This window comes from Bradyrhizobium sp. 2TAF36 (assembly GCF_052114925.1).
Lineage (GTDB): Bacteria > Pseudomonadota > Alphaproteobacteria > Rhizobiales > Xanthobacteraceae > Bradyrhizobium > Bradyrhizobium barranii.
Genome location: NZ_JBFRFR010000010.1, coordinates 1 through 55,052 on the forward strand (window position 1 = coordinate 1; position 55,052 = coordinate 55,052).

Annotated in this window: 58 protein-coding genes and 1 pseudogene (1 of these 59 running past the window's edge); 33 read left to right on the forward strand and 26 right to left on the reverse strand. The window is 65.3% G+C overall.

What is annotated here, in order from left to right:
• Nucleotides 1-106, forward strand: a pseudogene (locus AB4Z51_RS06940) (IS110-like element ISMex17 family transposase); the annotation flags it as partial.
• A gap of 79 nt (nucleotides 107-185) precedes the next feature.
• On the opposite strand, the gene AB4Z51_RS06945 reads toward AB4Z51_RS06940, so the two are convergent.
• Complete coding sequence (locus AB4Z51_RS06945) at nucleotides 186-716, reverse strand: DUF3617 domain-containing protein (protein WP_063985575.1); 531 nt, start codon at nucleotides 714-716, stop codon at nucleotides 186-188.
• 30 nt (nucleotides 717-746) lie between these two features.
• Nucleotides 747-1,040: a hypothetical protein gene (locus tag AB4Z51_RS06950; protein ID WP_063985576.1), complete on the reverse strand. Its 294-nt coding sequence runs from the start codon at nucleotides 1,038-1,040 to the stop codon at nucleotides 747-749.
• A 183-nt stretch (nucleotides 1,041-1,223) separates the two neighbouring features.
• On the opposite strand from AB4Z51_RS06950, the gene AB4Z51_RS06955 reads away from it, so the two are divergent.
• The 4 genes from AB4Z51_RS06955 (at nucleotide 1,224) to AB4Z51_RS06970 (ending at nucleotide 4,037) form a co-directional block, all read left to right on the forward strand.
• Entirely contained in the window at nucleotides 1,224-1,685 is a 462-nt protein-coding gene (locus tag AB4Z51_RS06955) for a hypothetical protein (RefSeq protein ID WP_063985577.1), read from the forward strand.
• 122 nt (nucleotides 1,686-1,807) lie between these two features.
• On the forward strand, nucleotides 1,808-2,527 hold the full coding sequence (locus AB4Z51_RS06960; protein WP_441497186.1) for a ribonuclease T2 family protein: 720 nt from the start codon (nucleotides 1,808-1,810) through the stop codon (nucleotides 2,525-2,527).
• Nucleotides 2,528-2,706: 179 nt separating this feature from the next.
• Entirely contained in the window at nucleotides 2,707-3,567 is an 861-nt protein-coding gene (locus tag AB4Z51_RS06965) for a 23S rRNA (adenine(2030)-N(6))-methyltransferase RlmJ (protein ID WP_085403342.1), read from the forward strand.
• A 254-nt stretch (nucleotides 3,568-3,821) separates the two neighbouring features.
• A complete protein-coding gene (locus AB4Z51_RS06970) occupies nucleotides 3,822-4,037 on the forward strand; it encodes a cold-shock protein (protein WP_063986700.1) in 216 nt (71 codons plus the stop codon).
• Between the two features lie 85 nt (nucleotides 4,038-4,122).
• On the opposite strand, the gene AB4Z51_RS06975 is transcribed toward AB4Z51_RS06970, so the two are convergent.
• Nucleotides 4,123-4,746 carry an outer membrane protein gene (locus AB4Z51_RS06975; RefSeq protein WP_014491976.1) on the reverse strand — a complete coding sequence of 208 codons (624 nt, stop codon included), beginning with the start codon at nucleotides 4,744-4,746 and terminating at the stop codon, nucleotides 4,123-4,125.
• Nucleotides 4,747-4,995: 249 nt separating this feature from the next.
• Here AB4Z51_RS06975 and uvrC point away from each other — a divergent pair, with 249 nt between their 5' ends.
• The 7 genes from uvrC (at nucleotide 4,996) to AB4Z51_RS07010 (ending at nucleotide 11,291) form a co-directional block, all read left to right on the forward strand.
• Entirely contained in the window at nucleotides 4,996-7,059 is a 2,064-nt protein-coding gene (gene uvrC, locus AB4Z51_RS06980) for an excinuclease ABC subunit UvrC (RefSeq protein ID WP_441497187.1), read from the forward strand.
• Nucleotides 7,060-7,155: 96 nt separating this feature from the next.
• Nucleotides 7,156-7,773, forward strand: a complete 618-nt coding sequence (pgsA, locus tag AB4Z51_RS06985; protein WP_014491974.1) for a CDP-diacylglycerol--glycerol-3-phosphate 3-phosphatidyltransferase — start codon at nucleotides 7,156-7,158, stop codon at nucleotides 7,771-7,773.
• Entirely contained in the window at nucleotides 7,770-8,021 is a 252-nt protein-coding gene (gene moaD / locus AB4Z51_RS06990) for a molybdopterin converting factor subunit 1 (RefSeq protein WP_015688556.1), read from the forward strand. Before pgsA ends, moaD begins: the two co-directional genes overlap by 4 nt.
• Nucleotides 8,022-8,024: 3 nt before the next feature.
• The gene (locus AB4Z51_RS06995) at nucleotides 8,025-8,522 is read left to right on the forward strand and encodes a molybdenum cofactor biosynthesis protein MoaE (protein ID WP_441497188.1); all 498 of its coding nucleotides are present in this window, start codon (nucleotides 8,025-8,027) and stop codon (nucleotides 8,520-8,522) included.
• Complete coding sequence (prmB, locus tag AB4Z51_RS07000; protein WP_071909540.1) at nucleotides 8,522-9,481, forward strand: 50S ribosomal protein L3 N(5)-glutamine methyltransferase; 960 nt, start codon at nucleotides 8,522-8,524, stop codon at nucleotides 9,479-9,481. Before AB4Z51_RS06995 ends, prmB begins: the two co-directional genes overlap by 1 nt.
• Nucleotides 9,482-9,571: 90 nt before the next feature.
• Nucleotides 9,572-10,159, forward strand: a complete 588-nt coding sequence (locus tag AB4Z51_RS07005; RefSeq protein ID WP_085403344.1) for a hypothetical protein — start codon at nucleotides 9,572-9,574, stop codon at nucleotides 10,157-10,159.
• 1 nt (nucleotide 10,160) lies between these two features.
• A complete protein-coding gene (locus AB4Z51_RS07010; protein ID WP_085403345.1) occupies nucleotides 10,161-11,291 on the forward strand; it encodes a YihY/virulence factor BrkB family protein in 1,131 nt (376 codons plus the stop codon).
• A gap of 49 nt (nucleotides 11,292-11,340) precedes the next feature.
• On the opposite strand, the gene AB4Z51_RS07015 is transcribed toward AB4Z51_RS07010, so the two are convergent.
• Complete coding sequence (locus tag AB4Z51_RS07015; protein WP_441497189.1) at nucleotides 11,341-12,180, reverse strand: class I SAM-dependent methyltransferase; 840 nt, start codon at nucleotides 12,178-12,180, stop codon at nucleotides 11,341-11,343.
• Between the two features lie 120 nt (nucleotides 12,181-12,300).
• Between AB4Z51_RS07015 and AB4Z51_RS07020 the strand changes: the two genes are divergently transcribed.
• The 3 genes from AB4Z51_RS07020 (at nucleotide 12,301) to AB4Z51_RS07030 (ending at nucleotide 16,439) form a co-directional block, all read left to right on the forward strand.
• Nucleotides 12,301-13,863 (forward strand): winged helix-turn-helix domain-containing tetratricopeptide repeat protein, encoded by a 1,563-nt coding sequence (locus tag AB4Z51_RS07020; protein WP_085403346.1) that lies wholly within the window; start codon nucleotides 12,301-12,303, stop codon nucleotides 13,861-13,863.
• A gap of 230 nt (nucleotides 13,864-14,093) precedes the next feature.
• A complete protein-coding gene (locus AB4Z51_RS07025) occupies nucleotides 14,094-15,569 on the forward strand; it encodes an EAL domain-containing protein (protein WP_063985585.1) in 1,476 nt (491 codons plus the stop codon).
• A gap of 15 nt (nucleotides 15,570-15,584) precedes the next feature.
• On the forward strand, nucleotides 15,585-16,439 hold the full coding sequence (locus AB4Z51_RS07030; RefSeq protein WP_063985586.1) for a TIGR01459 family HAD-type hydrolase: 855 nt from the start codon (nucleotides 15,585-15,587) through the stop codon (nucleotides 16,437-16,439).
• Nucleotides 16,440-16,654: 215 nt separating this feature from the next.
• Here the strand turns inward: AB4Z51_RS07030 and AB4Z51_RS07035 are convergent, their stop codons facing one another.
• On the reverse strand, nucleotides 16,655-17,050 hold the full coding sequence (locus AB4Z51_RS07035; RefSeq protein WP_007596883.1) for a response regulator: 396 nt from the start codon (nucleotides 17,048-17,050) through the stop codon (nucleotides 16,655-16,657).
• A gap of 230 nt (nucleotides 17,051-17,280) precedes the next feature.
• On the opposite strand from AB4Z51_RS07035, the gene AB4Z51_RS07040 reads away from it, so the two are divergent.
• From AB4Z51_RS07040 to arfB, 7 genes are all read left to right on the forward strand, one after another.
• Nucleotides 17,281-18,252: a bifunctional riboflavin kinase/FAD synthetase gene (locus AB4Z51_RS07040; RefSeq protein WP_085403347.1), complete on the forward strand. Its 972-nt coding sequence runs from the start codon at nucleotides 17,281-17,283 to the stop codon at nucleotides 18,250-18,252.
• Between the two features lie 218 nt (nucleotides 18,253-18,470).
• Complete coding sequence (gene ileS / locus AB4Z51_RS07045; RefSeq protein ID WP_135214812.1) at nucleotides 18,471-21,470, forward strand: isoleucine--tRNA ligase; 3,000 nt, start codon at nucleotides 18,471-18,473, stop codon at nucleotides 21,468-21,470.
• Between the two features lie 9 nt (nucleotides 21,471-21,479).
• The gene (gene lspA / locus AB4Z51_RS07050) at nucleotides 21,480-21,974 is read left to right on the forward strand and encodes a signal peptidase II (protein WP_085403349.1); all 495 of its coding nucleotides are present in this window, start codon (nucleotides 21,480-21,482) and stop codon (nucleotides 21,972-21,974) included.
• 106 nt (nucleotides 21,975-22,080) lie between these two features.
• Nucleotides 22,081-22,803, forward strand: a complete 723-nt coding sequence (locus tag AB4Z51_RS07055; protein ID WP_085403350.1) for a hypothetical protein — start codon at nucleotides 22,081-22,083, stop codon at nucleotides 22,801-22,803.
• A 204-nt stretch (nucleotides 22,804-23,007) separates the two neighbouring features.
• Nucleotides 23,008-24,402 carry a M16 family metallopeptidase gene (locus AB4Z51_RS07060; protein WP_420480971.1) on the forward strand — a complete coding sequence of 465 codons (1,395 nt, stop codon included), beginning with the start codon at nucleotides 23,008-23,010 and terminating at the stop codon, nucleotides 24,400-24,402.
• The gene (locus AB4Z51_RS07065; RefSeq protein ID WP_441497190.1) at nucleotides 24,399-25,766 is read left to right on the forward strand and encodes a M16 family metallopeptidase; all 1,368 of its coding nucleotides are present in this window, start codon (nucleotides 24,399-24,401) and stop codon (nucleotides 25,764-25,766) included. The genes AB4Z51_RS07060 and AB4Z51_RS07065 overlap by 4 nt, the downstream gene beginning before the upstream one ends.
• Nucleotides 25,767-25,882: 116 nt before the next feature.
• On the forward strand, nucleotides 25,883-26,302 hold the full coding sequence (gene arfB / locus AB4Z51_RS07070; RefSeq protein ID WP_063985592.1) for an alternative ribosome rescue aminoacyl-tRNA hydrolase ArfB: 420 nt from the start codon (nucleotides 25,883-25,885) through the stop codon (nucleotides 26,300-26,302).
• Nucleotides 26,303-26,372: 70 nt separating this feature from the next.
• Here the strand turns inward: arfB and AB4Z51_RS07075 are convergent, their stop codons facing one another.
• The gene (locus tag AB4Z51_RS07075) at nucleotides 26,373-26,678 is read right to left on the reverse strand and encodes a hypothetical protein (protein WP_085403352.1); all 306 of its coding nucleotides are present in this window, start codon (nucleotides 26,676-26,678) and stop codon (nucleotides 26,373-26,375) included.
• 302 nt (nucleotides 26,679-26,980) lie between these two features.
• Between AB4Z51_RS07075 and AB4Z51_RS07080 the strand changes: the two genes are divergently transcribed.
• Genes AB4Z51_RS07080 through AB4Z51_RS07095 form a run of 4 tightly spaced genes read left to right on the forward strand, consistent with a single transcriptional unit; the run spans nucleotide 26,981 to nucleotide 29,955 of the window.
• Entirely contained in the window at nucleotides 26,981-27,367 is a 387-nt protein-coding gene (locus AB4Z51_RS07080) for a c-type cytochrome (RefSeq protein ID WP_085403433.1), read from the forward strand.
• The gene (locus tag AB4Z51_RS07085; RefSeq protein WP_085403353.1) at nucleotides 27,368-27,763 is read left to right on the forward strand and encodes a VOC family protein; all 396 of its coding nucleotides are present in this window, start codon (nucleotides 27,368-27,370) and stop codon (nucleotides 27,761-27,763) included. It abuts the gene before it with no gap.
• 45 nt (nucleotides 27,764-27,808) lie between these two features.
• Nucleotides 27,809-28,357: a hypothetical protein gene (locus tag AB4Z51_RS07090; protein ID WP_063985596.1), complete on the forward strand. Its 549-nt coding sequence runs from the start codon at nucleotides 27,809-27,811 to the stop codon at nucleotides 28,355-28,357.
• Between the two features lie 29 nt (nucleotides 28,358-28,386).
• Complete coding sequence (locus AB4Z51_RS07095; protein ID WP_441497191.1) at nucleotides 28,387-29,955, forward strand: GMC family oxidoreductase; 1,569 nt, start codon at nucleotides 28,387-28,389, stop codon at nucleotides 29,953-29,955.
• A 260-nt stretch (nucleotides 29,956-30,215) separates the two neighbouring features.
• Here the strand turns inward: AB4Z51_RS07095 and AB4Z51_RS07100 are convergent, their stop codons facing one another.
• Nucleotides 30,216-30,533: a ribbon-helix-helix domain-containing protein gene (locus AB4Z51_RS07100; RefSeq protein WP_085403355.1), complete on the reverse strand. Its 318-nt coding sequence runs from the start codon at nucleotides 30,531-30,533 to the stop codon at nucleotides 30,216-30,218.
• A 241-nt stretch (nucleotides 30,534-30,774) separates the two neighbouring features.
• Here AB4Z51_RS07100 and mutL point away from each other — a divergent pair, with 241 nt between their 5' ends.
• A complete protein-coding gene (gene mutL / locus AB4Z51_RS07105; protein ID WP_135214811.1) occupies nucleotides 30,775-32,586 on the forward strand; it encodes a DNA mismatch repair endonuclease MutL in 1,812 nt (603 codons plus the stop codon).
• Between the two features lie 104 nt (nucleotides 32,587-32,690).
• On the opposite strand, the gene rsmD is transcribed toward mutL, so the two are convergent.
• Complete coding sequence (rsmD, locus tag AB4Z51_RS07110) at nucleotides 32,691-33,245, reverse strand: 16S rRNA (guanine(966)-N(2))-methyltransferase RsmD (protein WP_085403357.1); 555 nt, start codon at nucleotides 33,243-33,245, stop codon at nucleotides 32,691-32,693.
• Nucleotides 33,246-35,405 carry a pseudouridine synthase gene (locus AB4Z51_RS07115; RefSeq protein ID WP_085403358.1) on the reverse strand — a complete coding sequence of 720 codons (2,160 nt, stop codon included), beginning with the start codon at nucleotides 35,403-35,405 and terminating at the stop codon, nucleotides 33,246-33,248.
• Nucleotides 35,406-35,524: 119 nt separating this feature from the next.
• Here AB4Z51_RS07115 and AB4Z51_RS07120 point away from each other — a divergent pair, with 119 nt between their 5' ends.
• The gene (locus AB4Z51_RS07120) at nucleotides 35,525-35,983 is read left to right on the forward strand and encodes a nucleoside deaminase (protein WP_071909524.1); all 459 of its coding nucleotides are present in this window, start codon (nucleotides 35,525-35,527) and stop codon (nucleotides 35,981-35,983) included.
• A gap of 142 nt (nucleotides 35,984-36,125) precedes the next feature.
• Here AB4Z51_RS07120 and AB4Z51_RS07125 read toward each other — a convergent pair whose 3' ends face one another.
• The 5 genes from AB4Z51_RS07125 to AB4Z51_RS07145 form a co-directional block, all read right to left on the reverse strand.
• Nucleotides 36,126-37,028: an alpha/beta fold hydrolase gene (locus AB4Z51_RS07125; protein WP_085403434.1), complete on the reverse strand. Its 903-nt coding sequence runs from the start codon at nucleotides 37,026-37,028 to the stop codon at nucleotides 36,126-36,128.
• 215 nt (nucleotides 37,029-37,243) lie between these two features.
• Nucleotides 37,244-38,527: a phosphoribosylamine--glycine ligase gene (gene purD, locus AB4Z51_RS07130; protein ID WP_085403359.1), complete on the reverse strand. Its 1,284-nt coding sequence runs from the start codon at nucleotides 38,525-38,527 to the stop codon at nucleotides 37,244-37,246.
• 223 nt (nucleotides 38,528-38,750) lie between these two features.
• Nucleotides 38,751-39,050, reverse strand: coding sequence for a winged helix-turn-helix domain-containing protein (locus AB4Z51_RS07135; protein WP_085403360.1), 300 nt, complete (start codon nucleotides 39,048-39,050; stop codon nucleotides 38,751-38,753).
• A 3-nt stretch (nucleotides 39,051-39,053) separates the two neighbouring features.
• Nucleotides 39,054-39,608 carry a hypothetical protein gene (locus AB4Z51_RS07140; protein WP_135214809.1) on the reverse strand — a complete coding sequence of 185 codons (555 nt, stop codon included), beginning with the start codon at nucleotides 39,606-39,608 and terminating at the stop codon, nucleotides 39,054-39,056.
• Nucleotides 39,605-40,615, reverse strand: coding sequence for an alpha/beta hydrolase (locus tag AB4Z51_RS07145; protein WP_085403362.1), 1,011 nt, complete (start codon nucleotides 40,613-40,615; stop codon nucleotides 39,605-39,607). The genes AB4Z51_RS07140 and AB4Z51_RS07145 overlap by 4 nt, the downstream gene beginning before the upstream one ends.
• Before the next feature lie 136 nt (nucleotides 40,616-40,751).
• Here AB4Z51_RS07145 and xseA point away from each other — a divergent pair, with 136 nt between their 5' ends.
• Complete coding sequence (xseA, locus tag AB4Z51_RS07150) at nucleotides 40,752-42,374, forward strand: exodeoxyribonuclease VII large subunit (protein ID WP_085403363.1); 1,623 nt, start codon at nucleotides 40,752-40,754, stop codon at nucleotides 42,372-42,374.
• A 181-nt stretch (nucleotides 42,375-42,555) separates the two neighbouring features.
• Here xseA and AB4Z51_RS07155 read toward each other — a convergent pair whose 3' ends face one another.
• Together AB4Z51_RS07155 and AB4Z51_RS07160 are read right to left on the reverse strand one after the other, a co-directional pair.
• Entirely contained in the window at nucleotides 42,556-42,705 is a 150-nt protein-coding gene (locus AB4Z51_RS07155) for a hypothetical protein (protein ID WP_008130160.1), read from the reverse strand.
• A 225-nt stretch (nucleotides 42,706-42,930) separates the two neighbouring features.
• Nucleotides 42,931-43,755, reverse strand: coding sequence for a dienelactone hydrolase family protein (locus tag AB4Z51_RS07160; protein WP_441497192.1), 825 nt, complete (start codon nucleotides 43,753-43,755; stop codon nucleotides 42,931-42,933).
• A gap of 194 nt (nucleotides 43,756-43,949) precedes the next feature.
• Between AB4Z51_RS07160 and AB4Z51_RS07165 the strand changes: the two genes are divergently transcribed.
• The gene (locus tag AB4Z51_RS07165) at nucleotides 43,950-44,177 is read left to right on the forward strand and encodes a DUF2093 domain-containing protein (protein ID WP_014491939.1); all 228 of its coding nucleotides are present in this window, start codon (nucleotides 43,950-43,952) and stop codon (nucleotides 44,175-44,177) included.
• Between the two features lie 145 nt (nucleotides 44,178-44,322).
• Here AB4Z51_RS07165 and AB4Z51_RS07170 read toward each other — a convergent pair whose 3' ends face one another.
• Nucleotides 44,323-44,637, reverse strand: coding sequence for a hypothetical protein (locus AB4Z51_RS07170; RefSeq protein ID WP_085403365.1), 315 nt, complete (start codon nucleotides 44,635-44,637; stop codon nucleotides 44,323-44,325).
• Nucleotides 44,638-45,147: 510 nt separating this feature from the next.
• Between AB4Z51_RS07170 and AB4Z51_RS07175 the strand changes: the two genes are divergently transcribed.
• Nucleotides 45,148-45,345, forward strand: a complete 198-nt coding sequence (locus AB4Z51_RS07175; RefSeq protein WP_223153847.1) for a hypothetical protein — start codon at nucleotides 45,148-45,150, stop codon at nucleotides 45,343-45,345.
• 383 nt (nucleotides 45,346-45,728) lie between these two features.
• Here AB4Z51_RS07175 and AB4Z51_RS07180 read toward each other — a convergent pair whose 3' ends face one another.
• The 7 genes from AB4Z51_RS07180 to AB4Z51_RS07210 form a co-directional block, all read right to left on the reverse strand.
• Nucleotides 45,729-46,064, reverse strand: coding sequence for a GYD domain-containing protein (locus tag AB4Z51_RS07180; protein ID WP_063985608.1), 336 nt, complete (start codon nucleotides 46,062-46,064; stop codon nucleotides 45,729-45,731).
• 297 nt (nucleotides 46,065-46,361) lie between these two features.
• Nucleotides 46,362-47,378: a tetraacyldisaccharide 4'-kinase gene (lpxK, locus tag AB4Z51_RS07185; RefSeq protein WP_071909517.1), complete on the reverse strand. Its 1,017-nt coding sequence runs from the start codon at nucleotides 47,376-47,378 to the stop codon at nucleotides 46,362-46,364.
• Complete coding sequence (locus AB4Z51_RS07190; protein WP_085403366.1) at nucleotides 47,371-48,705, reverse strand: 3-deoxy-D-manno-octulosonic acid transferase; 1,335 nt, start codon at nucleotides 48,703-48,705, stop codon at nucleotides 47,371-47,373. Before AB4Z51_RS07190 ends, lpxK begins: the two co-directional genes overlap by 8 nt.
• On the reverse strand, nucleotides 48,668-49,381 hold the full coding sequence (locus AB4Z51_RS07195; protein ID WP_085403367.1) for a lysophospholipid acyltransferase family protein: 714 nt from the start codon (nucleotides 49,379-49,381) through the stop codon (nucleotides 48,668-48,670). The genes AB4Z51_RS07190 and AB4Z51_RS07195 overlap by 38 nt, the downstream gene beginning before the upstream one ends.
• Nucleotides 49,378-49,620: a DUF4170 domain-containing protein gene (locus tag AB4Z51_RS07200; RefSeq protein WP_014491932.1), complete on the reverse strand. Its 243-nt coding sequence runs from the start codon at nucleotides 49,618-49,620 to the stop codon at nucleotides 49,378-49,380. The genes AB4Z51_RS07195 and AB4Z51_RS07200 overlap by 4 nt, the downstream gene beginning before the upstream one ends.
• Before the next feature lie 60 nt (nucleotides 49,621-49,680).
• Entirely contained in the window at nucleotides 49,681-50,499 is an 819-nt protein-coding gene (locus tag AB4Z51_RS07205; RefSeq protein ID WP_085403368.1) for a 3'(2'),5'-bisphosphate nucleotidase CysQ, read from the reverse strand.
• Nucleotides 50,486-51,889, reverse strand: a complete 1,404-nt coding sequence (locus AB4Z51_RS07210; protein WP_071909514.1) for a TldD/PmbA family protein — start codon at nucleotides 51,887-51,889, stop codon at nucleotides 50,486-50,488. The genes AB4Z51_RS07205 and AB4Z51_RS07210 overlap by 14 nt, the downstream gene beginning before the upstream one ends.
• A 276-nt stretch (nucleotides 51,890-52,165) precedes the next feature.
• Between AB4Z51_RS07210 and AB4Z51_RS07215 the strand changes: the two genes are divergently transcribed.
• Nucleotides 52,166-52,684, forward strand: coding sequence for a DUF6101 family protein (locus tag AB4Z51_RS07215; protein WP_071909513.1), 519 nt, complete (start codon nucleotides 52,166-52,168; stop codon nucleotides 52,682-52,684).
• Nucleotides 52,685-52,797: 113 nt separating this feature from the next.
• Here AB4Z51_RS07215 and ubiA read toward each other — a convergent pair whose 3' ends face one another.
• Nucleotides 52,798-53,730, reverse strand: a complete 933-nt coding sequence (gene ubiA, locus AB4Z51_RS07220) for a 4-hydroxybenzoate octaprenyltransferase (protein ID WP_063985616.1) — start codon at nucleotides 53,728-53,730, stop codon at nucleotides 52,798-52,800.
• Nucleotides 53,727-54,386 (reverse strand): hypothetical protein, encoded by a 660-nt coding sequence (locus AB4Z51_RS07225; RefSeq protein WP_441497193.1) that lies wholly within the window; start codon nucleotides 54,384-54,386, stop codon nucleotides 53,727-53,729. The genes ubiA and AB4Z51_RS07225 overlap by 4 nt, the downstream gene beginning before the upstream one ends.
• A gap of 211 nt (nucleotides 54,387-54,597) precedes the next feature.
• Between AB4Z51_RS07225 and AB4Z51_RS07230 the strand changes: the two genes are divergently transcribed.
• On the forward strand, nucleotides 54,598-55,052 hold the 5' portion of the coding sequence (locus AB4Z51_RS07230; protein WP_085403371.1) for a 16S rRNA (uracil(1498)-N(3))-methyltransferase. 310 nt of this gene lie beyond the right edge of the window; the window shows 455 of its 765 coding nt (coding positions 1-455); its start codon is at nucleotides 54,598-54,600; its stop codon lies off the right edge, out of view.

Genomic DNA, 55,052 nt, shown 5'->3' on the forward strand with positions numbered 1-55,052 from the left:
GGCCAATGGAAAGCCGAAGCTCGTTGCCCTGATCGCCGTCGCCCGCAAGCTGCTGACCATCCTCAATGTCATGATCAGGACGAAAACACCATGGCAACCCGCTTGACAGCGAACACAGTCGCTCACCCGTCTCGCCGCTACGCGGCGAGACACCCTCTCCCACAAGGGGAGAGGGGAAGACAAACCTACTTCGGCAGCAACGCCTTCAACTTGTCCATGTCGCGCACGTTCATCTTGAAGCCGCCGGGCATCACGATGTCGCCGGGCTTCTGGTCGGGCTTGCAGGCCCCGAGCCACTTGGCTTCGAGCTGCATCGTGGTGTCGCGGCCTGCTGCGCCGGCGGCGCCGCCTTGTGCATGCGACGAGGTCTTCACCGTATAGGCCGAGTTGAAATCGCCGGTGATCTCGGCATGCGAGGTCGTGCTGATGCCGGCGACGTTGCACTCGGAATCACTGACATAGCCGGTCGCGGTCTTCTTGATGTCCTGCTTGGCGCAGATCTGCTTGGCCATCGGGGAGACGTTGTTGTTCATCTCCTTGTCGACGGTCTCGTCGGTGCAGTGCTGCATGGTCATCTCGGGCATGGGCGTGCCGGTCCTGACCATCTTCATTTCCCAGAGACCGGCCTTGCGCACCGGCAGATCGTCGGCGCTGGCGCTGCCTGCCGACACCACAAGACAAAGGGCCGAGCCGAGCAAAGCGAGCTTGCGCGTCATGTGGGAAGCTCCCGACGTTCCGAAAGCGCCTCAGTACAGCGTACGGATCGGCTGTTGGGCAGCGCCATAGGGCACCCAACGGCAGGAGAACGAGATATAGCCGCCCTCAAAGGCCTGCACCGCGAGGAATTTCACGACCTTGCCGTAGCGCGCGCAGTGATCGACCGCGACCTGCCGCGCATCAGCCTGGGTCGCCAGCGAATAAGCGATGATGCCGCCGGTGTCGTTGCCCTTGAACGGAGGCACCGGAAGGAGATCGGCGCGTGCCGACTGGCTGGCCATCATCCCCAGGGCAAGAAAGCCCGCGGCCGCAATGATTCGCATTCCCGTTACTCCAATTGGTTGGGACCAGTTTACGGTGCCGGGAGGTCCATGAAAAGAACTGATGCCCCGCCGGCTGCGAGGTTGGGGTCAACTCTTGGCCAAGTGTTGCCGCGCTGCACTTGACCTGCCCCGGCCTTCGCGGCACCGTCCATCCTTCGCAAGACCCAGCTGTCCGGATTGCCCATGCGCGCCCTCCCCCTGAAATCGCTCCGCTTTGCCACCTTGCTTGGCCTCATGTTCGGGGCGCTGTCGCTCGGTGAGGCCAGGGCCGCCAATCCGCTGGAGCTGAACTTCTGGCTGAACGGGCCGCGCTATGACGGCGCCGTCGTCGATTGCGAGAGGGCGCTGCCGACCATCGCCACCCAGTTCTGGGAGAAGGAAAGCTCGTTCTGGAATTCCTCGTTGAAGATCACCGGCTTCGCCGCCGTTCACGAGATCGCGTTCCGGCCCTGGCAGTCTGACAACATTCCGCGCCGCTATTGCACCGGCGACGCCATGCTCAATGACGGAAAGGTGCGCAAGGTGCATTTCTCGATCATCGAGGATGGCGGCTTCTCCGGCTACGGCAATGGTGTGGAATGGTGCGTGGTCGGGCTCGACCGCAACTGGGCCTACAATCCGTCCTGCCGCGCCGCCAGGCCCTGAKGCTCGATCGAAAGGCCTGAATCGGACTGATCAGGCGCCTGACGGGCCGGCCCGAATTTTGTTCTTGAAATGTTCTTGTTGCCTGCTAGGCTGACTGCACAGTCTAGTTGAGGGGCGTCGCCATGTTTCATTTTAGATTGCATTCGTTCACCCGTCTCGTGATCTCACTGACCCTCCCCCTGGTTCTGGCCGCCGGGCTGGTCGCGCTGCCGGGCGGCGCGAAGGCCCAGGACAAACGGCAGAACGCGCCCGGCGAATTCGACTTCTATGTGCTGTCGCTGTCATGGTCGCCCTCCTTCTGCGAGGAGGCGTCCGAGCGCAACCGCGGCGGCGGCGGTGGTCGCTCGCAGATGCAGTGCAGCGGGCGGCCCTACGCGTTCGTGGTGCACGGGCTGTGGCCGCAATATGAGAATGGCTTCCCTGAATATTGCCAGCGGCCCTCGCCACGCCTGAACCGCAACATCGTCTCTTCGATGCTCGATTTGATGYCGGCGCCGGGGCTGATCTTCAACGAGTGGGACAAGCACGGCACCTGCTCCGGGCTCGACAGCCGCAATTATTTCGAGACGATCCGAAAGGCGCGCGCCGCGATCAAGATCCCGGCGGAATATCTCGAACTGTCGCAGGCCAAGACCGTGGCGCCGGGCGAGGTGGAGGAAGCCTTCATCAAGGCCAATGCGGGCCTGAGCAACGCGGCCATCTCGGTCACCTGCAACCGGACCCGGCTCTCGGAGGTCCGCATCTGCCTCAGCAAGGACCTGCAATTCCGGGCCTGCGAGGAGATCGAGCGCCGCGCCTGCCGCCGCGACCAGGTGACGATGCCGCCGATCAGAGGTGGCTAGTCCAACTGCTCATGCCCCGTACGCCGCGCCGCTTCGGCGGTGCGCTGCAGAATCGGGGCCTATGCTGCATGGGAATCCAGACCCGGGCCCTGGCCCGCAACGCTAAGAGCGTTGCAGCGCGTCCGGGACAGACGCGCATGCCGCTTTGCTCAAGCCGTGACGTAGCGTAGTCCTGTCTCATGAACTACCGTCACGCCTTCCACGCCGGAAACTTCGCCGATGTCATCAAGCACATCGTGCTCGCGCGCATCATTACTTACCTCCAGGACAAGCCGGGGGCATTCCGTGTCATCGACACCCATGCCGGCGCCGGCCTCTATGATCTCGAAAGCGACGAGGCGCGCCGCAGCGGCGAATGGCTGACCGGCATCGCGCGGCTGATGCAGGCGCGCCTGTCGAACGACGCCGTGGCGCTGGCCAAGCCCTATCTCGACATCGTTCGTGCCTACAATCCGAAGGGCGAACTCAAGGCCTATCCGGGTTCGCCGCTGATCACGCGCGGCCTGCTGCGGCCGCAGGACCGCCTCGTTGCCTGCGAGCTTGAGCCGAAGGCGCGCAAGGCGCTGATCGGTGTGCTGCGCCGCGACGAACAGGCGCGCGTGGTCGATCTCGACGGCTGGGTCGCGCTGCCGGCCTTTGTGCCACCGAAGGAACGGCGCGGGCTCGTGCTGATCGACCCGCCGTTCGAGGCGAAAGACGAGTTCGAAAAGCTCGGCGACGCCTTCTCGGCGGCTTTCGTGAAATGGCCGACCGGTATCTATGTAATCTGGTACCCGGCCAAGAGCCGACGCGCCACCGACACGCTGGTGCAATCAGTGGCGCGGCTCGCAGCCGCAGCAAAACCGCCAGGAAAATGTCTGCGTCTCGAATTCAGTGTCGCGCCGCAGCTTGATGGCGCCGCCCTCACCTCCGCCGGATTGTTGATCGTCAATCCGCCGTACACGCTGCATGGCGAGCTCAAGACGATCCTGCCCGAGCTGGAGATACCGCTCGGACAGGGCGGAGCTGCCAGATTCCGATTAGAGGTGCCGAGGCCGTAACACACCGGCATTCTTGGGAAAAAGATGCAGGAGCGGTAGTCAATCTGCAGAGAACCGTATTATGCTGTTTCCGTGACTGGCTTTACGTTCCGCTTCCGCGAATGGTTGCGGCGGAGTGAAGGCCTAAGAAAGATCCGATCGGACCGAAAGAAAGGTCCGCCCAAGGATGGCCAGCTCCCGGGCTTCGTAAGGCCCGGTCATGTCGTGACGTGAGTCTGCGTCGCGACGGAGGAGCAATGAGGGGGAGTTTCCCGATGGCCATGACGGGAACGGTCAAGTTTTTTAACGGCGAGCGCGGCTACGGTTTCATCAAGCCCGACGACGGCGGGCGCGACGTCTTCGTGCACATTACTGCTGTGGAGCGGGCGGGACTGAAAGATCTCGCCGAAGGACAGCGCATTACTTTTGAAGTCGAGCCGGACAAGAAGGGGAAGGGACCAAAGGCAGTCAATTTGGTCATCGTCTCCTAGAGCGTTTTCGAGCGAACACCTGGCGAAAAAAATCCCGGCCGCGAGCGGCCGGGAGGCTATTGTCCGGTATTTTCTTCTTCAACTATCAGAAGTGATAGTTCACGCCGGCGCGYACAACGCTGGCGCTATAGCCGTTTGACACGCCGGTAATTGCGAACTGGCTCGTCGACAGATCGATGTAGAGATATTCGAGCTTGGCGCTCCAGTTCGGCGCGAAGCCGACTTCCGCGCCGGCACCGATGGTCCAGCCTGCGGTGGTGTGCGACTCCGTCCAGCCGAATGTCTGCGCGCGCAGTTCGCCGAAGGCGAGGCCGGCGGTGCCGTAGAACAGCACGTTGCTGAAGGCATAGCCCGCACGGCCGCGCAGCGTGCCGAACCAGGGGTTGGAGAACTTCCACGGCGCGAAGGTGTCATCAGCGCCCGCGGCCTGGATATCGCCCTCGACGCCGAACACCCATGGACCGTTCTGGAAATTGTAGCCGGCCTGTACACCGCCGACGAAACCGGAGGGCTTGACGGGCGAGTTACTCACCGAGCCCCACTCATAGCCGAGATTGGCACCGAGATACGGACCGGCCCAACTATAGGCATTGAGCGGCTGATTGACGGTGTAGGGCGCACCCTGCCCGTAATTGAGATCGGCGGCCTCTGCCGAAGCTGTCCAGCCGGCTGCAACCAACACGGCTGCGCCTACAACGAACCCCCTCATCGGTACTCTCCAACGCAACGGCCGCCCCCCGCGATGCCTGCGCCGCCGCGCAAGGCAAAATCGCATGGTTACGGAACCTCCTCTTTTTCGCGTAAGATTTATCGAGAGTTTTAAGTTAAAGGCCTGTTAAGCCGGGTTACCACGCTCTTAACAGGCTTAAGCAAGTGTTACCCGGAACCGCGCCGCCATCCTGTGTGTGCCGCAAGGCTGGAACTTCAAATCGGCACCCCCAGCGCTTAAATTCGCATCATGGCTCACGATTCCACCGACAATCCGGACGACGCACGCGCGCGCAAATCTCCGCGCGGCACGACGGCCGACGCCCCGCCGGAGAGCCTGGCGCCGCCGGACCTCGATCCCGCCACCACCGCTGGCGAGGACGAGGACGACGCGCTGCTGCCTGACATCCTGGAGGAGAGCGGCGCGGTCGGCGAAGAGCCGCTGGCGACCGGCCATGAAGCGATCGAGCGCGCGGTCCGCCTCGCGCCCACCTCGCCGGGCGTCTATCGCATGCTCAGCGCCAATGCCGACGTGCTCTATGTCGGCAAGGCCAAGAACGTCAAAAAGCGCCTGTCGAACTATGCGCGCCAGAGCGCGCCGCAACCGGCGCGCATCCTGCGCATGATCGCAGCCACGGTGACCGTGGAGATCGTCTCGACCAACACCGAGACCGAAGCGCTGCTCCTGGAAGCCAATCTCATCAAGCAGCTCCGGCCGCGCTTCAACGTGCAGCTGCGCGACGACAAGTCGTTTCCCTACATCCTGATCACCGGCGACCATTGGGCGCCGCAGATCCTCAAGCATCGTGGTGCGCAGTCGCGGCCCGGCCGCTATTTCGGCCCGTTCGCTTCCGCCGGCGCGGTCAACCGCACCATCACCGCCTTGCAGCGCGCGTTCCTGATCCGCTCCTGCACCGATTCCTTCTTCGAGAGCCGCTCGCGGCCCTGCCTGCTCTACCAGATCCGCCGCTGCGCCGGCCCCTGTACCCGCGAGATCGATTTCCCCGGCTACACGACGCTGGTGCGCGAGGCGACTGACTTCCTCTCCGGCAAGAGCCAAGCGGTGAAGCAGGAGCTTGCCGGCGAGATGGAGAAGGCCTCCGGCGAGCTCGAATTCGAGACCGCGGCACTCTACCGCGACCGCCTCGCCGCGCTGTCGGCGATCCAGTCGCAGCAGGGCATCAATCCGCGCACGGTGGAAGAAGCCGACGTGTTCGCCATCCACCAGGAGGGCGGCTTCTCCTGCGTCGAAGTGTTCTTCTTCCGCACCGGACAGAACTGGGGCAACCGCGCCTATTTCCCGCGCGCGGAGAAGACCTATACGCCGGAGGAAGTGCTGGGGTCGTTCCTCGCCCAGTTCTACGACGACAAGCCGCCGCCGAAGAACATCCTGCTCTCGCACGAGATCGAGGAGAGCGAGCTGCTCGCCAACGCGCTGTCGATCAAGGCCGGCCACAAGATCGAGGTCACGGCGCCCAAGCGCGGCGAGAAGAAGGAGCTGGTCGCCCACGCGCTGACCAATGCGCGCGAGGCGCTCGGCCGCAAGCTCGCGGACACCGCGACGCAGAGCCGGCTGCTCGACGCCATGGCCACGACGCTGAGCCTGCCGCATTCGCCCAAGCGCATCGAGGTCTACGACAACAGCCACATCCAGGGCACCAATGCGGTCGGCGCAATGATCGTCGCCGGCCCCGATGGTTTCGTGAAGAACCAGTACCGCAAGTTCAACATCAAGTCGGAAGGGCTCACGCCGGGCGACGATTACGGCATGATGAAAGAGGTGCTGGAGCGCCGCTTCAAGCGCCTGATCAATCCGCCCGAGGACGCCGCCGGCAAGGCCAAGGACGRCGACTTCCCGCAATGGCCCGACCTCGTGATCATCGACGGCGGTCGCGGCCAGCTCAACGCCGTCCGGGAGATCTTTACGAATCTCGGCCTGACCCAGGTGTCGCTGATGTCGGTCGCCAAGGGACCGGACCGGGATGCCGGCCGCGAAACCCTGTTCATGCCGGAGCGCGAGGCAATCAAGCTGGAGCCGCGCGATCCCGTGCTTTACTTCATCCAGCGCCTGCGCGACGAGGCCCACCGCTTCGTCATCGGCTCGCACCGCAAGCTGCGCAAGAAGGACATCCGCGAGGCCGGTTTGCAGGAGATTCCGGGCATCGGCCCGTCACGCAAACGTGCCTTGCTGCACCATTTCGGAACCCTGAAGGAGATCGAGCGGGCCTCGATCGCCGATCTCGGCAAGGTTCCGGGGGTGAGCGCCGAGAGCGCTCGCAGGATTTTCGACTATTTCCATCCCCAGCCGGGGTGAACTAAGGGAGCCGCGGTCATATGGTCGTCGCATGCTGCACCTCATTTGGGGAGCGGGACGGTTGACCTTCAGGCACGAGCGGTATTGGTAGGACGGATGAACATCGCCACGACACGAGGGACGACCAGCCGCGCGATGTCCCTCCCGAACATCCTGACCTATGGCCGGATCGCCGCGATCCCGGTCGTGGTCGGGTGCATCTATGCACAATCGATTCTGGATCAGCCGCTGTGGCTGCGCTGGGTCGCGGTCGCCATCTTCATCGCGGCAGCAGTGACCGATTACCTCGACGGCTATTACGCGCGGATCTGGAATCAGCAATCGGCGTTCGGCCGGATGCTCGATCCGATCGCCGACAAGCTGCTGGTGGCCTCCTGCCTGCTGATGCTGGCCGCCGACGGCATCATCCATGGCTGGTCGCTATGGGCCGCCATCGTGATCCTGTGCCGCGAGATCCTGGTCTCGGGCCTGCGCGAATATCTCGCCGCGCTGCGGGTGAGCGTTCCCGTGACCAAGCTTGCGAAGTGGAAGACGACCGTTCAGCTCATCGCCATCGGCTTCCTGCTCGCTGGCCCGGCCGGCGATGAGGTGGTGCCCGTGGTCTCGATGATCGGGCTGGCGCTGCTCTGGGCGTCAGCGATCCTCACCATCTACACCGGCTACGACTATTTCCGCGCCGGCATCCATCACCTCATCAAGGAGGATGAGGCATGAAGGTGAAGTACTTCGCCTGGGTGCGCGAACGCGTCGGCAAGGCCGAGGAGACCATAGAGCCGCCGGCGACCGTGCGCACCGTCGAGGAGCTGATCGCCTGGCTGTCCGGCCGGAGCGAGGCCTATGCCTACGCCTTCGAGAAGCCGAAGGTGATCCGCACCGCGATCGATCATGCCCACGTCAAATCGGACGCCGCGATCGCGGGCGCCCGCGAGATCGCGTTTTTCCCGCCGATGACCGGCGGCTAGGCCATGACCTCCCCCGTAAGCACCGCCCCCGTCAGCCCCTGCCCCGTCACCATCCGCATCCAGCAGGACGATTTCGACATCGCGCGCGAGATCGCGATCCTGACCGGGAGCCGCACCGACATCGGCGCGGTCGTAAGCTTTTCCGGCATCTGCCGCGGCGACGAGAACAGCGCGAAGATCGCCGCCCTCACGCTCGAACATTATCCCGGCATGGCGGAAGAAGAGATCAAGCGCCATGCCGACGAAGCTACATCGCGCTGGCCGCTGAACGGCGTCACCATCATTCATCGCGTCGGGCGGTTCATGCCCGGCCAGAACATCGTGCTGGTGCTCACGGCGTCGCAGCACCGCCAGGCGGCGTTCCAGGCGGCCGAGTTCCTGATGGATTATCTCAAGACCAGCGCGCCGTTCTGGAAGAAGGAAGAGAGCGCCACCGGCACCGGCTGGGTCCAAGCCCACGCCCGTGACGACGAGGCCGCCGCACGCTGGACCCGATCCTGATGGCAAGAGCATCCAAGAAGACCACGCGCGGCCGCGCGGCACCGAAACTCGCGAAGGTCGGCCGCGGCGAGTTGCTCACGCTGATCGATTTCGTGCGCTACGCCGTGAGCCGCTTCACCGAGGCGAAGCTCGCCTTTGCCCATGGCACGACCGATCCGGTCGCGGAAGCAGCCTTCCTGGTCTGCGAAGCCCTGCATCTGCATCCCGACCAGTTCGAGATCTTTGCCCATGCCTGCGTCACGTCGGCGGAAGGCAAGACCATCGTCAACCTCATCCATCAGCGCGTCACCACGCGCAAACCGGCCGCCTATCTCGTCAACAAGATCTACATGCGCGGCCTGCCCTTCTATGTCGACGAGCGCGTCATCGTTCCGCGCTCCTTCATCGGCGAACTGCTGGAGTCGCATTTCGGCGGCGACGGCGAGGCGGGCTCGCTGATCGACGACCCCACGGCCGTCGAACGTGTGCTCGATCTCTGCACGGGCTCTGGATGTCTCGCCATCCTCGCCGCGCACCATTTCCCGAATGCCACCGTTGATGCCGTCGACATCTCCAAGGGCGCGCTCGAAGTTGCCTCGCGAAATGTCGGCGAATTCGGGCTCGATGACCGGATCAGCCTGCATCGCGGCGACCTGTTCGCCCCGCTCGGCGACAACAGATACGACCTCATCATCACCAACCCGCCTTACGTCGATGCGGAAGGCATGGCCGCGCTGCCGCCGGAATGCCGGGCCGAACCAAAGCTCGCCTTTGACGGCGGCCCCGACGGTCTCGACGTGGTGCGCCGCATCCTGCGCGATGCGCCCGATCACCTGACGCCGGATGGCGGCTTGATCTGCGAGATCGGCCGCGGCCGCGAACTGGTCGACGAGGCCTTTCCGGAACTGCCGCTGCTCTGGCTCGACACCGAGGAGTCCGAGGGCGAGGTGTTCTGGATCGCGGCCGCCGATCTCGGCTGATCCGTCCCGGCAGCCGCGCTCCGCGCGGAACAAGTCAAATTCCGCCACGTTCATCCCCCGACGATTTTTTCGTTCTCGGAGGATGTCCGCATGCTCGCGCCATCGGGCGAATTGCTGCGCGCCGGCATGGCGCTCAAGATCAATCATCTCAAGCGCGCCGCGCGATCGTACTTGCGCGACCGCACCAATCAGGCCACGGGCCGCGCGACGTCCTATGCGGTCGCGGCAGGACTGCTCGCAATGGCCGGGCTGTTCCTGATCGCCACCCTCTTTGTCGGCCTGATGGCCCTTTATCGTTGGGTCGCAATCACCCAGGGACAATTCTGGGGCTTTGGTGCCGTCGCGGCCGTGCTCCTGGTGCTGGCCGTATCCTGCGCCGGCGTGGCTCTGGTCCAAATAAAGCGTCGGGACAAGCCGATCGTGCCGCTTGCCAGCCGTATGCGCGTCGCGATCGCCACCCCGCGGATCCCGCGCGGAACGGTCAAGCAGGCGGTGAAAGAGGTCGCAACGACGATTCCGCTGGTGTCGCTCGCACCGGGCGAACGTGGCCGTGGCGGCAACGCCGTGTCGGCTCGGACCAACCGGCCCGTGCAGCTGGGTCTGATGCTCGCAGCCGTCGGGCTGCTGGGCTTCACGGCCGCACGGCGGCGGCGGCACGGCCACAGATTGGACGCTTGAAATGCGCGCGCGGCGCACCGAGCACCTCGACAGTTGGTTGCTGGTCGCCGCCACGGCCGTCTTCGTGCTGTCCGCGGAACGCTACTTTCAGGAGTCCGGCCCCATCCGGCCGGGGCCTCCGCAAGACCATCGCAATAATGAAGCAAACTCGCCGGAAACGAGCCCGGCCGGCGCGGCGATGCAGCTTGGCCACGGCCGGCACGCGAAAAGCCCTTTCGCGATCCCGTGGGCGGGCTGGAAAGACATCTTCTGGCGCACCTATCAGCGCATCGACGACGATCGCCTGCTCGCGACTGCGGGCGGCGTCGTCTTCTTCGGGCTGCTCGCGGTCTTTCCCGCCGTGACCGCGCTGGTCTCATCCTACGGCCTGTTCGCGGATCCCTCGACGATCAGTTCCAACCTGCATTCGCTCGCGATGCTGCTGCCCGAGGGCGCGTTCCAGATCGTCGAGGACCAGGTTACGCGCGTGGTGTCCAACGGCAATACCGCCCTGGGTGTCACCTTCCTGTTTGGCCTCTTGCTCGCGATCTGGAGCGCCAATGCGGGCGTCAAAGCCATCTTCGATGCCCTCAACGTCGCCTATGAGGAGCGCGAAAAGCGCAGCTTCGTCCGGCTGAACACGGTGTCGTTGGCTTTCACCGTCGGCGGCATCGCGGCGCTGCTGCTGATGGTGGGCACCGTGGTCGCCTTCCCGCTCGCGCTCAACCATCTCGGCATCGCGCCGGAAAGCAGGCTGATCGTCGCTCTCGCGAGATGGCCGGTGCTGTTCGTCATCCTGCTGGCCGCGCTTGCCGTCCTCTACCGCTTCGCACCGAGCCGCGACGCGCCACGCTGGCAATGGCTGAGCCTCGGCGCGGTGACGGCCGCCATCCTCTGGATCGCCGGCTCGGCGCTCCTGTCCTGGTATCTCTCGGAATTCGCCAATTACAACGCGACCTACGGCTCGCTCGGCGCGGCGATCGGCTTGATGATGTGGATGTGGATGTCGGCGATCGTCATCATGTTCGGGGCCGAGCTGAACTCGGAGATCGAGCGGCAGACCCTTCGGGATACGACCACCGGACCGCCCAAGCCGCTCGGCACCCGGCAGGCCGTCTCGGCCGACACGGTCGGCGCAGCCGCGCCATCGTGATTGCCGGCGGTCAGGCCGGGGCTCGGCCTGACCGGATCACGACGGCAATTCAGCGCTTGCTGATCACGACCTCCAGATACTCGCTATGCACCACCACCGTACCGTCGTCGGYACGGTTGAATTCGCCGAGCAGCGCCATGAGATCGCGCCGCAGCGCGGCCTGGCCGGTCTCCTCCAGCGCCACGAACGCTTTCAGCATCGGCCCGTAATAGGATTTGAAAACCTCGAGCCAGTGCTCCGGCGAGCGATAGCGGAAGGCGAACATGCGCGGCTCGGCGGCGATCTCGGAGGCTTGGCTGCCGAACATCTCCTCAAGCCGTGCCGGCGTGCCCCACAAGGCCGGCGACTTCACGCCCGCTGGCGGCGGCAAATGCCTGCCGATGGTCTTGAAGAGCTGACCGATGAAGCCCTGGGGCGTCCAGTTGGCGAGGCCGATCTTGCCGCCGGACTTGCAGACCCGCGCGAGCTCGGACGCCGCCTTGTCCTGATCCGGCGTGAACATGACGCCGAAGGTCGAGAGCACGACGTCGTAGCTGGCATCCGCAAACGGCAGCGCTTCGGCATCCGCTTCACGGAATTCGACCATCAGATGCTCCGCCGCGGCCCGTTCGCGTCCCCGCTTGAGCAACGCGGGAACATAATCGGTCGATGTGACGTCGCACCAGCGCCGCGCGGCGGCCAGCGTCGCATTGCCGTTGCCGGCGGCGACATCAAGCACCTTGCTGCCGGCGCGCAAGTCGAGCGCCTCGCAGAGTTGCTCGCCGACGATCTGCAAGGTGGTGCCGACAATGGCATAGTCGCCGGATGACCAGGCGCTGTGCTGGCGCTGCTTGACGGCGGCGAGATCGGGCTGGGCGAGGGCCGGCTTGAGCGCGGCGGATGTCGACATGGCAATTCTCCTGCGGTTGAAGACGCCGGGACGATAGGGCGCATGCGGCTCGCTGGCCTTGAGAGTGGCGTTATTTTACGCTGAGAACACCTTGATTTCCCCGCGCGAGCCGAGGGCGGCGTGACATTTCATTTCGAAGATTTCGTGCTCGACCCCGCGCGCCGCGAATTGCGGCGGGCGGAGACGCTCGTCGCGCTCGAGCCCCAGGTGTTCGATCTCCTGCTTTACCTGGTCCGCAACCGCGAGCGCGTGGTGACGCGGGACAATCTGCTCGACGCGATCTGGAACGGCCGCGTCGTCTCGGAATCGACGCTGACCAGCCGGATCAACGCGGCGCGGCGCGCGGTCAATGACAATGGCGAAGATCAGCGGCTGATCCGCACAGTCGCGCGCAAGGGCGTGCGGTTCGTCGGCGAAGTGACCGAACGCTCCGTAGCAGGCTCATCGTCGGCGCCGGGCAAGCCGCCCGACGCAATACCGACGGAATTGCCACTGCCCGATCGTCCCGCAATTGCCGTCCTGCCCTTCACCAACATGAGCGGCGAGGCCGAGCAGGATTATTTCTCCGACGGCATCAGCGAGGACATCATCACCGCGCTGTCGAAGCTGCGCTGGTTCTTCGTGATCGCGCGCAACTCCTCCTTCATCTACAAGGGCCGCACGGTTCACCTGCGGCAGGTCGCCGAGGAGCTCGGCGTGCGCTATGTCGTCGAGGGCAGCGTCCGCAAGGAGGGCGATCGCGTCCGCATCACCGCGCAGCTCAACGATGTCGCCACCGGCAGCCATCTCTGGGCCGAACGCTACGACCGCGAGCTCGCCGACGTCTTCGCCGTACAGGACGAGATCACCGAACGCATCGTCGCAGCGATCGAGCCGCAGCTCTATGCCGCGGAGAATTTTCGCGCCGAGCGCAAGCCGCCCGACAGCCTGGACGCCTGGGACCTTCTGATGCGCGCCCTCTCCCATTACTGGCGCGTGACGCGGCAGGACCACGTCGCGGCGCGAGCCCTGCTCGAAAAGGCCATCGCGCTCGACCCGAACTACGGCAAGGCACTCGGGCTGCTCGGCACCAGCTACATGTTCACGGCGCATATGGGCTGGATGGAGATGGCCGCGGCGCTGCCGGTGGCCGAGCGCGCGGCACGGGCCGCGATCCGCGCCGACGACCAGGATGCCTGGGCGCATAATGCGCTCGGCCATGTCGATCTGTTCGCACGCCGGTTCGAGGATTCACTTGCCGAATTCGAGACCGCGCTGCGGCTCAATCCGAACTTTGCGCTGGCGCAGGGCTATTATGGCCTGACGCTTAGCTATTGCGGCCGCTGGCGGGATGCCGACGAGGCCGCGCGGCGGGCGATCCGCCTCAGCCCGCGCGACCCCTATGCACCCGTCTATTTCGGCATCGCCGCCTTTGCCCGTTTCCTCGGCAGGGACTATGCGGAGGCGATCCGGCTCGCACAGGAGGCCCTGCGCCAGCGCAGTGACTTCGTCGGCGGGCACCGGGTGCTGACCGCGGCCGCGGCGATGGCCGGGCAAACCGAGACCGCCCGCGCGGCGCTGAAGGAACTCCAGCGTGCCCAGCCCAACGTCTCGCTCGCCTGGATCGCCGAGTTCATGCCGATCAAGCTCGCCGCCGACCGCGAGCACTACCTCGAAGGCTTTCGCCGGGCCGGCCTGACCTAGACTGCCCGAGCATGATCTCCGCGCAAACGCGTTCCGCGTTTGTCGCGAGGGAAAACCGCTACACACTTTTCCGGATCATGCTCCGGCGCCGCGAACAGGCCGCTATCCCCTCGAATCAACAATGATGTTAAGGTCGCCTTGCTTGGGGGAGCATGAGGCGTGACGGGTTCGCACACTGACCCGTGTTTTCCCGGATGAGGCAGTCAGCTCTTTGAGGCGTAACGCGCGGCATGATTCGCATTTCGACGATCTTCATCGCCATCTGCATGGTTCTGGTCGCGGCCTCGCTCGGGCTTGTCCTCTACTCGGTCGCCGGCATCAGCGGAACCGAATCCGCCATCGTGGCGCTGACCGCGCTGACCTTCCTGATCCTCTACAACGCGGTCTCGATGCGGCTGCGCGACCGCAGTGACGTCGGCGGCCAGATCGCCGACCTCTCGCGCGGCACCGCCGACCTCGCCCGCCAGGTCGCCGAGTTCGGCCGCCGGCTCGCGGCGATGGAGGGGCGCATCGCCTCGGCCAATTCGACCAACTCCGACCGCATCCAGTCAGTGGTCGGCGAGATCAACGAGCTCGGTGGGCTGGTCAGGCAGCTCGCCACCACCGTGTCAGCCCATGAAGACCTCTTGGCCGGGGCCGCGCCGACCCCCGCCCCCGCTCCGGTCGCCCGGCCAGAGCCGGAGGCGCCGCTCGACCTGATTGCGGCCTTCGAGGAGCGGCCGGCCGCCCCTCCGCCGCTGCCCGCACCGCCGCCGCGGCCAACGCCGGCGATCCAGACCCACACCGCCGTTCCGGTTCAGACGGCCAATGGCCGCAACCCGACCCAGTTACTGGCGACACTGCGCAACGCCATCGACGAGAACCGCATCGACATCTTCCTCCAGCCGATGGTGACGCTGCCGCAGCGCAAGGTGCGGTTCTACGAAGCCGTGACGCGCCTGCGCGACGAGCGCGACCAGCTGATCGCCGCCGAGGAATTCATCAGCATCGCCGAAGCCTCGGGTCTGATCGGACGCATCGACAACATGGTGATGCTGCGCTGTGTGCAGGTGCTGCGGCGCCTGATGGTGCGCAACAAGGATGTCGGCGTGTTCTGCAACGTCGCGGCCTCCACGCTCGGCAATTCCACCACCTTCGCGCAGTGCCTCGACTTCCTCGAAGCCAACCGGGCGCTGGCGCCCTCGCTGGTGCTGGAGTTCAAGCAGTCGACCTTCCGCAATCTCGGCCCGGCCGAGACCGAGAACCTCGCGGCGCTCGCCCAGCGCGGTTTCCGCTTCTCGATCGACCATGTCACTGACCTCAGGATCGAGCCGCGCGAGCTCGCCGATCGCGGCGTGCGCTTCATCAAGGTGCCGGCGTCCCTCCTGCTCGACCCCAGGCAGGCCTCGACCTCGGACATCCACCCTTCCGACCTCTCCGACCTGCTCGGCCGCTTCGGCATCGACCTGATCGCCGAACGGATCGAGGGCGAGCGCGCAGTGGTCGATTTGCTCGACTTTGACGTGCGGTTCGGTCAGGGGTTCCTGTTCGCGCCGCCCCGGCCATTGCGGCCTGAAGGGGCATCTGCTACCGGCGGGGCCTCGCCGAACCCGGCGCAGGAAATTCAGGGATCCAATGGCTCCGCTTCTCCCAGCCCAGGCGCCACGTCTTCAGCGCCTCCAGCCCAACGTATCACCGGCAACGCGGCGCTCGCGCGCCGGATCTGATCGGCCGCACGCATCATGACCACGCTGCATTTCGCCGAAAGCCTGCGCGAGCTCGTGGGCGGCGTTGACGTTGTGCTCAGCGACATCTGGGGCGTGGTTCACAACGGCCTGGAATCCTTCCCCGAGGCCTGCGAGGCGCTGCACACCTATCGCAGCCGCGGCGGTACGGTGATCCTGATCACCAATGCCCCGCGCCCGGCCGACTCCGTCCAACGGCAATTGCGCAAGCTCGGCGTCGCGGACGAGACCTATGACGCGATCGTCTCGTCGGGCGACCTGACGCGGCTCTATGTCGCCGAGCATCCCGGCCGCAAGATGTTCTGGCTCGGACCCGAGCGCGACAACTCGATCTATCGCGGCCTCGATGCGACGACCGCGCCGCTGGAAGAAGCCGACTACATCGTCTGCACCGGCCTCTATGACGACGAGACCGAGACGGCGGAAGACTATCGCGGCATGATGCTGAAGGCGCGCGAGCGCAAGCTGACGCTGGTCTGTGCCAACCCCGATATCGTGGTGGAGCGCGGCGACCGGCTGATCTATTGCGCCGGCGCGATCGCGGAACTCTATCGCGAACTCGGCGGCGAGGTGATCTTCTACGGCAAGCCGCATCGCCCGATCTACGAGCGCGCGATGATGCTCGCCGGCGAGCGCCAGGGCCACATGATCGACCGGAAAAAGGTGCTGGCGATCGGCGATTCCGTCCGCACCGACCTCACCGGCGCGCGCGAATTCGGCATCGACTGCCTGTTCGTCACCCGCGGCATCCATGCCGAGGAGTTCGAGGGCCTCGACCAGCTCGACCCGAATTCGGTGATGGAGTTGTTCGGCCACCCGCCGAAGGCGCTGATGCGCGAATTGAAGTGGTGACGGTGGAGCCCACGCAGGTGCTGCGGGCTTAGACCAATTGCTTAGACCCAAATGCCGTCATGGCCGGGCTTAGCCGTCCGAAGGACGGCGTCGCTTCCGCTCGCCTACGCCCCGGCCATCCACGTCTTCATTTGCAGGATCCAAGAACGTGGATGCCCGGGACAAGCCCGGGCATGACGATCTCTATAGAGAGCTGTTATGCGGTCTGGCGGCGCTTACGCGCTCGCCATGTCCGGGAAGACCGCTTCGATCTTGGTCTTCAGCGTCGCCGCGTTGAACGGCTTGACGATGTAGTTGTTCACGCCGGCCTTCTTGGCCGCGATCACGTTCTCGGTCTTCGATTCCGCAGTGATCATGATGAAAGGCGTGGTGGCGAGGTTCGGATCCGCGCGCACTTCGCGCAGCAGGTCGTAACCCGTCATCGGCTCCATGTTCCAATCGGAAATCACGAGCCCGTACTTCTTGCCACGCATCTTGTTCAGCGCCGCCGAACCGTCGCTTGCATCATCGATATTCTCGAAGCCAAGCTGCTTCAGGAGATTCCTGATGATACGGATCATGGTGCTGTAGTCATCAACCACCAGAACCGACATCGACAAATCAACCGCCATCTCGACTCCCCCAACGCAAACCCAGGAAATATTACGATCGGACCCACCGGAGCCGGAGCCCCGCTGTTCCACATTTCAAGGACTAGCACCAAGGCGTTAAACAGCGCGTTAACTGGGAGCGCCTCCGAAGGACTGAAATCACGTTCAATGCGGCCGCTCCCCTGCCGCTTGACTTCGTCCGGTCGGTCAAGCCACGGTCCGCCGGTCCTGCCGCTTCGAGAATTCCCCTGATGGTCCCGCATTTTACCGTTATCCGCGACACAACGCCGGATTCCGCGGTTTTGCGGGGCGCCGTGGTCGCCATGGGCAATTTCGACGGCGTTCATCTCGGCCATCGTGCGGTGATCGCAGCCGCCCTGGAGATGGGCCGGGCGCATGGCCGCCCTGCGCTGGCATTGACCTTCGAGCCGCATCCGCGCCGGTTTTTCAGCCCGAACACCCCGCAATTCCGCCTGACGGACGAGCCGGCCAAGTTGCGGCTTTTAGCCGGCACCGGGCTCGCCGGCGCCGTGGTCATGACCTTCGACAAGGCCAGGGCCGGGACCAGCGCGCAAGACTTCATTCACCATGACCTGATCGGACGCCTCGGCGTCAGCGGCATCGCGGTCGGCTACGACTTCCATTTCGGCAAGGGTCGCGTCGGCTCGCCGAGCCTCCTGGTCAACGAGGCGCCTCGACTCGGCATCGAGGTTGACGTGCAGGCCCATGTCGACATCGACGAGCGGCCGGTCTCCTCCAGCGCCATCCGGATCGCGCTCGCCGAGGGCCTCATCGACGAGGCCACCACCATGCTGGGCGCGCCCTGGTTCATCACCGGCGAGGTGATCCACGGCGAGAAGCGCGGCCGCGACCTCGGCTATCCCACCGCCAACATCCGCCTCGATGCCAATTGCGGCCTCAAGCACGGCATCTATGCGGTGCGGGTCGGCCGCGGCGCCGAGCGGCTGGACGGGGTGGCAAGCTTCGGCCGCCGTCCGACCTTTGATAATGGCGCGCCGCTGCTGGAAATCTTCCTGTTCGACTTCAAGGGCGACCTCTACGGACAAGCGCTCGACTGCGCCTTCGTCGGCTTCATCCGCGAGGAGCTGAAATTCGACAGCCTGGAGGCCCTGATCCGCCAGATGGACGACGATTCCGCCCGCGCCCGCGCCGTGCTGGCCGCCGCCCCGGACGCGTTTCCGCGGCTTGGCGTGATCGATTGAGGCCCAAATCCGGCCCGCCGAACCTTTTGCGCTTCTACCTTTTGCGCTTCCCTTGGGCCCCTGCTATGGAGAGCCCATGTTTGCGCGGCGCATCATAGGGATTAGCGGCCCGGCTTCCGCCTGAGCCTGAAGGCTCGGCGCAAGACCGGGATTTCGTCGTTTCACCCCGCGATTCCAGTCGCTATCCGTTTCCGCGCCCTTCCGAGCCAGTCAGCCCCATGTCCGAAAAGCCGCAAAAGTCCGACGCCAAAGACTATTCCAAGACCCTTTATTTGCCGCAGACGGATTTCCCGATGCGCGCCGGCCTGCCGCAGCGCGAGCCGGAACTGCTGAAGTACTGGAACGACATCGGCCTCTACGACAAGCTGCGCCGGGAAGCCCAGGGCCGCGCCAAATTCGTGCTGCATGACGGCCCGCCCTACGCCAACGGCAACATCCATATCGGGCACGCGCTGAACAAGATCCTCAAGGACGTCGTGACCAAGAGCCAGCAGATGCTCGGCTTCGACTCCAATTACGTGCCGGGCTGGGACTGCCACGGCCTGCCGATCGAATGGAAGATCGAGGAGGAGAACTACCGCAAGAAGGGCAAGCAGAAGCCCGACTTCCGCGACTCCGCCGCGATGGTGGCGTTCCGCAAGGAATGCCGCGCCTATGCGACGCACTGGATCAACGTGCAGCGCGAGGAGTTCAAGCGGCTCGGCATCATCGGCGACTGGGATCATCCCTATCAGACGATGAGCTATCCGGCCGAAGCGCAGATCGCCCGCGAGCTGATGAAGTTCGCGGCCAACGGCACGCTGTATCGCGGCTCCAAGCCGGTGATGTGGAGCGTGGTCGAGAAGACCGCGCTTGCGGAAGCCGAGGTCGAGTACGAGGACTACACCTCCGACATGGTGTGGGTGAAGTTTCCCGTCACGTCACCGGCGCATGGCGCACTTGCCAGTGCCTCGGTCGTGATCTGGACCACCACGCCCTGGACGCTGCCCGGCAACCGCGCGATCTCGTTCTCGCCGAAAATCGCCTACGGACTCTACAAGGTGACGGATGCGCCCGCCGACAACTGGGCCAAGACCGGCGATCTCCTGATCCTGGCCGATGCGCTCGCCGCAGAAGTGTTCAAGCAGGCGCGCGTCACGTCCTATGAGAAGGTGCGCGACATTCCCGGCGACACGCTGGACGCCGTGGAATGCGCCCATCCCCTGCGCGGGTTCGGTGGCGGTTACGAGTTCATCGTGCCGTTGCTCGCCGGCGAGCATGTCACCGACGACACCGGCACCGGCTTCGTGCACACCGCGCCGAGCCACGGCCGCGAGGACTTCGACGTCTGGACGGCCAACACCCGCGAGCTCGATGCGCGCGGCATCCCGACCGCGATCCCTTACACCGTCGACGAGAACGGCGCCTACACCGCGCAGGCCCCCGGCTTCACCGGCAAGCGCGTGCTCAACGACAAGGGCGAGAAGGGCGATGCCAACGAGGCCGTGATCAAGGCGCTGATCGAGGGCGGCAAGCTGCTCGCGCGCGGCCGCCTCAAGCATCAATATCCGCACTCCTGGCGCTCGAAGAAGCCGGTGATCTTCCGCAACACGCCGCAATGGTTCATCGCGATGGACAAGGACATCAGCGATGACGGCCATGCGAAGAAGGGCGACACGCTGCGCGCCCGCGCGCTGCACGCGATCTCGGTCACGCAATGGGTGCCGCCGTCGGGCGAGAACCGCATCAACGGCATGATCGCCAATCGTCCGGACTGGGTGATCTCGCGCCAGCGCGCCTGGGGCGTGCCGATCGCCGTGTTCGTGCGCGAGAAGAGCAACGGCTCGGCAGAGATCCTGCAGGACGAGATCGTCAACCAGCGCATCGCCGAAGCCTTCATGGAGGAAGGCGCCGACGCCTGGTACATGGACGGCGCCCGCGAGCGCTTCCTCGGGTCCCGCGCGAGCGAGGACTGGAAGAAGGTCGACGACATCTGCGACGTCTGGTTCGATTCGGGCTCCACGCACGCCTTCGTGCTCGAGGATCGCCAGAACTTCCCGCAGCTCGGCAACATCGTCCGCAAGATCGACGGCGGCAACGACACCGTGATGTATCTGGAAGGCAGCGACCAGCATCGCGGCTGGTTTCATTCCTCGCTGCTGGAAAGCGCAGGCACGCGGGGCCGCGCGCCCTACGACATCGTGCTCACCCACGGCTTCACGCTCGACGAGAACGGCCGCAAGATGTCGAAGTCGCTCGGCAACACCGTCGAGCCGCAGAAGGTGATCAAGGATTCGGGCGCGGACATCCTGCGCCTGTGGGTCTGCGCCACCGACTATGCCGACGACCAGCGCATCGGCCCGGAGATCCTGAAGAACACCATCGAGACCTATCGCAAGCTGCGCAACTCGATCCGCTGGATGCTCGGTACGCTGCATCACTTCAAGGCGAGCGAGAAGGTCGCCTATGCCGAGATGCCCGAGCTCGAGCGGCTGATGCTGCACGAACTGGCCGGCCATGCCGAAACCGTTCGCAAGGCCTATGCCGCCTTCGACTACAAGACCGTGGTCGCGAGCTTGGCAGCCTTCATGAACTCCGAGCTGTCGGCGTTCTACTTCGATATCCGCAAGGACACGCTCTATTGCGACCCGCCGTCGTCGCCGGCGCGCAAGGCCGCGCTCACCACGATCGACCTGTTGTGCGATGCCCTCCTGAAATGGCTCGCGCCGATCCTGAGCTTCACGACCGAGGAAGCCTGGCGCATGTTCCGGCCGAACGCGGAGCCTTCCGTCCATCTGACCCTGTTTCCCGAAGGCATCGAGAAGCTCCGCGACGACAAACTCGCCGCGAAATGGGAGACGATCCGCAACGTCCGCCGCGTCGTGACCGGCGCGCTGGAGCTCGAACGTGCCGCCAAGAACATCGGCTCGTCGCTCGAGGCCTCACCGGTGATCTATGTCGCCGACCGCGACATGCTGGCGACGCTGTTCGACACCGATCTCGCCGAGGTCTGCATCACCTCGAACTACGAGGTGCGTGAGGGCGAGGCGCCTGCGGGCGCGTTCCGTCTCGATGCCGTGCCCGGCGTCGCGGTCGTCGTCGAGAAGGCCGTGGGCACCAAATGCGCCCGCTCCTGGAAGATCTCGCCTATGGTCGGTGAAGACCCTGAATACCCCGACGTCACCCCGCGCGACGCCCAGGCGCTGCGCGAATGGAAGGCGCTGGGGGTGGGGGTCTGATCCCCGGCCATGACCCCGCTTCGCGCCGGCATCCTCGCGGCCGTGGTCACGCTGGTGGCCGATCAGGCCTCAAAGCTGTGGCTCCTGAACGTGTTCGACCTCGCCCGCCGTGGCGTGGTGAAGGTGACGCCGTTCTTCGACCTGGTGCTGGCCTGGAACATCGGCATCAGCTTCGGCTGGCTCCAGAACGACGGCCAGTCGGCGCAGATCGCGCTGATGGCGGTCAAGGTCGTCGCCGTGGTCGCCCTCGCCATCTGGATGGCCCGCTCGCACACCCTGCTCGCCACGGTCGCACTCGGGCTGATCATCGGCGGCGCGATCGGCAACGGCATCGACCGCTTCGCCTACGGCGCGGTGGTCGATTTCGCCCTGTTCCACATCGAGATCGGCGGAAATACCTATAATTGGTATGTGTTTAACCTCGCGGACGTGGCCATCGTTGTCGGGGTGGCGGCGCTATTGTATGATTCCTTCCTGGGGGTACCCGCCGCAAAAGCGCCCTGATCCCGGCCGATACGGACCGGCAGGTGGAACCCTGCGTTTTGCGAGGATTGGCCGCGTGCGAGCGGCAAAGTGCAGCAATCTGCCACAATATGGAACAGGTACAGTGATGCGCAGCTCCGAGACCAGCGGTTCGATGGTTCGAGACCCCAAAGCGGGGTTCTGGCGGGCGTTGAAATTGTCCGCTGTCGCGCTCGGCATCGGCCTCGTCATGACGGCAGGCCCGGTCCGTGCCGGTGACGACGACGATGATGATGACGGGATGACCTTCGAAGAGAAGATCATCGACAATCTGATGTCCGGCATCGGTGCCAAGAGCATGGAAAAGCCCGGCATCGAATACCGCGAGCGCTCGCCGCTCGTCGTGCCGCCCAAGCTCGACCTGCCGCCTCCGGCAACCCAGGCCAAGAATGCTCCGAACTGGCCGAAGGACCCCGAAGAGAAGCGCCGCAAGGAAGCCATCGCAGCGCGCAAGAAGGCGACCAAGGCGACGGAGAACTGGCAGGCGGCCCAACCGCTGACGCCCGCCGAGATGAAGGCCGGCGAGGTCGCCGCAGCCCCCCGTACAAGCAATGACCCGATCCAGCCGGGCACCAACGGCAACCCGTCGCTCAGTCCCGCCGAACTCGGCTACGCCGGCGGTCTCTGGAACATGATGAAGGGCGGCAACAGCTCCGAAGAGAAGAAATTCACCAGTGAGCCGCCGCGTTCGTCGCTGGTCGAGCCGCCGCCGGGCTACCAGACCCCCTCGCCGAACTACGCCTATGGCGCAGGGCCGGACAAGTCGCGCCGGACCTATTTCGACATCATGTCGGGCAAGGAAAAGGAATAATAGCGCTCCTGCCCCACCGCGACATCCTGACAGGCGCATCCTGGCACCGGCGGCTTACGCACGCCGGACGCAGTCTGCATATTGCTTATCAGTAACTTGCCACCGCGTTGAGTTCTCTGCTTCGTGACGCGAAGCCTCAGCCGCACGGTGTAGCATGCCGTGCCTCCGAGCCGGACATCCGGGTTCGGCCTTTTCATAAGGATTATGATGTCCTCTTACCGATCGGCCGCCTGCCTCCTTGCCGCGCTGCTTTCGACGAGTGTCCTCTCAGCCAGCGCCGCCCTCGCCCAGACCACGGTGACGTCGGCCCCGCCCGCCAGCTTCACGCTCGCCAACGGCATGCAGGTCGTGGTGATCCCGGACCACCGCACGCCCGTGGTCACGGAGATGATCTGGTACAAGGTCGGCTCGGCCGACGAGACGCCGGGCAAGTCCGGGCTCGCGCACTTCCTCGAACATCTGATGTTCAAGGGCACCTCGAAGCATCCGGTCGGCGAATTCTCCCAGACCGTGCTCCGCGTCGGCGGCAACGAGAACGCCTCGACCTCGGTCGACTACACCAACTACTACCAGCGCGTGCCGAAAGAGCAGCTGCCGACCATGATGGAGTTCGAGGCCGATCGCATGACCGGCCTGATCCTTAAGGACGAGAACGTGCTGCCCGAGCGCGACGTCGTGCTCGAAGAGTACAACATGCGGGTCGCCAACAATCCGGACGCGCGGCTCAACGAGCAGATCATGGCCGCGCTCTATCTCAATCATCCCTACGGCCGGCCGGTGATCGGCTGGCACCAGGAGATCGAGAAGCTCGACCGCGAGGATGCGCTCGCCTTCTACCGCCGCTTCTACGCGCCGAACAACGCGATCCTCGTGATCGCCGGCGACGTGGAAGCCGCCGACATCCGCCCGCTGGTCGAGCGGAATTTCGGCTCCATTCCGGCCCAGCCCGCGATCCCGGAGCGGCGCATCCGTCCGCAGGAGCCGGAGCCGGCGGCGCCGCGCACGGTCACGCTGGCCGACCCGCGCGTCGAGCAGCCGGGCCTGCGCCGCTATTATCTCGTACCGTCGGCGACCACCGCCGCGGCCGGTGAAAGCGCCGCCCTCGACGTGCTGGCGCAGCTGATGGGCAGCGGCAGCAATTCCTATCTCTACCGCGCGCTCGTGGTCGACAAGCCGCTCGCGGTGTCCGCCAGCGCCAGCTATTCGAGCATCTCGCTCGACCCGACCCAGTTCGCGATCTCGGCCTCGCCGAAACCGGGCGTCAGCTTTGCCGATGTCGAGCAAGTGGTCGACGGCGTCATCGCCGACATCGCGCAGAACCCGATCCGCGCCGAGGACCTCGAGCGGGTCAAGACCCAGCTCATTGCGGAAGCGATCTACGCCCAGGACAACCAGGCGGTGCTGGCGCGCTGGTATGGCGGCGCGCTGACCACGGGCCTTTCGATCGAGGACATCAGGAGCTGGCCCGACCGCATTCGCGCGGTCACCGCCGAGCAGGTTCGCACTGTCGCGCAGAAATGGCTCGAGAAGAAGCGATCGGTGACGGGCTATCTGATCAAGGACACCAGTGCCGCCAAGCGTGAGGAGAAGCGTTCGTGACCTATCCCTTCCTTCGACGCGTTGCATTCTCGCTTGCCACCGGCGCGGCACTCGCGCTGGCTACGGTGTCGCCGTCTCAGGCGGCCGCAAAGATCCAGCACCTGACTTCGCCGGGCGGCATCGAAGCCTGGTTCGTACAGGATGCGACGGTGCCGCTGATCGCCATGGAATATTCCTTTGCCGGCGGCTCGGCGCAGGATCCCAAGGACAAGTCCGGCGTCGCCAATCTGGTCGGTGATCTCCTCGACGAAGGCTCCGGCGATCTCGACTCCAAGACCTTCCATGAGCGGCTCGACCGCCGCGCCATCGAGCTCTCCTTCAGCGCCACCCGCGATACGTTCCGCGGCAGCCTGCGGATGCTGCGCGACAACAAGGACGAGGCCTTCGACCTGCTCAGGAGCGCGCTGACCTCGCCGCATTTCGACACCGCCGACGTCGAGCGCATCCGCTCACAGGTGATCTCGGGCCTGCGCCGCGAGACCACCAATCCGTCCTCGCTGGCGAGCCGAAAATTCCTGGAGGTCACGTTCGGCGACCATCCCTATGGCCGGCAGACCAATGGCACGCTGGACAGCGTGCCGACCATCACGGTCGCCGACATGAAGGATTATGTCGGCCGCGTGATTGCGAAGGACGGGCTGAAGATCGCGGTGGTCGGCGACGTCGATCCGGCCACCCTCGGCAAGCTGCTCGACCACACTTTTGGTAGCCTGCCCGCAAAAGCCAATCTCACGCCGGTCGCCGACGTCGAGGCGGCAAAACCGCCGCAGCGCGCCTTCGTGCCGCTCGACGTGCCGCAGACCGTGATCACCTTCGGCGGCCCCGGCGTGAAGCGCAACGATCCGAACTTCATGGCCGCCTATGTCGTCAACCACATCCTGGGCGGCGGCGGATTGTCCTCCCGGCTCTATCGCGAGGTACGCGWGAAGCGCGGGCTGGCTTATTCCGTGTTCGAATCGCTGCTCTGGATGGAGCATTCGGCGGTCTTCATCGGCAACACCGGCACCCGCGCCGACCGTGCCGGCGACACCATCGACGCCATCGACAAGGAAGTGCGCCGCATCGCCGAGGAGGGCCCGACGCAGAAGGAGCTCGACGAAGCCAAGTCCTACCTCAAGGGCTCGCAGATGCTGGCGCTGGATACCTCCTCGAAGCTCGCGCAGGCGCTGCTGCAATACCAGCAGGACAAGCTGCCGATCGACTATATCGAGAAGCGAAACGCCATCGTCGATGCGGTGACACTGGACGACGCCAAGGCGGCCGCCAAGCGCCTCTGGGGCCAGGGCCTCCTGACCGTGGTCGTCGGCCGCGCCCCACAGGCCGCCGCGCAACCGGCCGCGGCACCGGCGACGAAGTCGAACTGACGTCCCCTGACATTTCCTGAAATGGCCGGGCTCGCCCGGCCATTTGCGTTTCCAGGATGCGCCATTGCCGAACGTGGACGTCCGCGATATGTCCGGACATCACGAATGGTGCCATCATGCTGCGGATATCCCGCGATCTCGTCATCGACGAGGACGATATCGAGATCGGCTTCGTCCGCGCCTCCGGCCCGGGCGGGCAGAACGTCAACAAGGTCTCGACCTCGGCCCAGCTGCGCTTCGACACGCGCAAGCTGACCCTGCCGGAGGATGCGGTGATCCGGCTCGCCCGCATCGCCGGCCAGCGCATGACCAAGGACGGCGTGATCGTGATCCACGCCCAGCGCTTCCGCACCCAGGAGCGCAACCGTCAGGACGCCATCGACCGGCTCACCGAGATCCTGACCGAAGCGATGATACGGCCGAAGCCGCGCCGCGCCACGCGGCCGACCTTTGGCTCCAAGCAGCGCCGGCTCGACGGCAAGAAGCGCCGCAGCGACATCAAGGCAGGGCGCGGCGGCGGCCGCTTCGACGACTAACAAAGCAGACCCAGTCAAAAAAACTCCGGCCGCAGGGCGACCGGAGTCTGCTTGCTTCACCCCGGCGGGACTAGTAGCGCTTGGCTGGGGCTGCACCGCCCGTCGCGGAATCGTCGGCGGTTCCCTTATGCGCAGCGCTACCGGTGGTGCCGACCGTGCCCCTGGTGCCTTTGGTCGACTTCATGCCCGTCTTCTCGCCCGCAGCGCCCGGCTGAGCATTCATCTCCTCATCCCCGCTGCCCATTGTGCTGCCTTGCATCGGTTTGCTTTGCACGGTGCCGCCCGTCTTGGCGGGTGGCGCGCCTTGCGCGAGAACCGGCGTCGCAATGAGAGCCGACAGAGCGCATGCGATCATCGAGGTCTTCACCAACTTCATCCATTTCTCCTGGATTCTTCCGCGACGAATGGCTCGGCTGCATCCTGCGCCGCTCACCTGCACCGGGTCATCGCATCGCGTAGGGAGTTTAAGCGGCGCAATCGTCATGCAATGCGCATGGTGTGGTGATCGTTTAGGGATTTGACGGCAGTTTCGCGGAATTGTGCTCCGCATATAAGGCATTGCGGAACACACGCGGTCACCAGTGTCTCCGCGGCATCGAAACAGCCCGCTACTACCACCGCATCTTTGACGCCGCCTAGAGTTTGCGCACGTTGATGTGGATGGGCGGATTCTTGGCGATGCGCGCAGTCGTGCTTGGATTGTGCACCGCGATGGTGCTGGTGACGCGGGTTGCCGATGCGCAAATGCCCTTGCCGGCCGGCAAGCCGCCGGATGGCGCGACGCTGTTCAAGCAGCAATGCGCGGTGTGCCACACGACAAACCTGTCAGAACCGGCGCGGCAAGGCCCCGCACTGGTGAAGGTCGTTGGCCGTCCCGCCGGCAAGACCGAAGGTTTTAAGTACTCAGAGGCGCTGTCGAAAGCGGACTTCGCCTGGGACGAGACCAGGCTCGACGCCTGGCTGAGCAATCCGCAAGCCGTCATTCCCGGCGTGACCATGGTCTACCGGCAGGCGAAGCCGGAGACGCGCGCCGCCATCATCACCTACCTGAAGGAGCTGAACTGAATGGCAAAGCCCGTTCATTCCATGATCCGCGTGCTCGACGAGGCCCGCTCGCTCGACTTCTACAAGCGCGCCTTCGGCTTGGAGGTCGCCGACCATCTGAAATTTTCGGACTTTGCCCTGATCTACCTGCGTCACCCCTCCTCACCTTTCGAGGTGGAGCTGACGGTGAATTTCGATCGCAAGGAGCCGTACCAGCTCGGCGACGGCTACGGACATATTGCCGTGGTGGTCGACGATCTCGATACCGAACATGCCCGCTTCGAGCGCGAGAAGCTCGCACCGGGACCGCTGCGCGACTTCAAGCACGACGGCAAGACGCTGGCGCGCTTCTTCTTCGTCAGCGATCCCGATGGCTACAAGATCGAGGTGATCCAGCGAGGGGGTCGTTTCGGCTGATCAAAATCACAAAAATCCAAATCACAAAATCTACGGAGGAATGCCATGAGAGAAGTCGATCGTCGAAGCAAGCACAGCCGCCGCGTCTTTCTCAAGGGCGCGGCGACCGCCGTTCCGGTCGTCGCTGTCGCGACCAGCGTCGCCGTCAGCATCGAGGATGCCTGGGCGGATGATGCCAGCACGCTCTCGCCCGCAACGATGAAGACGCTGCTGAAGGTCGCGCGCGACATCTATCCGCACGACGTCCTCGGCGACAGCTACTACATCACCGCGATCAAGCCGTGGGACGGCAAGGCGGCCAAGGACCCCGCCGTCAAGTCTCTGATCAGCGACGGCATCACGCGGCTCGATCAGAACGCGCGGGATCGCCACAAGGTGGCTTACGCCGAAGTGCCATGGGAAGCCGACCGCGTGGTGCTGCTGACGGAGATCGAGCAGAGCGACTTCTTCCAGAAGGTGCGCGGCGACCTCGTCGTGTCGCTCTACAACCAGAAAGAGGTCTGGCCGCGGTTCGGCTACGAAGGCTCCTCCGCCGAGCACGGCGGCTACATCAACCGCGGCTTTGCCGACATCGACTGGCTGCCGAAGGCTTAAGGCTCACCCAACGGTTCAGGAGAACGCATATGGCAAAATTCGATCTGAACGACTCCAGCGTTGTGGTGATCGTCGGCTCCGGTGCCGGCGGCGGCACGCTGGGCAACGAGCTCGCGCAGAAGGGCGTCAAGGTGGTCATCCTTGAAGCCGGCCCACGCATCGAGAACCAGGATTTCGTCAACGACGAGTGGGAGAGCTTTTCCCAGCTCGCCTGGACCGATGCCCGCACCACGTCGGGGACATGGCGCGTCGCCAAGGATTTTTCGGGCCTTCCCGCCTGGATCGTCAAGGCGGTCGGCGGCTCGACCACGCATTGGGCCGGCGCGTCGCTGCGCTTCGACGAGCATGAGTTCAAGGTGAAGAGCACCTACGGCGGCCTGCCCGGCGCGAACCTGCTGGACTGGCCGGTGACGCTCGCCGAGATCGAGCCATGGTACGCCAAGGCCGAGAACAAGATGGGCGTGACCCGCACCAACGGCATTCCCGGACTTCCCGGCAACAATAATTTCAAGGTGCTGGAGGCCGGTGCGAAGAAGCTCGGCTACAAGACCGTGCATACCGGCAATATGGCCATCAACAGCCAGCCGCGTGACGGCCGCGGCGCCTGCCAGCAGATCGGCTTCTGCTTCCAGGGCTGCAAATCCGGCGCGAAATGGTCGACGCTCTACACCGAGATCCCCAAGGGCGAGGCGACCGGCAATCTCGAAGTGCGGCCGAGCAGCATGGCGGTCAAGATCGAGCACGACGCCTCCGGCAAGGTGACCGGCGTTGTCTATGCCGACGAGAGTGGCGCGATGCAGCGCCAGAAGGCGCGCGTCGTCGCGGTGGCCGGCAACTCGATTGAAAGCCCGCGGTTGCTGTTGAACAGTGCCTCGACCATGTTCCCCGATGGCCTCGGCAATTCATCGGGCCAGGTCGGGCGCAACTACATGCGGCACATGACCGGCAGCGTCTACGCCGTGTTCGAGAAGTCGGTGCACATGTATCGCGGCACCACTATGGCCGGCATTATCCGTGATGAATCCGCCAACAATCCGAAGCGCGGCTTCGTCGGCGGCTACGAGATGGAGACGCTGTCGATCGGCTTGCCGTTCATGGCGGCCTTCCYCAATCCCGGCGCCTGGGGCCGTCCGTTCACCGCAGCGCTCGACGGCTATCCCAGGATGGCCGGCATGTGGCTGGTCGGCGAGGACATGCCGCAGGAAACCAACCGCATCACGCTCGACCCGAGCGTGAAGGACAAGTTCGGGCAAGCGGTCGCGAGCGTGCATTTCGACGACCATCCCAACGATCTCGCGATGCGCGCACATGCCTACAAGCAGGGTGCTGCGGTCTATGACGCCGTCGGCGCCACCGTGACCTATCCGACGCCGCCCTATCCGAGCACGCACAATCTCGGCACCAACAGGATGAGCGAGAAGCCGCGGGATGGCGTGGTCAACAAGTTCGGGCAGAGCCACGACGTCAAGAATCTGTTCGTCTCGGATGGCAGTCAGTTCACCAGCGGGGCGGCCTGCAATCCAACGCTGACCATCGTCGCACTCGCGATCCGGCAGGCGGATTACATTGCGGGGGCGATGCAGAAAAAGGAGATTTGAAGGTTCAAAGGAAACCGTTTCCTGCTCCCGTCATTGCGAGCGAAGCGAAGCAATCCAGAATCCCGCCGCGGTGACGGTCTGGATTGCTTCGTCGCACTAGCGCAAAATTGCTACGCAATTTTGTCGCGGGCTCCTCGCAATGACGGCGGAGAGAATATCGTAGCCCGGACGGAGCGAAGCATAATCCGGGGTGCTCGCGGGTGAGCTGAATCCCGGATTGCGCTTCGCTTCATCCGGGCTACGCACTTTTGTCGGGAAAGCTACTCGGCCGCATCAAGGATCGGCGCGACGGTTGCCTTGAAATCCTGCACCTGCGTCACGCTCCGGGAGCGGTAGATCAGGCAGGAGCAGCGTAGCAGCGAGGCGAAATTATTGACCTCGCCGTGATGGTCGAGCACCTCGTTGTAGAGCGTGGTCAGGAACTTGCCGACGCTCATGCTCTCCTTGGCCGCGATCTCCTCCAGCGTGTCCCAGAACGCCATTTCCAGCCGGATCGAGGTGCAGTGCCCGCCGATCCGCAACGAGCGGGTCTGGGATTCGTAGTTGCGTTGGGGCTGGTGCGCGAAGAAATTGCACATGGCGTCCTCCCGTCCTGTTGCCATTTTTTCACGATGCTACACCGCTGCCCGGCCCCCCACAATCAGGACGGCAGCAGGACGATCGCTCCGTCCCGGTTGCGCAATTTTCTCGAACGTCCAATCCCTTCAATGTGATAGGCATCCCTCTTCCCCAGGCCGCCACACGGCTGTTGCCCAACACATGCTTTTGACGCAACACGGCCTAGAATAGCGCCGTCAGCGAATCCAGATCGAAAGCCCCATGCCCGTCCGCCAACTGCCAGAGCAAATCGTCAACCGCATCGCCGCCGGCGAGGTGGTCGAACGTCCGGCAAGCGTGGTCAAGGAACTGGTCGAGAACGCCATCGATGCCGGCGCCAGCCGGATCGACGTCTTCACCGATGGCGGCGGGCGGCGGCGGATCGGCATCACCGATGACGGTGGCGGCATGACCGCGAAGGACCTGGCGCTCGCGGTCGAACGCCATGCCACCTCCAAGCTCGACGACGAGGATTTGCTCCAGATCCGCACGCTCGGGTTCCGCGGCGAGGCGCTGCCCTCGATCGGCTCCGTCGCGCGTCTCTCCATCACGACGCGGCACGCGAGCGAACCACATGCCTGGGCGCTGTCAGTCGAGGGCGGCGACAAGTCCGAGATCATGCCGGCGGCGCTGGCCCACGGCACGCGCGTCGAGGTCAACGACCTCTTCTATGCAACGCCCGCGCGGCTGAAATTCCTAAAGACCGATCGCACCGAGGCGGAGGCGATCCGTGAGGTGGTCAGGCGCCTTGCCATGGCGCGGCCCGACGTCGCCTTCACGCTGGCCGGCGAGGAGCGCGCGCCGGTGACCTGGACCGCGGCGCTGCCTGGCGCCGCCGGACGGCTGACGCGGCTCGGCGATATCCTCGGCGCAGAATTCCGCAGCCACGCCATCGAGGTCCATGCCGAGCGCGAGGGCGTCGTGGTCGCCGGCTATGCCGCGGCGCCGGCGCTGACCAAGGCGAACGCGCTCGGGCAATATCTCTTCGTCAACGGCCGTCCCGTGCGCGACAAGCTGATCCTCGGCGCCGTGCGCGGGGCCTACGCCGACTATCTGCCGCGCGACCGCCATCCGGTGCTGGCGTTGTTCGTCACGCTCGATCCGCGCGAGGTCGATGCCAACGTGCATCCGGCCAAGACCGAGGTGCGCTTCCGCAATGCCGGCCTCGTGCGCGCGCTGATCGTGCACGGATTGAAGGACGCGCTCGCGCGCGAGGGCCGGCGCACGGCCGCCAACAGTGGCGAGAGCGCGTTGTCCTCGTTCCGGCCGGCCTTCACGCCGCGGCCTGCGAGCTGGGACTGGCGCGCCTCGCCATCCGCCCCGGTCGCACCGATGCCGTCGTTCGACGGATCGGCTGCGCCCGTCTTCGCCGAGCGCGCACAGGCGGCATTCGATGTCGGCGCGCCCAGTGCGGACGTGCGGATCGAGACCCAACCCGTCAGCGACCTCGTCGACCGCCCGCTCGGCGCGGCGCGCACCCAGATCCACGAGACCTACATCGTCTCGCAGACTCGCGACGGCCTTATCATCGTCGACCAGCATGCCGCGCATGAGCGCATCGTCTACGAGCGGCTGAAGGCCTCGCTCGCCGCCAACGGCGTGCAACGGCAGATCCTCCTGATCCCCGAGATCGTCGAGATGGACGAGGCCACGGTGGAGCGCCTGCTGGAGCGCAGCGAAGAGCTCGCATCGTTTGGCCTCGCCATCGAGTCCTTCGGCCCCGGCGCGGTCGCGGTGCGCGAGACGCCGTCGCTGCTCGGCAAGACCAATGCAGGCGGGCTGCTGCGCGATCTCTCCGAGCACATGGCCGAATGGGACGAGGCGCTGCCGCTGGAGCGCCGCCTGATGCACGTCGCCGCGACCATGGCCTGCCACGGCTCGGTGCGCGCCGGCCGCCGGCTGCGGCCGGAGGAGATGAACGCCCTGCTCCGCGAGATGGAGGACACCCCGAACTCCGGCCAGTGCAATCACGGCCGCCCGACCTATGTCGAGCTGAAGCTGAGCGATGTGGAGAAGCTGTTCGGGCGGAGATGATCTTCGTAGGGTGGGCAAAGCGAAGCGTGCCCACCACCTACCGCGATCGCAGAAAGTTGGTGGGCACGGCGCGTTGCGCCTTTGCCCACCCTACGGCAGCGAGACTACGGCCTCTTCAAAAACACGAACTCCGTGTCGTCATAAGCCCGCCGCTCCAATTCCTCGAAGCCCTCAGGCGTCACGAACTGCGCAGCCTTCGCCTCTTCCACCACGAGCAGCGCGCCCGGCATGAGCCAGCCGCCGTCGCGCAAGCTCGCGAGCGCCTTCTCCGCAAATCCTTGGCCATAGGGCGGATCGAGGAACACCAGCGAGAACGGCTCGACGGGATGCGCAGGGCCAAGATCCGTCGCATCGCGGCGATAGACCTTGGTCACGCCGCCAAGGCCGAGCGTCTCGACATTGTTGCGCAGCAGCGCGCGGGCCTCGGCGCCGTTGTCGACGAACAGCGTGAACTTCGCGCCGCGCGAGGACGCCTCGATGCCGAGCGCACCGGTGCCGGCGAAGAGATCGAGCACGCGCGCATCCTCGATCGGATCGTCATAGGCGTGCACGAGGATGTTGAACACGGACTCGCGCAGCCGGTCCGCCGTGGGGCGGATGTCGCGCGAGGACGGTGAGGCGAGATTGCGCCCCTTCAAACGACCGCCGACGACGCGCAATCAGTCCTCCCGCGGCGTCAGATCGCGCTTGCCGTGATAGCCGCGCTTGGGCCGGCGCGGCGGGCCGTAGCCGTTGGCCTCGGCCTCGTTGCGCTCGCGCGCCTCCTCGCTGCCGGTGCGCTGTACCAGCACGCGGCGGCCCTTGCGATCGTTGATCACGTCACGCTTGCTGGCAGGCTTCTTCTCGCGTGGCGCTTCGCCGTCGGGTGAAGAAGATTTCTTCGGCACGTCGAACTGCGCGCCCGACTTCTCGATGACCTTGTCGCCGAGCTGATCGCGCAGCACGCGTGACTTGATCTCCTCGACCTGGCCTTCGGGGACCTCGCCGAGCTGGAACGGTCCATAGGACACGCGGATCAGCCGGTTCACCTCGAGCCCGAGATGGGCGCAGACGTTGCGCACCTCGCGGTTCTTGCCTTCGCGGATCGCGAACACCAGCCAGACATTGGCGCCCTGGTCGCGCTCCAGCGTCGCCTCGATCGGACCGTATTTGACGCCCTCGACCTCGATGCCGTTCTTCAATTCGTCGAGCTGCGCCTGGGTGACGTCGCCATGGGCGCGGACGCGGTAGCGGCGCAGCCAGCCGGTGTCCGGCAACTCGAGCGTACGCGCGAGCCCGCCGTCGTTGGTGAGCAGCAGCAGGCCTTCGGTGTTGAAGTCGAGCCGGCCGATCGAGATCAGCCGCGGCAGGCCTTCGGGCAGATTGTCAAACACGGTCGGACGGCCCTCGGGGTCGTCATGCGTCGTCATCAGCCCGCGCGGCTTGTGGTAGAGGAACAGCCGCGTACGCTCACGCTCCGGCAACGGCTTGCCGTCGACAGTGACGACATCGTTCGAGGTGATGTCGAGCGCCGGCGAATTGATGACGCGACCGTTGACGGCGACGCGCCCCTGCGTGACCATCTCCTCGGCGTCGCGGCGCGAGGCGAGGCCCGCACGCGACAGCACTTTTGCGATACGCTCGCCGGCCTTTTTCGGCTTCGGTGCTTCGTCACGGCGCGGACGGCCCTCGAAATCCCGATCACGGTCACGATAGGCGCCGCGGCCACCGAAGGCGGGGCGCTTCTCGAAGATCCTGCTCTCATCCTCGTTTTCACGGCGCGGACGGTCGCCGGAGCGGCCTTCGCTGCGCGGATGCTCGTGCCAGTCGGAGCGGCCCTCGGAGCGCTCGCGCGGACGATTGAATTTGGGACGGTCACCGCCGCGTTCGCCATCGCTGTCACGACGAGGCCGATCGAATTTCGGACGGTCGTCGCGCGGACGATCGAACTTGGGCCGATCGAACTTGGGCCGCTCGCGGAACGGACGATCGCCGGACGCGCGATCGTCGCGCGAGCGCGAGAAACGCGGACGGTCATCGCCGCCACCCTGCCGATCGTCGCGCTTCTGCCAGGGCTTGTCTTCGCTGCGGTCACGGCCGCCGAAATCCTTGCGCGGACCCTTGCTGAAGTCCTTACGCGGCGGACGATCGCCACGCGGACCCGCGTCGCGCTTCTGCCACGGCTTTGAATCGCTGCGCTCGCCACGATCGCGCGGGCGGTCACCGAAGTCACGCGGGCGATCGCTGCGATCCCCACGGTCGCGCTCGCGATCCGGCGCACCACGCGAAAACTTCCGCTCGCCGTCGAACTTGCGTTCCGGGCGGTCGCCACGCGGCGCGTAGGGCCGCTTGTCGCCGAACTTCTTGTCGCCGAACCGGCCGGCGGGACGGGAATCGTCGCGATCCCGGCTGCGCGGCGGACGGTCGTCACGGCCATAGGACGGGCGATCACCGCGCGGTTTGAACGGCCGCTTCTCGCCATCGCGCGCGCCGCGATCCGAGAACGGGCGGTCGCCACGCGGCTTGAAGCTGCGCTCGCCGCGCTCCTCACCACCACGGTCGTCGCGCTTGAACTTCGGACGGTCGCTGAAATCGCGGCGCGGGGCATCGCCCTCCTCGCGGCGGCGGAACGGACGATCCCCGCGGTCGGCGCGAGGCGGACGGCTGTCGCGGTCGCCACGGGGCGGGCGGGCGTCGCTCCTGCCCTCAGGGCCGCGCTTGGCGAATTTCTTCTCAGGGCCACGCGGCTTGCCGGACCGGCCCTTGGGCGGGCCACCCCTGCCCGGGCCTCGATCACGCCGGCCGCGGGAATCGTTGTCTTTGTCGCTGTCGCGAGGCATGAATAAACTCACTTAGGGGGTGGCCAGAAAGCATTGTGCGCGCTCGTTTCGAGCCGCATGCTCAGGCAAATCCGGTATTCACTCTTGCTGAAGGCGGAGCTACTAGCAGGTTTCTGGCGATGATACGAGGCTTGAAAGCCCCCTCTTTCATGGATTTGGCGCTCAAAACGGCCGAAAATGCCGGAAAGGCGGGCGAAGTTCCGATCGGATGCGTCGTGGTCCGCAATTACGAGGTCATCGCGACCGCGGCGAACCGGACGCTGACTGATTACGACCCGACCGCCCATGCCGAGATCATTGCGCTGCGCGAGGCCGCCAAAAAGATCGGCAGCGAGCGCCTGGTCGACTGCGACCTCTACGTGACGCTGGAGCCCTGCACCATGTGTGCGGGCGCGATCTCCTTTGCAAGGGTCAGGCGGCTCTATTACGGCGCCGCCGATCCCAAGGGCGGCGCGGTGGAATCAGGCGTGCGGTTCTTTGCATCCCCAACCTGCCATCATGCGCCGGATGTCTATTCCGGGGTCGGCGAGAGCGAGGCGGCGCGGCTGCTCAAGGACTTTTTTCGCGAGCGGCGGTAGATTCACATATTCCGCCGTCATGCCCCGCGAAGGCGGGGCATCCAGTACGCCGCGGCCTATCGATCAACCACCACCGTCTCGGAGTACTGGATCGCCCGGTCAAGCCGGGCGATGACAGTTGTGTGTGTCGCGACAGCTTAGTTCAGCCTGCGAAGAACTCGCGCAGCGCCTTTGCGGTGACGTCCGGGTTCTCCTCGGTGAGGAAATGGCCGGAGTCCACCGGCATGCCGTCGACGTTGGTCGCCCATTGCTTCCACGTATCGAGCGGCGTGGCGGCGGCCTGGGCGATGCCTGCGCCACCCCACAAGGCCAGCATGGGAATCGTGATCTTCTTGCCGGCTTCGAAATCGGCCTTGTCGAGGTCGTAATCGAAATAGGCGCCGGCGCGGTAGTCCTCGCACATCGCATGCACGCGGGCGGGATCGCGGAACGGGGCGATGTAATGTTCGAGTGCACGCTCGTCGATGGCGTCCAGCGTCTTCGACTTGGTCTGGCTCGCCATCTTGAAGCGCAGGAAGAACTCGCCATTGCCCGAGATCAGCGTCTCCGGCAGCGGCGCCGGCTGGGCGAGGAAGGTCCAGTGATAGATCTTCAGCGCGTAGGCGCGGTTCATCCGCTCCCAGTAATTATAGGTCGGCAGGATATCGAGCACGGCGAGCTTCGACAGCCGGCCGGGATGGTCGAGCGCAAGCCGATACGACACCCGGCCGCCGCGGTCGTGGCCGGCGAGCGCGAAGTGGACGTGGCCGAGCTGCTCCATCGCTTCCACCATCGCCTTGGCCATCGCGCGCTTGCTGTAGGGGATGTGCTGTGCATCGCTCTCGGGCATGTCGGACCAGCCATAGCCCGGCAGATCGGCGATGATCAGCGTGAACTTGTCGGCGAGCTGCGGCGCCACGCGGTGCCACATCACGTTGGTCTCGGAGAAGCCGTGCAGCAACAGCAGCGGCGGCCCCTTGCCGCCGACGCGGGCGAAGATGCGGCCCAAGGAGGTGTTGATCCATTCGGAGGCGAAGCCGGGGTAGAGGTCGGCGAGATCGGACATCTTCGGCATCCTTATCGGGTCAGTCCTGTCTGGTCAGTCCCGGGCCGCCTCGAACAAAAATGTCGAAAACAACCCCATGCACAGTAGCACGATGGTCACCTGTGAGGGTTGCTAACCCCAACAGGCGATTGCGCAATTTTGGAATGTCGATGTGGCGGAGCGGTGGCACGCGGCAATCTTGATGCCGGCGTGCGCGCAGTCCGGAAAAAAGCCTGTCAGCCCCGGGCCTTCTCGGCTTCCACCGCCTGCCAGCCGATGTCGCGGCGGCAGAAGCCTTCCGGCCAGTTGATGCGGTCGACGGCCTGATAGGCACGCGCCTGCGCTTCCGTCACGGTCTTGCCGAGCGCGCAGACATTGAGCACGCGGCCGCCATTGGCGAGGATCGCGCCGTCCTTCTCGACCGTGCCCGCATGGAAGATCTCGGCGGTGTCGACCTTGGCTGCGTCATCGAGCCCCTCGATGCGCGTGCCCTTCTGGTAGTCGCCGGGATAGCCCTTGGCCGCCATCACCACCGTGAGCGCGGATTCCGGATACCAGCGCAGATCGAAGTGCTTAAGCTCCCCGTCGCAGGCGGCGATGAACGCCGGCACGATGTCGGACATCATGCGCAGCATCAGCACCTGGCACTCGGGATCGCCGAAGCGGACGTTGAACTCGAACAGCTTTGGGCCCTGCGTCGTCAGCATGATCCCGGCATAGAGGATGCCGCGGAACGGCGTGCCGCGCTGCTTCATGCCGGCAACCGTCGGCAGGATGATCTTGGCCATGATCGCGTCGTGGATCGCGGGCGTGACCAAAGGCGTCGGCGAATAGGCGCCCATGCCGCCGGTGTTCGGGCCGAGATCGTGGTCGAACACCCGCTTGTGGTCCTGCGCGGAAGCGAGAGGGATGGCGGTCTCGCCGTCGCACAGCGCGAAGAAGCTGATCTCGCGGCCCGGCAGAAATTCCTCGATCACGACCTCGGCGCCGGCATCGCCAAAGGCGCCCTCGAACATCATGGCGATGGCGTCCTCGGCCTCGCGCACGGTCTTGGCGACCACGACGCCCTTGCCGGCGGCAAGGCCGTCGGCCTTGACCACGATCGGCGCACCCTGGCTCTGGACGTAAGCACGCGCATCATTGGCGTTGGTGAAGCGCTTGTAGGCGCCGGTCGGAATGCCGAATTCGGTGCACAGCGCCTTGGTGAAGCCCTTGGAGCTCTCGAGCTGCGCCGCCACCCCGCTCGGCCCGAACGCCTTGATGCCGGCGGCGGTGAGGTCGTCGACGATGCCGGCGGCCAGCGGCGTCTCCGGGCCGACCACCACGAGCTCGACCGCATTCGTCTTGCAGAAATCGATCACCGCGGCATGGTCGGCGACATCGAGCGCCACGCATTCCGCCTCCCGCGCGATGCCGGCATTGCCGGGCGCGCACCAGAATTTGGTCACCAGGGGGGAGGCTGCGATTTTCCACGCCAGGGCATGTTCGCGGCCGCCGGAACCGAGCAGGAGAATGTGCATCGAAGGCTCGAAATGAGGGGTTTTGCTGGGGCGGAGGTCGCACGAATCGCGGCGGGTCTCAAGGGGAAACGCCCACACTCCCCGTCATTCCGGGGGCGTGGCGAAGCCGCGAGCCCGGAATCCATAACCACCATCGTGAGTATGGATTCCGGGCTCGCGCCCAAGGGGGCGCGCCCCGGAATGACGGCGGAGAGAGGGGAACGCCCGAGGACGACAATCGCCGCTAAACCTGCCTCCCCGCAATGATCTCCTGCAACGTCGCCACATGCCGCGCGAAGGCGCCGCGGCCGACGGCGGTGGCGGTTACTGTGGTCTGCGGCTTCTTGCCGACGAAGGCCTTGTCTACCGAGACGTAGCCCGCCTTCGCCAGCGTCTCGATATGTGCGCCGAGATTGCCGTCGGTGGCGCCGGTGAGCTTTTTCAATCGCGAGAACTCCAGGCCAGCGGAGACCGGCAGCGCGTTCAGCGCCGCCATGATCTTGAGGCGCAACGGCTGATGGATGATGTCGTCGAGCTCGGCCATTGGCTAGATCCGCCGCATCCAGAGGCCGCCGAGGATCAGTCCGCCACCGTTGACAAAGGCCATCCAGAGCGGGAACGCCTCGCCGATGTAGAAGAAGCCGAACAACGTCAGTGCAGCGATGCCAAGACCGATCGCGACGAAGGCGTAGCCGAACCAGAGACCCGCCAGCGTATAGAACAGCATGAAGTAGAGCGGCCAGAACGCGCCGAGCTGGCGTGGGCCGAAATGGCCGACGACGTTGGTGCAGAGATAGCCGAAGGCGAAGAACAGCACGAAGACCAGAACGAGCCTGACATCGAAGGCGGCACCATGCGGACGGGGCGATGGATTGAGCAACCGGATTCCGACCAGACCACCGACGCCCAGAACGTCCACGGCAACCCAGGCGTGGACCGCGTAGACCGGCCAGAGCCAGGTCACGAGATTGCCTGCGAATACCAGGACTCCCCACCAGACTGCGGCGAGGCTTGCGAGCTCGTAGAGCTGCGATTGCTTCACGCGCTGGACGATGTCGTCGATGTCGGCCAGCGCTGCAGACGCCTCCTTGCTGTCGATCATGACTGGCCTGCTCCGCGCGTTGCCACGTCCTCGGCGATTGCATTGACCGCCTTCGGGTTGGTGACCATGCCCATGTGATTGACGCCGTCGATCATCTTGACGTCGATCGACGGCTTCACCGCCCGCACGGTCTCGGCATATTTGTCCGAGATCATCATCTCATCGTCGGCGCCGCCGAAAATCGTCATCGGGTGTGTCACCCCGGGCAGATCGAGGCGATAACCGCGTGTCGCAAAGTTGCGCATCAGGCGGTCGGAATAGGTAGAGGTGAGGTACTTGGCCGAATTCGCCGGCACGGCGAAGGCCAGCACTGGAAGCTGCGAACAACAGTCGATGCCGAGCTTGCGCAGCGCCGCCAGCCCGAAGTAGCGCGGAAGGTCAGCATTGGCCCAACCGCCGGCGTGCGGTTTGTTGGTCGGCGCGTCGTAGCCGAGATAGGGCGCGATCAGGACAGTGCGGACGAACAGGTCCTGCATGATCGGCGTCGCGGCAACACGCAACGAGAAGCCGGCGCCGGCGGAATGACCGATCAAGGTCAGTGGCAAATCGGGCGCGCTCTTGCGGACATGGGCGACGAAGTCGACCAGATCGTCCTCGAGCTGGCCGACATAGCCGATATCACCGCGCGTGCCGGAGGCGCCGTGGCCGCGCGTATCGAGTGCCCAGGTCTCGACGCCGTGCGCGGCGAATGCTGCCGTCAGGGCATGGTTCACGGTGCCGGAGGAACCGGACGATCCATGGATGAAGATGGCGCCGCGGTCGGTGGCCGTCCCCTTCGGCGCGTAGTGCCGGAAGCCAAGCCAGGTGCCATCGCGGGCCTGAAAGCGCTCGAGCGGTGGCAGCGTAGACCAGTCGATCCCCTTGGCGGAGTCCGAGACCGAGCGCATCTCCGCAGGCCGCTCCAGCGGCGTCGCGATCAGGGCGGTGAGCAGCAGCGCGACTGCGCCAACCGCGCACAGGCCCCATTTCAACAGGCTTAGAGAACCCCGCAGCAGCCGCATCGCCATCGCAAACTCCCTCGAACTGATCATTTATAGAGAACTCTATATTACAGAGTACTCTCCATATCAATCCCAGGATTGGCGCCGCGCGGCGAAAATCCTTAACGTCGGGTCTGACCCCAAAATGCCGAATCGTTTGCCGATGCCGCCTGCGGAACCACTGCTCAACGCCCCCGAATTCACCGTCTCCGAGCTCTCGCAGTCCCTGAAGCGGACGGTCGAGGACGCCTTTGGCCATGTCCGGGTCCGTGGCGAGATCTCCGGCTTCCGCGGCGCCCACTCCTCCGGCCACTGCTATTTCGCGCTCAAGGACGAGAGCGCCAAGATCGAGGCGGTGATCTGGAAGGGCGTGCACGGCCGGATGCGCTTCAAGCCCCAGGAAGGGCTCGAGGTCATCGCCACCGGCAAGCTCACCACTTATCCGGGCTCCTCGAAGTACCAGATCGTGATCGAGGCGCTGGAGCCGGCCGGCATCGGCGCGCTGATGGCGCTGATGGAGGAGCGCAAGAAGAAGCTCGCCGCCGAGGGCCTGTTCGACGAGGCGCGCAAGCAGTTGCTGCCCTGGCTGCCGGAGGTGATCGGCGTGGTGACCTCGCCGACCGGCGCCGTCATCCGTGACATCCTGCATCGGCTCGAGGACCGCTTTCCCCGCCACGTACTGGTGTGGCCGGTCAAGGTGCAGGGTGAAGGCTCGGCCGAGCAGGTCGCAGCCGCGATCCGCGGCTTCAACGCGCTGCCCGAGGGCGGCAAGATTCCGCGGCCCGATGTGCTGATCGTGGCACGCGGCGGCGGCTCGCTGGAGGACCTCTGGTCGTTCAACGAGGAGATCGTGGTGCGGGCGGCAGCCGAGAGCATGATCCCGCTGATCTCGGCGGTCGGGCACGAGACCGACATCACGCTGATCGACTTCGTCGCCGACAAGCGCGCGCCGACGCCGACGGCAGCGGCCGAGATGGCGGTGCCGGTGCGCAGCGATCTGTTCGTCGAGGTCGCCGATCTCGCGCGGCGCACCCGCGCCTATTGGCAGCGTGCCCATGAGAGCCGCCGCAGCGAGCTGCGCGCCGCCGCGCGCGCCCTGCCCGCGGCGGGCGATCTGCTCGCGATCCCGCGGCAACGGCTGGATTCAGCGGGCGCGTCGCTACCCCGCGGCCTCAAGGCCAACACGCACGCGCATTTCCGCCGGTTTACCGCGGCGAGCGCAAAGCTGACGCTGCGGGTGCTGCACGGGCAGATTTCGCAGGCCGATCACCGCCTCACCGTGTGCGGCGAGCGGCTCGGCCTGTCCGCGCGCTCGCTGCTGCGGCAACGGCGCGACCGTTTTGCCGGGCTGGAGGTGCGCTTGCGCGCCTCGAAACTTTCGAATGCGCAGGCGCAGCGCAACGCAATTGCCCGCCAGCGCGAGCGCACGCATCGTCTGGCCGAGCGCGCCAACCGCGCGCTTGTCACGCTGTTACAGCGGCTGGATGCCCGCATCGAGAACAGCGGCAAGCTGCTCTCGGCCTTGTCGTATCGCGGCGTGCTCGCGCGCGGCTTTGCTCTGGTACGGGACGAGGCCGGCCATCCCTTGCATTCGGCCGACGCGATTGGTCCCGGCGCACGCCTCGAGATCGAGTTTGCGGACGGCCGTGTCGGCGCGACGGCGGATGCGGATCGCCCGGCGCCGACGGCAAAGCGTGCGCCGGCGCAAGCAAAGCCGGCCGCGCAAGACGCAAAACCTGCGCCGAAGCGCGCGGGCAAGCCGGTGGATCAGGGCACGTTGTTCTGAGCGCTACGGCGGCGTTCCGCCCTCAGTGTCATTCCCCGCGAATGCGGGGAATCCAGTACGCCGCGGCTTCTCGGCTCAATCACTAACGTCTCGGAGTACTGGATCGCCCGGTCAAGCCGGGCGATGACAGCCAGTGTGGGACGCGTGTCGCCACAACCTCGTCATTGCGAGCGCAGCCCGCCTACCGGCAGGACAATCCCGCGTCGATCGTGGTCCAGAAGCCGCAATGTTCCGGCGCGATCATCGGCGCGCCGGCGTGGGCTTCGAACAGGAAGATCGCGACGGTGAAGACGATCAGTGCGGATGAGAACAGGACGAAGCGGTTGCGCATGAGGACTGCGTTTAATCGACATCGTGGTCGAACTAAGGCGCCGTCACCTGCTGAAACCGCCGCGACACGCGATACGTAGATTCACGGTCGGCCATACTCCGTGCAGGGCGGTGGTCGATGCGGGGCTGTCCGCCTAACGTTGTTCCTCGGGCGGCCCCGCTTCCGCCTTCGCTCTATCGAGCTACGGCGGGACAAGCCCGCTCCATCCGGGCTACAGGACCGCCCTCACCGCGCCAGCCACTCCGCGACTTCCTTCTGCGACTCCGCGCGCGCCTCTGCGTCCGTGCCGAGATGGCCGTGCTCGGGCGCGGCGGCGTCGGTGGTGCCGGCAGCTGCGTGCAGCGGCGTATTGGCGCGGTCGAAATCGTGATAGGCGCCGGGATAGACCACGATGCGCGTGAGCGCGCTGCGGCCGCGCGCGCCGTCGACCATCTGGCGGCAGGCCGGCGGCGACGAGACGTCGTCATTGGCGCCGATCAGCACCAGGGTCGGCACCCGCGCGCTCCAGCCGAGGCCGGCGGAGATCCGGCAATCCGGATAGAACGCGATCGCCGCGCGAAAATCCGGCCCGGCTTCGCGCGCGGCGCTCTGCGGACGCACGGCCCAGAGCAGCGCGCTGGCACCATTGGCCCAGCCGATCAGGCTGACGCGGTCGCGCGCGACCCAACTCTGCTTCACCAGCCAGGCGCGCGAGGCCGCGATGTCGGCGACGCGCTCGCGCCGCGCCTTGACGTGCATCTCCTTGACGCGGCATTGCGGCCCGAGCTCGCGCGAGCCGTAGCTGTCGGGCAGCAGAACGGCGTTGCCGGCCTTCAGCAGTTGCAGCGCCCAGTCGCGATAGCGCGGCAGCACCGATTCTGAATGATTGCCGAGGCCGCCGCAGCCATGCAGCGCGATCACGGTCGGAAACGGCCCCTCGCCATCGGGCTTGTAGAGCTGCCCATGCAGGATTCCGGACGACAGCGGAATGTCGACCTGCTGCGGCGCCGGCGCGGCGTGCGCGGCCGACATCAGCAGCATCATGAACAGGGTGGTCAGTCGAAGGCGCATCGGATTCTGCCGTGGAAGATGCCGGAACCGGCCATCCCTCGCGCGAAGCACTATCATGCGGAAACGGCGGCAAAACATCACAAACCGGTGGGTTTACCGGGCGGACAAGCCACCCTATCTATGCTAAATTCGGTGCAACACATCGTGCCCTCCAGGGTTTTCCACGGAGAGGCCTTCCACGGAGACTTTCGACCGTGCTGAACAAGTTCGGCCCCTCGGGCCATGGCGAAGCGCAGGTGCAATATCTCGACGGCGATTTCCGCGTGATCTCGCCGGGGACCTTCGTCCGTTGCGCGATCACCGACACGCGAATTCCGCTCGACGAATTGAAGTACTGGAGCGTGGATCTGCAAGAGGCCTACGCCACGCCCGCCGCCGTGCTGCAGCGGCATTTCCCCGGCGCGCTGAAGCCGCAGCCGTAGGGTGGGCAAAGGCGCCTCGCGCCGTGCCCGCCATCTCTTCACGACCGCAACGAACAATGTAGGCACGCTTCCGCCTTCGCTCGCTCAGCTTCGCGGACAATTCGCCTTGCCCACCCAACGATACCGAGTTCGTGGCATCGCGCGGCTATTGCGGCTCGGGACCATCCGCGCCCACACAGGTCTTGATGAAAGTCTTCCTGGTCTCACCGACCACTTTCTGATCGATCGCCTGCTTCAGACAATCGACCCGTGCCTGCGCCATGCAGAGCTGCATCTGATCGCGCTTGTCCTGGCCCTTCAGGCTTTGCGTCGTCGCAAGGCACGTGACGCGCTTGGTCGCGGGGACTGGCACCGTGCTGGTTGGAGCAGCGGGAGCCGTCGTCGGCGGCGTCTGCGCAAACACGGGCGCCATGATCAGACACAGAAGACTGGCAGCGACGGCTGCAGATGGCAGTTTCATCGGATTCTCCTGATCGTCTGGAACCGATAGGCGTCTGGCGAAGAATGTCGCCTGAATGGCGGGCCGCTACAGGGTGAGCAAAGGGTAGCTGTCCTGCCGGCGCCGCATGAGCGGCACAGCTTATCGCGCAGCAGGAGGATGGAGACGATGTTCGCGCGCACCTGAACTGCGCGCCTCGCCGCCGAAATGATCTCCGTCGCGCCGATCCGCGTTGCAACGAATTGCGCTTGCACTCCGTGGTAAGTCACTTCGCGCTGTGGTTGGATTTTTCGCTGCGGTTCGGCGCCCTTAAGTTGTTTGACGAAGTTCTGGTGAAACAGAGCGCTGCTAGAGTGCGCGTTAGGTAATTAGCCCTGCTGCTTTGTCGCACAGACCATCAAGTCAACCAAACGACCATTGAGCTTTGGAATTGGCGCAGTCTGTGAACGGGCTCACATCGGAAGAGCCATCTGACGGGCTACGATCACCTCGAAAATTCGCGGTGGATACTTTGTAAATCGAAAGTCAACGATGGGGGTGATCATGCCCACCATACTAGACATGCTCTATCGTGAATATTGCCGCGCCCGCCTCGCTGAAATGCGGAAACAGCTTCTGATCATAGCTCAACGCTCTGAAGCTTCCGAAGCGCATCATCATCTTGCGGATCAGGGTGACGATGAGAGGACGGACGCACAACGCAAGACCGGTCGCGGCGTGCCGCATTGAAGCGGCCCGAGACCGGCGAACTCTCCCGCGTAGCAGTGACCAAGCAATTGGCGGCAGTTTGGGAGCAAGCGATGAATACACCCGAATGCTATACTGTCATGGTGGCCTGCGTCTCGTGCCTGACCATCATCGGAATGATGGCTGTTGGAGCCTGGTGAGGGGACTGAGGGCTGAGCCGGGATTGCACGCCCTGAACGGGTCCGCTGGCAAGCACGTTCAGTCGGACCTGTGGCGCCGGACACAGCACGCGCCCTCCCGCATCGTCCGTCGATGGACGCCGGAAGGCCTTCGCCTCGCCTCAGCGCGCAGACCTGCTTTTTGCTGTGAGGTAAGCGTTGCCGCCGCCTGATACGATTGCGGCGGCATCGCTTGAGATCCGGATGTCAGCCTCCGGGCGGACTATACGAAGAGCGCAGCTTCGCCGCGTTCTGGCGGACCTGCTTGATCTCGTCCTGCGTGAACAGCCGGGTCAGTTTCACGTTCTGCAGGGTGCCCACCGTGACGGTCAGACCGGAGATGGCCGGAGCCGTGCTCGGATCAGGCACATCGAAAATCACCAAAACGCCCGGACCGTCGGCAGCAACGCTGTACATCGAAATCAGCTTGCCGCCGGCCGCTTCAATGAGTTTTGTCGCCGCCTCCTGGCGATTGATCGTGGGGTTTTCCAAAATGGCGTTGAGAGCGCGTGGTGTATATTGTCCAGTGAGGCAAAAATGCATGGCATGTTCTCCTCTGAGCTTTTGGCAATAACTCTCCGGCCGTTCCGAACTGATCGTAACGGTCTCGCATCTGAAATGATGATGGTACGTTGCCCGCCGTGGGCATAAACGCCGCCGATGATTGCCGGGAGTTCGGCACGTCCCGGTGACGGCTCTCATGCGAGGCTACATCAACTCCCGAACGTGCGGAAGACAATTCATCCGCCGCGACATGTCGCATATCGCAAGGCGCGCGGTGTTGGGCTACGGCGGAGCGCTTTGCCCACGCCAAGAAATCATCAAGAAATCATCAAGAAATCATCGCCTGCCGAACCGCCGCTCGCGCGCCTTGTAGAGATGATCGCTGATCAATTGCCGGAGCGCTGCCGGATCATCGAATTCGAGCTGCACCGCGAACGGCACGATGCCGTCGGGGACGCCTTCGCGGCCGCGGAGGCGCGCAAGATCCTTTTCCGTCGTCACCAGCGTGAGTTGCTCGCGCTGCGCCTCCGCTGCGAGCGCCGCGATCTCGTTCTGCGAAAACATGTGGTGATCGGCGAAGGGGCGCGTGCGCGCGACCTCGATGCCGCAGGCGCGCAAGCTGCGGAAGAAACGCGCGGGATCGCCGATGCCGGCGAACGCAAAGACTCGTTTGCCGAGGAGTTGCGCGACCGAGGCCGCATCCGGCTTCAGGCGCGCGCGCAGCTCCGGCTTGTTGCGCTTCGCAAGCTCCGCCGCGACATCGTTGGCGGCATGGCCATTGCCGATCAGCACCAGCGCATCGGTGCGCGCGAGCTGCGCCTTCAGCGGCGCGCGCAAGGGACCGGCCGGAAACACCTTGCCGTTGCCGAGGCCGCGCTCGCTGTCGATCACGATCAGGGAGGCGTCCTTCAGCAGGCGCGGGTTCTGGAAACCGTCGTCCATCAGGATCACGGTCGCGCCCCGCGACTTCGCGAGCGCAACGCCTTCGAGACGGTCGTGCGCGACCACGACAGGAACGTCGCGCACCATCATCAACGGCTCGTCGCCGATGTCGGAAGCGGTGTGGCGCTCGCGGTCGACCATGACCGGACCCTTGAGGCGCCCGCCATAACCGCGGCTGAGCACCACCGGCGTCTCGCCGAGCTCGCGCAACAGCTTCGTCAATGCGAGCACGGTCGGCGTCTTGCCGGCGCCGCCGACATGGTAGTTGCCGACGCAGATCACGGGGATGCCGGCGTCAAAGCCCTGGCGCAGCATGCGCCGTTCGGTGATCGCGCCATAGAGCAAGCCCAACGGCCGTAACGCATGAGACTTGAAGGAACGCGGCCGGTACCAGAAGGCCGGCTCACGCATTGGCGGCCCCCATCTCGATGGTGAGCTGCAGGAGATAAGGCTCGAGCGCCGTCATCGTGCGATTGAGCGCGCCGCCGAGATCCTCGACCACGCCTGAGCCTGCGCGCTGCATCCCGTCGCGCACCGTGGGATCGGCCAGCAGCTGGCCGAGCTGCTTGACCAGCGTCTCCTGCGTGTCGGCCTGGCGCGCGCCGCCGCTGCTATCAAGCGCCTCGTAGACATCGGCGAAGTTGAAGACGTGCGGACCATGGACGATCGCAGCGCCGAGCTTGATCGCCTCGATCGGATTCTGGCCGCCATGGCGGATCAGCGATCCGCCCATGAACACGACCGGCGAGAGGCGGTAGAACAGGCCGAGCTCGCCCATGGTGTCGGCGACATAGACGTCGGTCGCGGCCGTCGGCAATTCCTCGCGCGAGCGCAACGCCGGCTTCAGGCCCGACGCCGTGATCAAGCCGGCAATCGAGGTGCCGCGATCCGGATGCCGTGGCACGATCACGGTCAGAAGCTGCGGGAAGAAACCGACGAGGCTGCGATGCGCCGCGACCAGCATCTCGTCCTCGCCCGGATGGGTCGAGGCCGCGACGATGATCGGGCGGCCGCGCGTCATCGCCATCAGCCGCTCGAGCTTGGCGGGATCGGCCGGCGGCGCGGCCACGTCGAGCTTGAGATTGCCCGTGGTGACCACGTCGCGGCCGCCGAGCGCGGAGAAGCGCTCCGCATCGGTCTTCGATTGCGCCAGGCAAATGTCGAACCGCGACAGCAGCGCCGAGATGGTGCCGTACATCCGCCGCCAGCGCGGGAAGGAGCGCGGCGACATCCGCCCGTTGATCAGCACCATCGGCAGGCGGCGTGCGGCGCCCGCCAGGATCAGGTTCGGCCACAAATCGGATTCGATGAACAGCGCCAGCGAGGGCTTCCAGTGATCGAGGAAGCGCGCGACATAGCGCGGGGAATCATACGGCACGTATTGATGGATGACGTCGGGCGGAAACCGCTTTGCGACGACGGCGGCGGAGGTGACGGTGCCCGAGGTGAGCAGGATGCGAAGATTGAGGTCGCGCAGGCGCTCGATCAGCGCGGCTGCGGCGAGCACCTCGCCGACGCTGGCGCCGTGAATCCAGACCAGGGGGCCGTGCGGACGCACGTCCCGGGACAGGCCCCGCCGCTCGCCGACGCGCGCGGGATCCTCCTTGCCCTGCTTCAGCCGCCGCTTGATCAGCGCCGGCGCAAGCGGCACCAGGCCCGAGGCCAGGCGCCGGTACATCCGCAGCGTTATCGGCAGCGAATTAGCCATCTTGGGGCCCCGGACGGCCGAGTTGCGCATAGGCGCGGCGGGTCGCCTCGTTCAAGGTCTCTTCCAGCTCCAGCCGCAGCGCTTCCATGGTGGCGGCGTCGGCATCCGGCGGCACGTGGATTTCCTTGATCCCGACCAATGCGCCCCGCCCGAACGGCAGGTTGATGGTGGTGCGGTCCCAGTTCTTGAGCCGGATGAAGCGGCTGGTCGCCATCGCGAAAGGCATGATCGGCCGCCCCGATTCCCGTGCCAGCATGATGATGCCGAGCCCGGCCACGCGCGAGCGTTTGGGGACATCGGCGGTCAGCGCGACATTACAACCGTCCTGGAGCGTGTGCACCATTTCCCTGAACGCGCCCACCCCGCCCTTGCGGTGGAAGGCGCCGCCGTGGTCACCGGAACCACGGATGAGGCCGATGCCGAGCCGCTCGACGGCGATCGCGTTGAACTCGCCGTCGCGATGCCGCGAGATCAGGACCTTGGCCCGGTAGGAGTCCTTATTCCTGATGAAGGGCGTGAGGAAATGCTGGCCGTGCCAGAAGGCGAAGATCGCGGGGATCTGCGGCTCGACGATGTCATAGACGTCAGGCGGATCGAACGTGAATTTGTTGGTCCGCCAGACCAGACGCAGATATTCGGCCGCCAGAACCCCGACGGCACGCTGAAGCCAGCTGCTTCGCAGCGTATTGCGAAGCAGTTTTTTCAACGTGCCGGTTCTTGATTCGGGTCGAGCAGCCGATGGAGATGGACGATGAAGTAGCGCATCTGCGCGTTGTCGACCGTGCTCTGCGCCTTGGCGCGCCAGGCGACGTGAGCGGACGCGTAGTTCGGATAGAGGCCGACGATCTCGACGTCGTCGAGGTTCTTGAAGGTGTTGTGCTCGAGATCGAGCAATTCGCCGCCGATGACGAGATGCAGCAATTGTTGCGGGGCACTATCTGGCATGGGTTCTGTTCCTAACGGGCTGCCCGGCAAAGCAGTGTTCGAGAAGCACGGCGGACGCACTCAGGGCAAGGGCCGATTTCGAAAATGCGCGACGATGCCCGCATGACGATCGCGACCCGCTGCCACCAGCACCCCGTGCGTGACTTCCCGGCGGTTATAGAGGATGGGATCTCCGGAGAGGTCGCTCATCCTACCATCCGCTTCCTGCACGATCAAATCGGCCGCCGCAAGGTCCCAATCATGGCTGTTGCCCCCGGCAAAAGCCGCATCCAGCACGCCATCGGCGACCCGGCACAGGCGCAGCGCGAGCGAACCGATTCGCGGATGCAGCTTGATGTCGCCGCCGGCCGTATTGAGCCGCTCGACCATCGGCTTCGGCCCGGCGACGCGGGAGAAGTCGAGCGCGGATCCGGACGCCGCCCGCACGGCTTTGCCGTTGAGCGTCGTGCCCTGCCCGCGGGCCGCGAAGAAGAACTCGTCGGTCGCGGGCGCGAACACCGCAGCCAGCACCGGCGAGGCATCCTCGACCAGCGCGACGCTGACGCACCATTCTTCATGGCCGCCGAGATAATTGCGGGTGCCGTCGATGGGATCGACCACCCAGGTCCGCCGCCGCGACAGCCGCACCTCGTCGTCGGCGCTCTCCTCGGACAGCCAGCCATAATCGGGCGTCGCCGAGCGCAGGCGCGCTTCGAGCAAATCGTTGACGGCAATGTCGGCTTCCGACACCGGCGAGGACGCGCCCTTGGTCCACTTCCTCAATTCGGTGCGGAACATCGACTGCGCGAGGCTGCCTGCCTCCCGCACCGCGTCCTGCAGCAGCGCCGCGTCGCGCGTCAGGATGGTTTCGTCCGTTGCATGCGCGTCAGCGTCCGCCAAGCGTCAAACCCTCGATGCGCACCGTCGGCGCATTGATGCCATAGCGGAACTCGAGATTGTTCGCCGGCTGCATCGATTTGAAGATCTCGAACAGATGGCCCGCGATCGTCACCTCGCTGACGGGATAGGTCAGCTCGCCATTCTCGATCCAGAAGCCGGAGGCGCCGCGGCTGTAATCGCCGGTGACGCCGTTGACGCCGGAGCCGATCAGGTCGGTGACGTAGAAGCCCTGCTTGATGTCGGCGATCAGTTCGGCCGGCGTCGGCGTGCCCGGTTCGAGATGCAGATTGTACGGTCCCGGCGACGGCGAGGACGAGACGCCGCGATGGGCGTGGCCGGTGGTAGTGAGGCCGAGCTCGCGCGCGGTCGCGCAGTCGAGCAGCCAGGTCGTCAGCACGCCCTCGTCGATCAGCGCGATCTTCTTCACCGCGACGCCTTCGGCGTCAAACGTCTGCGAGCGCAGGCCGCGCTTGCGCAGGGGATCGTCGATGATGCGGATGTTTTTTGCGAACAGCTGCTGGCCGAGCTTGTCCTTCAGGAAGCTGGTCTTCCGTGCGATCGAGGCGCCGTTGATGGCACCGACGACGTGGCCGACCAGCGAGCCCGCAACGCGCGGATCGAACACGACCGGCACCTTGCAGGTCTCGACCTTGCGCGGATTGGAACGCGCCACGGTACGCTCGCCGGCGGAACGGCCGACGACTTCCGGCGACAGGAGATCGGCGCCGTGCGGCGCCGAGGTGAAGTCGTAGTCACGCTCCATGCCGGTGCCTTCGCCCGATATCGCGGTCGCCGAAATGCCCTGGCTGGAACGCAAATAAGAACCATGGAAGCCGGTGCTGGTGACGAGCACCATGCCGCCCATGCCGGCGGAGGCGGAGGCGCCGCCGGACTTGGTCACCCCCTTCACGGCGAGCGCGGCAGCCTCGGCTTCGAGCGCGCGGCGCTCGAGCTCGGAGGTCGCGGGCACGTCGGGATCGAGCAGATCGAGATCGGGGAAGTCGCGCGCGAGCAGCGCCGGATCGGCGAGGCCGACATATTTGTCGTCGGGCGCGACGCGCGCCATCGCCACCGCGCGCTCGGCAAGCTTGGTCACGGCATCGCCGCTGACGTCGTTGGTCGAGACCACCGCCTGGCGCTGGCCGACCAGCACGCGCAGGCCGACATCGTCACCCTCGGAGCGTTCCGATTCCTCGACGCGCCCGTCACGCACCTCGACGCCCTGCGAGACGCCGCGCACGGCGACCGCATCGGCCGCATCCGCACCGGCGCGCTTGGCCGCYTCGACTAGCCGCTGCGCGAGATCGGAGAGCGCGGTCTGATCGAACAGGTCGCGATTGGCTTTGGACGAATCCTGGGGCGAAAGCGTCGAGCTTGGTGAAGGGTTCACAAACGAAATCCTGTTGCGGCGGGAGGTTTCGGGGCGATACCGGCCCTGAACACCAGATGTGCCCAATTGGTACGGACTTCAAGCGTTTTCAGCCCGCAAAAAGCTCAGATTCGCRAGTCCGGCGCAACGTCTCGTCAATCATGCGTGCCAAGGTCTTGTCAATCATGAGCGGCGGTGACGCTGGATTAACCAGCCTTTTTAAGTGGTTTCGGAACGGCGCGCGCTAAGGTCCTCGCATCGACCGGGAACATAATCCCGGCGGGGAGAACTAAAGCCGTGAGGCGTCAAACAGCAACAAGCGGGATCGCTCCCGCCGGGTCGGGCCGCAGCTTGCGGCTCGACCCTCTTTCCCTTCCGGTCCGCTTCGATGCGCACGATCCGCGCGCCGACGGATACACCAGACAGATCGAGCTTCATCGCGAGCGTGTCGTGCTGCGCCGTGCCGTCCGCGGCATGCAGATGGCGATCAACGTCCGCGTCAGCGACTTCATCGGCGTTGCGTTGCGCGGCAATGACGAGGCGCAGACCCTCGTCCTCGTGCATCGCGATCCCTCGCTGTCCGTTCCGCTGCTGGTCAGCACCGATGGCGACGAACTCGCCGAGGCCTGGGCGATCTGGAGCGAGCTATTCGCGCTTCCGCAGCTCGACGAAGGTGCCCGCAAGCCCACGCCGCGCCGTCGCCGCGCCAACGCGATCCGCGCCCGCCGTCCGAAATTTTTGATGCGCCGGCGCACCGCCATGACGCGCGAGCTGTCGGTTCATCAGGGCGAACGCGAGATCATCGCAAGGAATTGAACGGCACGCACAGTGCCGTAGGGTGGGCAAAGCGAAAGCGTGCCCACCTTTTTTATCTCAATCCCGGGAAGATGGCGGGCACGGCGCAAGAGCGCCTTTGTCCACCCTACGGGCTACGCCGCCCGCATCACCGCGTCGACCAGCAATCCCGCAAACAGCAGGAAGCCCGCATACTTGTTCGAGAAGAACAGGCGCTTGCAGAGCAAGGGGTCGCTGATATCCAGCCGCACGATCTGCGAGGCCAGATGCACGGCGAACGCCGCAAGCCCGAGCCAGGCCGGCCAGCGCGCATCGCCTGAGGCCAGCGCGACGCCGATCAGCATCACCGCAAGCCCGTAGAACAGGATCAGCGCCTGGTGCGTGTGCGCGCCGAACAGCCGCGCGGTGGACTTGATGCCGATCAGCGCGTCGTCCTCGGCGTCCTGGTGCGCATAGATCGTGTCATAGCCGATCACCCACGAAATCGATCCCGCATAGAGCACCAGCGCGGTCAATTCGATGCGACCAAAGGTGACGGCAAATCCCATCAGCGCGCCCCAGGAGAAGGCGAGGCCGAGCACGATCTGCGGCCACCAGGTGATGCGCTTCATGAAGGGATAGATCGCGACGATCAAAAGCGAGGCAATGCCGGTTAGGACCGCGAAGCGGTTGAATTGCAGCAGCACCACGAGACCGGTCAGTGCCTGCGCGACCATGAAGGCCAGCGCCTGCTTCGTGGTCACCTGGCCCGACGGCAGCGGCCGCGAGCGGGTGCGCTCGACCTTGTCGTCGAGATCGCGGTCGGTGATGTCGTTCCAGGTGCAGCCTGCTCCGCGCATGACGAAGGCGCCGATGAAGAACAGCACGATGGTGAGCGGCAGGCCGCGGACATCATGCGCCATGCCCGCCGCGAGCGCCGCCGACCACCAGCACGGCATCAACAGGAGCCAGGAGCCGATCGGACGATCGAAGCGCGACAGGCGCAAATAAGGCCGCGCCCATTGCGGCGCGAGCGTATCGACCCAGTTGCCGGTGGAATCGGCAACGCGGGCGGATGTGTCACTCATCGGGTGAGGACGTTGCCGTTGAGCGTGTCGAWGGTGCTGCCACCCTTCTTGCCGGCATTGGCCTCAGGCGCCGAGCCAGAACCCAACACCTCGCTCAGCGACGGACCGGCCGGACCGCGCGGCTGGTTCTGCATCTGCTGCGCGACGTTGCAGACCTTCGTCGCCATGGCCTCGGTGTTCTTGTGGCCGTCCTTCATCTGCGCGCTGACCTGCGCCGGAATCCCGCACTTCGAGGCGTTGGCCTCGATGTACTTGATCATCTTGGTCTCAGCCTGGCTGAAATTGCGGATCAGCTTGCAGGCTTCTTCCGGCGCGGCGTGACGATCACTCGCGGCCTTGATCAGCTTGCCGCGCTTCTCGGCTTCCTCGCGCAGCGGCATGAAGGTTTTCATGCAGTCCTCGCCGGGACCGCCTTGCGTCGGCGGGGCGGCGCTGAAGGCACCTGCGCCACCGACGGGCGCGGCGCCGTTGACGGGAAACGATCCTTGGGGCGCTGCACCGACCGAAGCGCTCGGCGCCGAGCCGTTCACGGGCGGAAACGCGGAACTGGTTGGGGCTTGGCCAGGCAGCGGCGCAGGGAAGCCCTGCGCGTGGGCACCCGCGGCGCCCAAGGTGACCATGGCGGCAGTGATCGGAACCATCAAATGACGGATCATCAAGGCAGTCTCTCCGGCAGGAGCTTACGGGGCTTGGCGTCTTCCCAATTGAAGCGCAACCAGCGTGCTCGCGATTTTACGATTCCCGCCGGCCCTTAACAACCCGTCGAATAGGGCAAGAGCGCGGCGCGCCGACGCACCGATTCGGCAATATTTACCCCCGAAATGGCGGCTTTCGGTTAATAACGGCGGCAAATTGGACCTTTGAACGATGCCCTCCCACGATTTTCGCGCCCCCCGCCTGTTTGTCGATGTCCCCCTTGCCCAGGACGCCAGGGTTCCGCTCGACCGCGACCAGAGCAATTATCTCGGCAATGTGCTGCGGCTGGCCGCCGGGGCCGAGGTTTTGGCGTTCAATGGCCGCGACGGCGAGTGGCAGGCCGCGATCGAAGGCCGCAAGCGGCCGGACGGCCTCGTCATCCTCCAGCAGGCCCGGCCGCAGGACCGGCTCGCCGACCTCACCTACGTCTTTGCCCCGCTCAAGCATGCCCGGCTGGACTACATGGTCCAGAAGGCCGTCGAAATGGGCGCTGCCACGCTTCAGCCGGTCCTGACCCGCTTCACCCAGGCCTCGCGGGTCAACACCGAGCGGATGCGCGCCAATGTCGTCGAGGCCGCCGAGCAATGCGGCATCCTCAGCATCGCCACGGTCGCCGAGCCGGTGCC

Bases quoted from the DNA above. Each gene is read 5' to 3' on its own strand.
- AB4Z51_RS06945 (WP_063985575.1), bottom strand. From the start codon at position 716: ATGACGCGCAAGCTCGCTTTGCTCGGCTCGGCCCTTTGTCTTGTGGTG.
- AB4Z51_RS06950 (WP_063985576.1), bottom strand. From the start codon at position 1,040: ATGCGAATCATTGCGGCCGCGGGCTTTCTTGCCCTGGGGATGATGGCC.
- AB4Z51_RS06955 (WP_063985577.1), top strand. From the start codon at position 1,224: ATGCGCGCCCTCCCCCTGAAATCGCTCCGCTTTGCCACCTTGCTTGGC.
- AB4Z51_RS06965 (WP_085403342.1), top strand. From the start codon at position 2,707: ATGAACTACCGTCACGCCTTCCACGCCGGAAACTTCGCCGATGTCATC.
- AB4Z51_RS06970 (WP_063986700.1), top strand. From the start codon at position 3,822: ATGGCCATGACGGGAACGGTCAAGTTTTTTAACGGCGAGCGCGGCTAC.
- pgsA (WP_014491974.1), top strand. From the start codon at position 7,156: ATGAACATCGCCACGACACGAGGGACGACCAGCCGCGCGATGTCCCTC.
- moaD (WP_015688556.1), top strand. From the start codon at position 7,770: ATGAAGGTGAAGTACTTCGCCTGGGTGCGCGAACGCGTCGGCAAGGCC.
- AB4Z51_RS06995 (WP_441497188.1), top strand. From the start codon at position 8,025: ATGACCTCCCCCGTAAGCACCGCCCCCGTCAGCCCCTGCCCCGTCACC.
- prmB (WP_071909540.1), top strand. From the start codon at position 8,522: ATGGCAAGAGCATCCAAGAAGACCACGCGCGGCCGCGCGGCACCGAAA.
- AB4Z51_RS07005 (WP_085403344.1), top strand. From the start codon at position 9,572: ATGCTCGCGCCATCGGGCGAATTGCTGCGCGCCGGCATGGCGCTCAAG.
- AB4Z51_RS07010 (WP_085403345.1), top strand. From the start codon at position 10,161: ATGCGCGCGCGGCGCACCGAGCACCTCGACAGTTGGTTGCTGGTCGCC.
- AB4Z51_RS07025 (WP_063985585.1), top strand. From the start codon at position 14,094: ATGATTCGCATTTCGACGATCTTCATCGCCATCTGCATGGTTCTGGTC.
- AB4Z51_RS07030 (WP_063985586.1), top strand. From the start codon at position 15,585: ATGACCACGCTGCATTTCGCCGAAAGCCTGCGCGAGCTCGTGGGCGGC.
- AB4Z51_RS07035 (WP_007596883.1), bottom strand. From the start codon at position 17,050: ATGGCGGTTGATTTGTCGATGTCGGTTCTGGTGGTTGATGACTACAGC.
- AB4Z51_RS07040 (WP_085403347.1), top strand. From the start codon at position 17,281: ATGGTCCCGCATTTTACCGTTATCCGCGACACAACGCCGGATTCCGCG.
- ileS (WP_135214812.1), top strand. From the start codon at position 18,471: ATGTCCGAAAAGCCGCAAAAGTCCGACGCCAAAGACTATTCCAAGACC.
- lspA (WP_085403349.1), top strand. From the start codon at position 21,480: ATGACCCCGCTTCGCGCCGGCATCCTCGCGGCCGTGGTCACGCTGGTG.
- AB4Z51_RS07055 (WP_085403350.1), top strand. From the start codon at position 22,081: ATGCGCAGCTCCGAGACCAGCGGTTCGATGGTTCGAGACCCCAAAGCG.
- AB4Z51_RS07060 (WP_420480971.1), top strand. From the start codon at position 23,008: ATGATGTCCTCTTACCGATCGGCCGCCTGCCTCCTTGCCGCGCTGCTT.
- arfB (WP_063985592.1), top strand. From the start codon at position 25,883: ATGCTGCGGATATCCCGCGATCTCGTCATCGACGAGGACGATATCGAG.
- AB4Z51_RS07075 (WP_085403352.1), bottom strand. From the start codon at position 26,678: ATGAAGTTGGTGAAGACCTCGATGATCGCATGCGCTCTGTCGGCTCTC.
- AB4Z51_RS07080 (WP_085403433.1), top strand. From the start codon at position 26,981: ATGCGCGCAGTCGTGCTTGGATTGTGCACCGCGATGGTGCTGGTGACG.
- AB4Z51_RS07085 (WP_085403353.1), top strand. From the start codon at position 27,368: ATGGCAAAGCCCGTTCATTCCATGATCCGCGTGCTCGACGAGGCCCGC.
- AB4Z51_RS07090 (WP_063985596.1), top strand. From the start codon at position 27,809: ATGAGAGAAGTCGATCGTCGAAGCAAGCACAGCCGCCGCGTCTTTCTC.
- AB4Z51_RS07100 (WP_085403355.1), bottom strand. From the start codon at position 30,533: ATGTGCAATTTCTTCGCGCACCAGCCCCAACGCAACTACGAATCCCAG.
- mutL (WP_135214811.1), top strand. From the start codon at position 30,775: ATGCCCGTCCGCCAACTGCCAGAGCAAATCGTCAACCGCATCGCCGCC.
- AB4Z51_RS07115 (WP_085403358.1), bottom strand. From the start codon at position 35,405: ATGCCTCGCGACAGCGACAAAGACAACGATTCCCGCGGCCGGCGTGAT.
- AB4Z51_RS07120 (WP_071909524.1), top strand. From the start codon at position 35,525: ATGATACGAGGCTTGAAAGCCCCCTCTTTCATGGATTTGGCGCTCAAA.
- AB4Z51_RS07125 (WP_085403434.1), bottom strand. From the start codon at position 37,028: ATGTCCGATCTCGCCGACCTCTACCCCGGCTTCGCCTCCGAATGGATC.
- purD (WP_085403359.1), bottom strand. From the start codon at position 38,527: ATGCACATTCTCCTGCTCGGTTCCGGCGGCCGCGAACATGCCCTGGCG.
- AB4Z51_RS07135 (WP_085403360.1), bottom strand. From the start codon at position 39,050: ATGGCCGAGCTCGACGACATCATCCATCAGCCGTTGCGCCTCAAGATC.
- AB4Z51_RS07140 (WP_135214809.1), bottom strand. From the start codon at position 39,608: ATGATCGACAGCAAGGAGGCGTCTGCAGCGCTGGCCGACATCGACGAC.
- AB4Z51_RS07145 (WP_085403362.1), bottom strand. From the start codon at position 40,615: ATGGCGATGCGGCTGCTGCGGGGTTCTCTAAGCCTGTTGAAATGGGGC.
- xseA (WP_085403363.1), top strand. From the start codon at position 40,752: ATGCCGCCTGCGGAACCACTGCTCAACGCCCCCGAATTCACCGTCTCC.
- AB4Z51_RS07155 (WP_008130160.1), bottom strand. From the start codon at position 42,705: ATGCGCAACCGCTTCGTCCTGTTCTCATCCGCACTGATCGTCTTCACC.
- AB4Z51_RS07160 (WP_441497192.1), bottom strand. From the start codon at position 43,755: ATGCGCCTTCGACTGACCACCCTGTTCATGATGCTGCTGATGTCGGCC.
- AB4Z51_RS07170 (WP_085403365.1), bottom strand. From the start codon at position 44,637: ATGAAACTGCCATCTGCAGCCGTCGCTGCCAGTCTTCTGTGTCTGATC.
- AB4Z51_RS07175 (WP_223153847.1), top strand. From the start codon at position 45,148: ATGGGGGTGATCATGCCCACCATACTAGACATGCTCTATCGTGAATAT.
- AB4Z51_RS07180 (WP_063985608.1), bottom strand. From the start codon at position 46,064: ATGCATTTTTGCCTCACTGGACAATATACACCACGCGCTCTCAACGCC.
- lpxK (WP_071909517.1), bottom strand. From the start codon at position 47,378: ATGCGTGAGCCGGCCTTCTGGTACCGGCCGCGTTCCTTCAAGTCTCAT.
- AB4Z51_RS07190 (WP_085403366.1), bottom strand. From the start codon at position 48,705: ATGCGCAACTCGGCCGTCCGGGGCCCCAAGATGGCTAATTCGCTGCCG.
- AB4Z51_RS07200 (WP_014491932.1), bottom strand. From the start codon at position 49,620: ATGCCAGATAGTGCCCCGCAACAATTGCTGCATCTCGTCATCGGCGGC.
- ubiA (WP_063985616.1), bottom strand. From the start codon at position 53,730: ATGAGTGACACATCCGCCCGCGTTGCCGATTCCACCGGCAACTGGGTC.